This is a genomic window from Vibrio penaeicida (assembly GCF_019977755.1).
GTDB classification, from domain to species: domain Bacteria; phylum Pseudomonadota; class Gammaproteobacteria; order Enterobacterales; family Vibrionaceae; genus Vibrio; species Vibrio penaeicida.
The window spans coordinates 2,248,029-2,305,699 of record NZ_AP025145.1; the positions used below are offsets into that span (position 1 = coordinate 2,248,029).

Sequence of the window (57,671 nt, forward strand, 5' to 3'; positions counted from 1 at the left end):
CACTATGATACAAAAGGGTCTGTATTAGAAAGTGCCCCCTCCTCCAACGACAGGAGATTTAAGAAGAAGAGGGCAACATGTTTTCTATTTGAATCTATTTTCGGTTACTTCGTCACTACTTTTAGTGGCACAGGAATGTACGCTTTCACTTTCCCACCGTTTAACACTTTAACGGCATTTTCTACACCGAGTGCGCCAATCATATCGGGTTGTTGGGCGATCGTTGCCGCAAGCTTGCCACGGTTAACCGCCGCGATACCATCATCTGTGCCGTCGAAACCGACGATCATCACATCTTTACCTGATGCCTGCACAGCACGTAGCGCGCCTAGAGCCATTTCATCATTTTGTGCGAATACCGCTTGTACGTTCGGGTTCGCAGCAAGCAAGTTCTCCATAACATTCAGCCCTTTAGTGCGATCAAAATCCGCAGGCTGACTGGCAAGCAGTTCCAGCTGGCTGCCCTCTACCGCTTTCTTGAAACCTTCACCACGTTCGCGTGCAGCCGACGTACCTGCAATGCCTTCAAGTTGAATGACTTTCGCTTTCTCGCCTACTTTTTCAACAATGTAGCGCCCAGCCATTTCACCGCCCGCCACATTATCCGAAGCGATATGGCTGACGACTTCACCACGGCTTGCGCCTCGGTCGAGGGTTAAAACTGGAATTTTCGAACGGTTAGCAATGCGAATAGCGTTGGATACGGCATCAGAATCCGTTGGATTAATAAGGATGGCTTTCACTCCGCGAATGGTTAAGTCTTCTACGTTCGAAAGCTCTTTACTTGGATCGTTTTGAGAGTCCAATACGATCAGTTTGTAACCAAGCTCTTCCGCTTTGGCTTCCGCGCCATCTTTCATCGTAACGAAGAATGGGTTGTTTAGCGTTGAAAGTACAATTGCCAAGGTATCTTGTGCCTGTGCCGATACCGACACAGTTGAAGAAAGCACTGCAGCAGAAATAAGGGTTGCAAGTTTTTTCATTGTTATCGTCCTTTTTGTAGGGTTGTCACCAAGACCGTGAGGGTTGTAAGTTCTCCCCAGTCACGATCTGTTCTGAGAAGAATTACTTGTTTTTGTTGTCTACCAGTACTGCCAGAAGAATCACCACAGCTTTTGCGATCATTTGGTAGTAAGAAGACACATCTAATAGATTCAGAGCGTTGTTTAAGAAGCCGATAATCAGCGCACCAATTAACGTCCCCATGATGCGACCCTTTCCGCCCATTAGGCTTGTACCACCCAGCACAACAGCGGCAATAGCATCGAGCTCGTACCCCATTCCAGCGGTTGGCTGAGCAGAAGATAAACGTGATGTCACAATGATGCCGGCCAACGCCGCCAGCAGACCACAAATCGCATACACGCCGATTTTTACGCGATCCACATTGATGCCAGAAAGACGCGTCGCGGATTCATTGCCGCCCAAAGCGTAAACATAGCGACCAAAACGTGTGTGGTTGAGCAAATACCAAACCGCAGCAAACACTCCAACCATCAACCAAACGGGAACAGGTATACCTAACGCGTACCCCGTACCAAACCAAGCAAAGGCATCTGCTGTGTCGGTAAACCCTGCAGAGATTGGGCGACCATCGGTGTAAACCATGGTCACGCCGCGTAGTAATGTCATTGTTACCAGCGTCGCGATAAAGGCTTGAACTTTCCCTTTAGCGATAATGATGCCGCTAATGGCTCCCAGTGCAGCACCAGCAAACAAAGCGGTAGGTACAGCAATGAGTACGGGAACTTCAATCGCTATTAGGCTGGCAGCAAATGCACCACACAACGCCAGCACGGAGCCGACACTTAGGTCGATGCCCGCCGTTAAAATAACCAGTGTCATTCCCACAGCGATAATGGCGTTAACCGATGTTTGACGAAGGATGTTAAGAATGTTGTCTACGGTGAAAAAATTCGGATTTAAAAACGACACCACAACAATCAAAAGCAACAACGCAATCAGCGACTTTTGGTCGATTAGCCATTCTTTACTAAACAGTTTCTTGCCACTTTCCGGTGCGGATTTATCTAAGGTTTTGGTACTCATGCTGCTTCCTCATTGATTTTCTTGCCTACTGCACACGCAAGCAGCTTTTCTTGGTCGGCGTCTTTTGCATCAAACTCTCCACTGATGCGCCCTTCATGCATCACTAAAATGCGATCACTCATGCCCAGCACTTCTGGCATTTCTGAAGAAACCAAAATGATGCTCATGCCTTCGCTTTTGAATTTATTGATAAGTTGGTAGATCTCTTTCTTGGCGCCCACATCGACACCACGGGTGGGTTCGTCGAGAATCAGCACCTTGGGTTTGGTCATTAGCCCTTTGGCAATGGCGACTTTTTGCTGGTTACCGCCCGATAAATTCCCGATAATTTGGTCGCGCGTTGGGGTTTTAATGTTGAACAGCTGAATGAAATCTTCCACCGCTATCGCTTCGTCACCATGTTGGATCTGAACGCCTTTTGTCAGTTGGTCCAACGCGCAAAGGGACATGTTTTCTTTTACCGACAACCCAAGCACTAAACCGTCGCCCTTTCTGTCTTCGGAAATGTACGCGATGCCATTTGATAAACCGTCTTGAGGGCTCACTGGGTTAATGGTTTTTCCATTCAAATTGATAACGCCACGCTCAATAGGCAGCGCGCCGTAAATCACTTTCATTAATTCCGTTCGCCCGGCTCCCATTAGCCCAGATACACCCAGAATTTCACCTCGATTAAGCGCAAAATTGATATCGTGCACACCCGATCCCGTTAAGCCGCGAACCTCTAAGCATACGTCTCCGTGGTTAACGTCAACACGTGGGTATTGTTCTTCCAATTTGCGACCGACCATCTTCTCGATAAGCCCGTCTTCATTGGTCTCGTTGACTGCACATTCACCGATGAACTTACCATCACGTAAAACGGTTATGTCGTCGCAGATTTCAAAGATCTCTTTCAATCGATGAGAGATATAAACAATGCCGCAGCCTTGATCTCGCAGTTCATTGATAACACGAAACAAAGACTCCGTTTCAGTGTCGGTGAGCGCATCGGTCGGTTCATCCATGATGATAACTTTGGATTCAAACGACAGTGCCTTAGCGATTTCAACCATCTGTTGCTCGCCAAGACTTAAATCGCCCAATAACGTTTTCGAGCTGTGCTTTACGTTTAAGCGAGCCAGTAAAGCATCAGCCGCTTCGTACATTTTTCGCCATTGAATACGCCCAAATTTATTGGTCTGCTCGCGCCCCAGAAAGATGTTCTCTGCAATGGTCAGTTCAGGAATGAGGTTCAACTCTTGGTGAATGATACTGATACCCGCTTGCTGTGAGTCTCGTGGCCCTTTAAAAGTCGCGGACTTATCTTGATAGCGAATGGCACCAGAATCTTTGGAGTAAATGCCTGTTAAAACTTTCATCAGGGTTGATTTTCCAGCACCGTTTTCTCCCAAAAGCGCCATGACGCGCCCCGGATAAACTTTTAAGCTCGCTTTATCTAATGCTTTAACGCCCGGAAACGCTTTTTCGATATCGCTGAGTTGCAAAATGGCTTGAGTCATAATTTGTCCTCAACATTGAGGGGTTCAAAACATTGGAGAGGCTAAAAAACCACGCCAGCCTGAAAAATTACATTTGCGTAAGGCGTGCATTCGCCAGCCTGAAAAATTACATTTGCGTAAGGCGTGCATTCGCCAGTGCGAATAACGGCTCGGCTTTGATGCGTACGCGTTTTAAATGCTTCGTGGGAAACATAATGAATAGCGATATTTTTGCCGGAGTTCTGTTCTTCTTTCTTCAATTCCGCCACCAACATGCTGTGATGTTCTGGGCTAATTTCCGCAAATTCATCAGCGATAACAACGCCTTCTATTTGGCACTCAGACAACACTGCTTTAACCGTTTCCAAAAACTGGGGTACGCCGTGCGTCAGTGCCAAATCGATTCGCTGAACCGCTTCTGGAATCGGCAAACCTGCATCACAAATCGTGATTTCATCGGTATGACCTAAAGTGGCAACCAGATACGACAATTCCGAGTTGATGAGGGTACTTTTCTTCATTTTCATACCTTTAATGGTTAGGCAAATTGCCCTAATTCGTAGCTAAAAATCATAAAAAACATGCAAACAGCTCTAATCTTCTGATAAACATCACCATCTGAATTTTTATAGCTACAGGCTATTTATGTTGGTTTTCTTTATTGTTAGAAAACTCATCGAAACGTTTCGATGACTGTATCGCTAAAATTTTTTTTTGCATCACAGCGGCAATTAATGTGTGATTTTGATCTTCCAAATAAGGAAATGAAGATGGGAAAAAGTGAGGGCGATCACTGATGATTTAACCGAAACGCCCAAAGCGAATACGTAAAATGCGCGGGTCACATAAATCTATGCCAATGGTTTATACCACTGCTGCAAGTTCTCTTAACCCATGCCAGATATGCTCTCCGGCTTTGTGCAACCTCGCTTGATAGCGGTAAGCGTAGAAAGAGATCGGGCAAATCAGATCATCTGCCCCTACTACGGTAAGCTCGTTGTTTCTCAGTTCCTTTTGAATGGCGTAGTCTGGCAGCCACGCAACACCCGCCCCGTTTAGCACTTGAGTTTTTAGCAAATCCGTCATGGACGAAGTAAACACCACGTCTAAATTAGAATGAGGGCGCACTTTTTCAACCTGTCTGCCCATGTACGAATTTAGGCTATATGCCAAACAAGGGATCGTTTCTTGGCTTTCTAACTGGTAAATTGCTTGCCCATTTTCGTTACAAGCGCACACAGGCAACAGCTCGGCATCCCCCACCTTCAAAGACATATAAGGCGGTAGCCTTAACCTTTCATCATCGAATGCGAGCAAAATGTCGCACTCTCCTTGTTGCAGCGCTTCAATTGCCCGATCCACATCGATCGCTTCTACGCTCAAAACCGGCTTGATGCTTTCACTGTTTCTCATTGCGTGAAGTTTAGGCACCAAACTGCTTGCCAAAGAATGCGCCGCCGCAATTTTGACCACGTTACCATCAAGCCGAGATATTCCCAGTAATTGATCGACGGAGTCGGTAATTTGAATCAACAGATTTCGGGCTGACGTTCGGAATACTCGCCCACTTGGGGTCAACTCAATGGGGACTTTGCTTCTATCGATCAACTGTGAGCCCAATGCCTCTTCAAGCGATTGAATCCTCCGGCTGAATGCCGGCTGCGTCATGTTTCTGAGTTGTGCCGCTTTGGAAAAGCTCCGGTATTCGGCTAGCGCTTCAAAATCTTCTAACCATTTACTTTCTATATTCATACGCTTCCCTACGTTATCTAGACTCGCATTTACATTATGCGTAACTTGCATGAAGCAAAGGAACTCGGCATTTATCAAACGATCTCTCGTGGCGTAGATTAGTTCCATGCTTACTAATATGAATAATATCAGAATGGACAGAGTTATTGGTGTTCTTGGTGGTATGGGACCGCTTGCTACTGCCGAGTTTATGAAGAAGGTCATATTACATACGCCCGCCAGTGTCGATCAGGAACACATTCCTATGCTTATTCGGAATATTCCACAAGTCCCTGACCGTACAAATTTCTTGATGGGTTTTGGGACCGATCCTTTTGCCGCGCTTGAACACGGTTTTGGGGAACTGCTCAAAGCTGGAGCGACGTGCATTGTTATCCCCTGTAATACGGCTCACCACTGGTACGAGCGCCTCATTCATAACAGACACGTTCACACAATTAGTATTATCGAAAGTGTCGTTGAACAAGCAATCTCCCGTGGTTTTCAGCGTGTTGGCATACTGGCCACCGATGCCACTATTCAAACCAACTTATACCAATCTTCATTAGGGCAGTATGGCATTGAAGCACTAGTCCCTAACCACTGGCAGCAAATGGCCGTTATGGAGGGGATTAAAGCGGTGAAATCTGGGCATTTGAACGTGGCCACCAATATTATCGAGCCCATTTTCGATGAATTGGTAAAGCGCGGTGCTGACGCAGTGATCTTAGGGTGTACTGAGATCCCTGTTGCTCTAGAAAAAATCGAACAAGAAGTGCCTGAGAAATGCTTGGACTCTTTAGAAATTTTGGCTCAAAAGTGCGTACTTTGGGCTAAGTCATCGGCATAAACTAAATTGGAATTACTATGGATAGGTCAAATAAAATGGATGTTTCATTCCCCGAAAAAGGGATCGCACTTTGGAAAAAAATTTTTATTGGTATGCTTTGCGGCATCGTTGTTGGCATTGTGGCGGGCCCCGATGCTGTACTACTAAAACCCATTGGCGACATTTTTCTTAATGCGATAAAAATGCTTATTATCCCTCTTGTATTTTGTTCTCTCGTTGTGGGTGTTACCGCAATAAGTGACACTCAGAAAATGGGGAGAATTGCAGCAAAATCAATCGGTATATATCTTGTAACTACGGCTCTTGCCATTAGCCTTGGTCTGATTGCTTCTTCACTGATTTCGCCAGGGGTAGGGTTAGAAATGAGCCTTTCCGCCACACAAGTTGCCTCCAAATCTGAGCCTTCGTTTTTGGACACATTGATAAATCTGGTACCCAAAAACCCCATTAGCGCTCTGGCCTCTGGTAACGTTTTGCAAACCATTGTTTTCGCTATTGGTCTTGGGATAGCGCTGTCGTTAAGTGGTGAAAAAGCTAAGCCCGCGGTTCGAGTCTTTGAAAGCTTGGCTGAAGCCATGTACAAACTCACCTCACTGGTTATGAAGTTTGCACCCTACGGTATTTTTGCGCTTATCGCCGTGGTCGCTGGGCAATATGGATTGGATATTTTACTGCCGCTTATCAAAGTGATTTTTCTGGTGTACTTATGCTGCATCATACAAGTGTTAGTGGTGTATTCGGGCATTTTAAAGGTCGTAGCAAACCTCAGCCCTATTCACTATTTGCGAGCTTTAGCTAACCCTGCTGCTGTCGCTTTTACTACAACCAGCAGCTCGGGAACATTACCCGTAACCATCCGTACAGCCCATGAAGAATTGGGCGTGTCCCGCGAAATTTCGAGTTTTGTATTGCCCCTTGGCGCAACAATTAACATGGATGGTACAGCCATTTACCAAGGTGTGGCGGTCATATTCATTGCTCAAGTCTTTGGCGTTTCATTGGATGTGCAGGATTACCTCATGATCATTATGACCTCCACACTGGCATCGATAGGTACGGCTGGCGTTCCAGGGGCTGGTTTGATCATGCTGTCTTTGGTTTTATCTACGGTAGGGTTACCGCTGGAAGGGCTTGCGATTGTCGCTGGCATCGACCGAATCCTTGATATGGCGAGAACCAGCGTGAATGTGTGTGGCGATCTTATGATTTCGGTGTTAATCAGCAAAAGTGAGAAAGGATTGGATACATCCGTCTACGAGAAGTAAAACATTTTCCTTCCCTTAAGCCTACAAGGCTTTTGCCAGCCGCGACCCGGTTGGCTTTTTTTGAAAGTTCAAGGCGAAGGTTACTCTCTCATCACTTAACGCCCCAGCACTATAAGACATAGAACTGGGGCGATTTTTACAGTGTAAATCTGGTCAGCTAGATTCGAGTATTGGTTAACGTTGCACCAAACCCGATAAACAATGTGCCACTCACATAGTTGAGCCAGCGAGACGTTTTAGGTGCCGATAACCAAGCTTTCAATTTGGTGGCAAAAAAGATCACCACAACAAACCAACTTCCCACAACAAGAGATTGAACCCCTCCAAGTAGCATGCTCTGTTCAAGAATGAACTCTGGCTCGACAAATTGTGGAAATATCGACAGATAAAAAAGCACAATTTTTGGGTTGAGAAGGTTTGTTAGCAGCCCTTTAATAAAGCCGCTGGAAAGGGTTTCGGCTTTAGGCACTTTCTGGGTATCAAGCTCGATTTTAGTCATTCGTAACCCACTGCGAATGTTCGAGAAGCCCAACCAAAGTAGGTAAATGACGCCCACCCATTTAAATAGGGCAAACGCTGTAGCAGACTGAGACATTAAAAGGCTCAACCCCTTTGCAGAGATAAAAGCGTGAATGAAAAAGCCCACCGCAAAACCAAAAATATTGGCCAATGCACAACGCTTTCCGGCCGTGATAGAGGTATGCAGAATAAGTAACGCATTCGGGCCGGGTACGATAGCCAGCAAAAAGGTGATGCCAGCGAAAGCAATTAGAGTATCAATAGTCATTGTTTGCTCCTGTTTCGAAAATACATGTTTGTATTTCCTATATAAAAACGTGACGCACTCATCACGTAAGATGTACACGAGATAAGGGAATCTCTCTCATTTCAGGAGCAGGGTGGGCAGCGGTTACAGCCACAAAGAGCGGCTTTAACTACCGATAAATTCGTGCACATATCAGTAACTCAAACTCATTGATGTTCTATCGATAATCACATTATCATTACTGCTATTCAAGGCATAACGCAACGCAAACGCCTCATTCTCGATAGTGATAAATCGAAGCGTCTGAACGTTATGAAAATAACCTTAACATGCGGGTGATAACATACATGAACGCCATTATCGAACTTCTTAAACGCGATCCTTTACGGCAAAAAGCGTTGGAGACGGTTGCTGAACTTGAACTCCCTCAAGGCTATTTGGCCGCCGGATTTGTTCGGAACTTAGTATGGGATCATCTGCATCAAAAGTCGGAGCCCACGCCACTCAATGACGTGGATGTGATTTACTTTGATACGAGGGAGCACGATTCCCAACAGTGTTTGGAGTACGAAAAAGTGTTCAGAACCCGTATGCCTCAACTCAATTGGCAAGTGCGAAATCAAGCCACAATGCACTCTCGTAATGGCGATTTACCTTACAAAAGTTCGGTGGATGCAATGAGCTACTGGCCCGAGAAAGAAACCGCAGTAGGGGCAAGAATTATCGATGAAGGGCAGTACGAAGTTGTCTCGGCGTTTGGCTTCGACTCACTGTTTGATTTGAAAATCACCCATAACACGAAGCGCTCTTTTACCATATTTGAACAACGCATCTCAAACAAAAACTGGCTTAAACAATGGCCCAAATTAGAAGTTAGAAGTTAGAAGTTAGAAGTTAGAAGTTAGAAGTTAAGAAGTTAAGAAGTTAAGAAGTTAAGCAATAAAAACGAACAAACTAAGAAGAATATCAACACAAAGGCTGCGTAAGAACGCAGCCTTTGTGTTTTTAGGCTAATCAACCGTTAGCGCTGAATCTTGACCGCATCGTGGCTGAGCAAGTTGATCATTGGGTTGTCCGCCAATACTCGCTCTTTCATCCAGTAAGCCACTAGCAAACCGGCGAAGAAGCCTCCCAAGTGCGCAGCGTAATCCACACCTTGGTTCGCCATGATCATTCCAAAGAGGTTAAACCCTAACCATATGATAAAGAAAAGAATCGGCGAGATTTTCTTTTGGAAAACAACAATCATAAACGTCAAGCTTGCGTGGCGGAACCACAACAAGTAAATACCAAAGAAGCCCGCTATCGCGCCACTCGCGCCAACTGATGGGATTAAGCCATCCATATTGGATGCAAAACTCACCAATGAGGCAGCAATCCCACAGAAGAAGTAGAGAGCAAGGTACTTCTTATGCCCTACGGCGTCTTCTATGTTGTCTCCAACCACATACAAAAAGTACATGTTTCCGGCTAAGTGCATAAGGTCGCCATGCAAGAACGTGGCCGTCACGAGTGTCCATAATTCTCTTCCCGCCAAGATGTCCGCTGGCGTCATGGCAAGGTGTTCGATAACCCAATCGGTAGTTTCATAACTGAATGCATACAGAGAAAAAATGATGCAGTTAAGGGCGATGATGATCCAGTTACACCAAGGTAATGTCTTGGGTTTCAAATTGTATTCGACAGGCATTTGAGTCAAGAATTGAAAGAGATACGTTTTCCAGCTGATTTTTTGGTTCAATTCTCCCAAGACTTTACGGAGTTCAGGGCTACGCTCCACCGCTTCCAATTCATCTTTATCAATCCAACTTCCGTCACATGAGCGGCAAATGTCGATTTCATGCTGATAGCTTTGCAATAAATGGTGGCGCTCCATTGGCTTGGCGCAATCTGGGCATAGGTATTCTGATTCACCCAATTCTTCACCAAAATGCTCGCTGTAGCATTCACCTATAGGACCGTCATAGACTTCATCGATCAGTCGGTTCACTTCGTTTTTTTCAAACCAAAGCCCACCACATTCTAAGCAAATATCAATTTCTTCACTTTCGTATTGCGTGGCTTTCAATTGGGAGTTATCACATTTTGGGCACTGCTTAGTCATGGCTATTAACCTCCTTTGATTGAGCCTATCACGACACCATTTTTAGCCAACTCGGTTTTCAGCTGATTGGCACTTTTTGCAATGTACGGCAAGGTTTCGTTTTTCATATCGTCAACCAGCACTTGCAGTTGATCGCCTGCGTATTTCGCCCCTAACCTGCGCGCCATTGCCCTATCTAAAATATCTTCCGATTTGGCATAAAAGCGACGGGCAGCCGTTAGCACTTCATTTGGGGTTTCTAATGTGGTGGGGTTGTATTTCATCGTTTCCCAAATGTATTTACTCATATCTGGGCGATTGTCTTTCATTTCTTGTGCTGGCGGATTTCGAGAAAGGTAATCATTGATATAAGCCTGCAAATCGTTGGTGTTGTCCGTAAGCTCATCATGCAGTGACATGCGAAGATAGTAGTTATCTTCCATTTTACTGTAGGTATCAAAGGTGAGCGCCTGCTGTAAACCACTCTGGGCCGCGAGGTAAACACCGACTATTGTCGACACAATCATAAACATTTGATTGAGCCAAAAGCCTGAGCTTTTTAGCTCTTTATTATCCAACTGCTCTTTAAGTTTCAAAACAACGTCCTTTACTTTTTTATTCGATATTCACTCTTACTTTGCTCAAAACACGACTAAGCGCAACTGAGCATATCAGAGTGAATAAATACTAAATAAAACAAGATATTGTTAAATGACAAAAGTAAGAAATGTTGAAATGAAGCAGGGGAATTTCAAAAGAAATGGAGGAAGCTCGCATAAGTGAAACGTTGGGAGTAGCGTCACGATGACAATCACTTTAAGAAGCTTCCTTGTGGCACGGACATCGTGCCACGTAAAGGGCGTCTACCGTCAACAACTGTAGAGTATGATCCAAGGTATTCGAATTTGTAAAACTTAGCCTTTCTCGGCTTCACGACGCACTGCTTTTAGTAATACCGATGTGTCCATTCTACCTTCACCGGATTCAGACAAAGCCTTATAAGCGTTATTGGTTTTCTCGGTCAATGGCAATTGAAGCCCTTGCTTATTGGCTTCATCTAGACAGAAACCTAAGTCTTTGATCATCCAATCGATGGCGAAACCAAAATCGAATTTGTCTTGCGACATGGTTTCGGCTCGATTCTCCATTTGCCAAGATCCCGCTGCGCCATTCTTCAAGCAATTCACCAAAGTCGGGATATCTAAACCCGACTTTTCAGCCAGAAGTAACCCTTCGGAAAGACCATTAAGCACACCAGCAATACAGATTTGGTTGACCATTTTTGCGCGTTGCCCTTGCCCTACTCTTCCCATCAAAACGGAGGACTTGCCATAAGCATTAAATATTGGCTGTAACGCATCAAACAAAGCTTGGTCGCCGCCACACATGATGGTCAGAACGCCATTTTCAGCCCCCGCCTGCCCGCCCGATACCGGAGCATCCATAAATTGAATACCCGCATTCTTCGAAGCCGTTTCCAGTTCTTCAGCCAATTGAGCAGACGTGGTGGTGTGGTCGACTAAAATCGCGCCTTGCTTCATGTTCACTAGTGCGCCAGATTCACTGGTCGTCATACTACGAACATCATCATCATTACCCACACAAGTTAAAACAACGTCGGCTTCTTTCACGCACTCGGCAACGGTTTCTGCAATGTTGCCTTTGTACTTTTCCTGCCATGCCTGCGCTTTAGCATACGTTCGGTTGAATACGGTAACTTCAAAACCTGCATTCACTAAGTGTCCAGCCATGGGAAAACCCATCACACCTAATCCGATAAAACTCACTTTCATTACAATTCTCCTTGCTTCACTAAATTCTGGCTTTCTGGTCAGTCTATTTATCTCGTCAATTTACTAATAATGTACGGATAACTGAGCTTAACCAATGAATAATCTGAAATACAAAGATAAAAAAACCGAGCACTTAGGCTCGGTTTCTATCAATTAAGGTTGATAATACAGTTCAGCGTTATGGTAAACCTGCTGTACGTCGTCACACTCATCTAGCATGTCCAAGAATTTTTGGAACTTCTCTGCATCTTCGCCTGCGACTGGCGTGTGCGTTTGTGGGACAAACGTAATTTCTTCTACATCCATTGTCAAATCAGGGTATGCGCCTGTTAGAGCTGTCTTCGTTTTAAAGAATTCAGTGTGTGGCGCAAATACCGTAATTACACCGTCTTCCAACTCAACATCAGTAACATCCACATCATCCATCATTAGCGTTTCTAAGATGATTTCGTCATCGTCGCCTTTGAACTGGAATACCGCTTGATGATCAAACATGTGAGAAACAGAGCCTTCAACACCAATTTTCGCACCGGTTTTCACAAAACACTGGCGAATATCTTGGAAAGTACGGTTACCGTTATCCGTTAGACAATCTACGATCACGCTTGTACCGCCAGGTCCAAAACCTTCATAGCGCGCTGGTTGGTAATCTTCACCGCCACCGCCATTCGCTTTATCAAGGGCTTTATCGATAACGTGCGCTGGCACTTGGTCTTTTTTCGCTTTGGTAATCAGATGCTTAAGCGACAGGTTCATGTCTGGGTCTGAACCACCGTTTTTCGCGCATACGTAAATTTCTTTACCGTATTTGGAATAAACTTTAATTTTTGCGCCTGCAGTTTTTGCCATAGAGGCTTTGCGCACTTCAAAACTTCTTCCCATCGGGATGTTCTCTCTGATTCAATTAATGCGAAAGATTGTATACCCAAACCAAGTCAAGATGCTAGATTCAGCGAGATTTGCTTGGCTTTGTTAGGTTTTACAAGGGGCGGCTAAGCCACACCCATAACTCTTTTATACTTTGCTACCGATTGCTCGAATAACTCGACTTCTGATTCCAGCTTCAGTTTCGATTTGTGCTCAACCAACACTTCAGGGCCAGCCTGAGCTTGCTTGATTTTCCACACCAAAAACGAAGCTTGCTTGTCGATTTCTACTTCATTTTTCTCTTCAGAAGGAAGGAGTGAAAGGTTAAACGACATAGTAAGACCTGCATCGATAGTTTGAAAGGGCAAGAATATATCACAGCCTAAGCTGTTAGGTAGAGAGTTACAGGGGAATTCAAAAAGAAAAGTGACAGGAATCAAGAATGGGGGACAAGATGAACCTTGTAATTTAGGGGGGTTCTCCATACCCAGTAATTGCCAGATACCAATATCATGCGAGATGGAATCCAGTGGTATGTATCCGATCAACAGACCAAGAAAGCGATCATTTTGAGTGGTCTAGGCTGGGGAAGATTGCCTGAACATGAAGCAAATCTCGAAAAGATAGACAATAAGTTATTCGAAGTGAAGTCTCAGGAGACAATGCAAATACCTATTTATGTTGCAAAGGTAAAATCAAATTCTTTAGAACCGGTTGGAAATACGATCTGGAACTTTTTCTCTTTAATTAAACAATAAATCTAATGCTTCCCATAAAATTATTTAATAGTAATAATTAAATTATTGAAATGTTATTACATATCAACTTTAACATTATAGATAATAATATTAAATATATAGATTTAAATTCAATACTCATTCAATTTAAATCTACACTTAAAATCTCTCATCTGAATTACGATCACATTTCACCTTGTATTATTTATTGTAAATAACGATCTTTATTCATCTTTCTAAAAGAAAATTCAATTTTATTAATAATCAGCAAGTTAGAGTATTAACTCTAACTTAATATTTACTAGAAATAATCAAAATACACTTAAAATACAGATAGTTACAAAAGAAATCTTATCTCTATTAATATTAATTCATATTCATTCCTTACAGCTCTTATTATCTGTCGACGCTACACTAGTAACTTATTTATCAACAAAACTGAACTCCAATGCTATCAAGTCCTGCCGAATAATATTGCTAAGGAAATTTTCTTTAACACATATTCTCATTCAAATTTCAAGTACCAGAATAGCCTCCGACTAGAGACATTTGTAATAAACCCAGCGTTTTATAAAATGATAATCACTTGGTTAGCAAGCCAATAAAGAATTAGGCTTAAACGCCAAGTAATAAAAGAATAGTCACTTAAAAAATTGAGTTATAAGCCTTACAGGCATCACTCATAAATAATTAAGAGTTTAGCAGTCCTACTTTCTCAAAATTTAGGACCCAAATAGCAATAAGGATAAAAGAATGAATACTAAAATTGGACTTATTCCCTTGCTGGTCGGTATGGCTTTACCGACGACTGCACTTGCACAAGTGGATATTAATAACATCACAGAATCTGGACGCCCTACGTTTGCAGTTGGTGCATTGGGTGCCGCACAACTTAATGCTGATGTGGAAACGCTAAAACAGTACCTAGCAAATACCCCTTCCTACAAATCCACAGGTAACGAAGAATTTGTTGTGGAGCGCCAATGGGTCGACGAGCTTGGCAAAAAGCACACCGTATTTAACCAAACCATTGATGGTATTAAGGTACACAACAGTCAAATTACGTTGCATACCGATGTCACACTTGGAAACGGTTTTGCTCCTGAGAATGAGTCTATCTACGCGGTGTCGGGAACGGTCGCAGTGCCGACAGCATCACCTGCAACATTTGCACCTATACGTATGAGCAATGATGACGGTATACAAGCAAAATCGGTCGTTGAAAGCATTGGTGACGTCGTGACAGAGCCAGAGCTGGCTTACGTGTATCTTCGTGATATTGACGATACGAAATTGGCTTGGCGTATGGAAGTTAAATTCTTCCAGGGGTCTGGGCATTCTTTCGGACACGATCTAGTGTACGTAGATGCACTTACTCATGAAATATTGTCCCGTGAAACCTTAATCCATCAAGCTAAGAACTGGAAAACACACACGTTAGATGGAGGAGACTATCGCAGCCGACCAGGTAGGCTGCTTTGCACTAACCAAGAAGATTGTGGCAACAATCTATCGGCTCAACGAGCACATGATGGTGCGTCGACGGTGTATGACTATTACAAAGAGAGACACAATCGAAATGGTTTAGATGATCGTGATATGACGATGATTTCGAGTGTGGACCTGGGTGTAGCGAATGCGTCGTGGTATTTGGGACAAATGTTCTACGGTAAATCCAGAACAGGCGCCGATTACACAACAGATTTCGATGTCATTGGCCACGAGTTTACTCATGGCGTTATCGATTCAACCGCCGATTTAATTTATCAAAACGCATCGGGCGCGTTAAACGAAGCGTGGGCAGACATTCTAGGGATCTCGGCAGAAGCGTATAAAAATGGCAAAACAACCTCTACTTGGTTGCTAGGTAACGAACTGTATCAAAGGCCAGGGCAAGCGTTGCGCTATATGAACAATCCAACCAAAGATGGGCGTTCTAAAGACTGGTACCCAGAGCGCAGACCTTTTGTAAAAAATCCGGGTCAGAATAATGACAATGGTTGGGTTCACCTAAACTCTGGTATCGCAAACCTTGCCTATGTTCTGTTAGTTGATGGCGGATCCCATCCACGTGGCAAGTCGGACGCGGTTGTTGATGGTATTGGTTTACTTCAAGCGGAAAAAGTATTCTACCGCGCGCTCAACACCTACATGGGTCCAAACACTAATTTCCCTGAAGCTCGTACGGCAACAGCTCAAGCGGCGGCTGACCTATATGGCCAAAGTGCAAAACACTCTGTTGAAACAGCGTGGTGTGCAGTTGGCGTAGGTGAGTGTCCAGCAGCGATACCAACATCGGAAAAGCCAACATCACTTAGTGAAGCAGTAAGCGATATTTCCATTCCTTTGAACGAATGGAAACACTACACGCAAGACTTGGGTGAAGGCTACTCCAAAATGACGATTAAAGCAGAGGGTGGCTTAGGTGATGTAGACCTATACGTAACCTATGGAAAAGAATCGACAGCAACCGCATTCGATTGTGAGTCAAACACCACTTCCAATGCTGAGGAATGTGTTATTACAAACCCGAAAAAGGGCGCTTGGCATATTGATTTATTCGGTTATAAAGCGAGCTCTGGTGTCACGCTAACACTGACTGCAGAATAAGCTTATTCAAGAAAGGCAGCAATTGCTGTCTTTCTTTTCGTACCGCGCACCGTGCGTGCAAACTTTTATGTTTACCTAAATAATCTAAATTGTTATTTAATAACATAACAATTTAGATACTTATATTAATAGCAAACGTTTAAATGGGAATATGGCTATTTATCTCTTATAAACACTAAAGAGAAAATATAATAATCGCATGTGCTTATTTGAATTGTGATCACATTGGAATATGTAAGTTTTCGATAAACCAAGATCCCTGCCATGTTTCTATTTATTTTCAGTTAGTTGGTGAAATTAAAGTTTTTACTCTAAAAACAATTTAGTCATCAGCATATCAACAAGAAGGAAAAGACCTTTAATTTCATAACATTAAAAGAAAAGTACGAATCAAATACGTTTGGTAGACAACGAGAAACACTCCATAACTCATCCAGTATTCGCTAGGCTTAACGCATTATAATTTACATGATTATCAATAAATTCTGAAACCTATAGTCATCAATACTTATAGAGTAGGTAAGATAAAAAAACACAATAGCGATACATAAATACAGTAAAGTTTCAACCCACTAAATGTATTAACTGATTGAACTATTGTTAGCGTAAAATAACTCTAATAGAATCCTCTTCTCCCAATCAGGAGAGGTTCCTTGTTTTATTTTAATCCTGACAAAATAAAACAAGGAATTAACAAAGAGTTTTAATTTAAAGATTTATCATCCAAGAATTATACGTACGTATAGCCTTTTGCACACAACGTAAAGGGGCGGAGTCTGACTAGATAGTAGGCTCCAAACAAACCGAATTCTTAATATTTTTGCCATAAACATAATTATTGGTAGGGAGATTTTTTGTGAAAATAAAACCCATATTAATCGCGATAGGGTTAGCTGTGCCTTTATCTTTCTTTATTTTTAGCGATATATCTAACGATCCAAATACATCGCTAGATACCAATTCTTCTAAAAATTTAAAAGCGAGCAGAAGCTCTGAAGAAAGCAGCATTCTTGACAAACAAGCGGGTCGAAAAAAGCAAGAGAGTGGCAATCATCACGCAGCGAAAATAGATGAACCCATTCATTTAGAAACGCAAAGCAAGAAAAGCGCTCATGAGGAAGAAAAATCGCTTGAGGAAACAAGAGTACATGAAGACAAATCTCATGAGCCAATAAGCTTGGAACAAGCTTGGATAGATGTAAATCCAAGCGAAACACTTGTAAGCATAAGACCTAAAGGTGAAGCCATAGAAAGTATTAAAGCGATTGAGTTTTCGAATGTATCAGAATTCCAATCTCTAAATACAAATGACAACGTGACTCTCAACTTACCGGATAACACTGACATTGATATCGAAGTGGAATCAAACGAATTTCAAAATGAAGGTGTAAGAACTTGGTCGGGGAATTTCAAAATTGATAATCAGAACTACCCAGCCACCTTCACTTTTGGAAGTTCTTCAATTTTTGGTTTTATTGGTCACCCTAATGGTCCAATTAAAATTGAAGGCTCTGGAAACACTGCATGGATTTATGAAGTCCCAGATACTCATGGATACGACTAATTAATAAATGCAGTTCAAATAAAAACAAACTAATTAATTAAAGATACTATTTTAGGATTTAAAATGAAAAAAACGTTATTAGCGGCGATTGTTGCGTCGAGCTTTGTTGCACCACTTGCACACGCAACAACGAATATTGATGTACTGGGTGTTTACACAACAGAAACCGCGCAAAAAATTGACCACATCACTGCTATTCAACATCGTTTCAATGTTGGTAATAAGATTCTTAAGGACAGTAAGCTAGACATAAGAGTCAATCTCGCTGGGCTGAAAGAATACAACTTCGACTCCGAGCCCGGTAGAAAAAAAGAGCAAGATGTTGCTTTGAAAGCGATGACACCTGGATATAACCAGTCCGCGTTGTTCCGCGATATCGAGCAAGTAAGAAAAGATGAAGGCGCGGATATGGTAGCTATGTTCCGCTATCTAGACCTCGACAACTCTCCGGATTACGAACGCACCGCCAATGGTTATAGCATCAGCTGTGGTGTGGCTTGGGTAATACCAGCATTTCATTGGGATGGTGACCAATCTTGGGCGAAAAGCAGAATGTACAGCCATACCTACATTAACGAATGTGGTGGTGATACGTTTATTCACGAATTAGGTCACAACTTTGGTATTTACCACGCACGTGAGCAATACAACAGTTTGCCTCATCTCGAAAGTGGAGCAGAAAAAGATGCTTATGGTTATGGCGTAAACGGGCAATTTGCAACGACAATGGCTTATGGGTACCTTTTCGGTATAAAAGGGCGTTCTTACAATTTCTCTAACCCAGAAGTAGAGTGTAAAGGTCAACCATGTGGTCGCAAAGGGGTAGCAAATGCCGCTCGTGCTATTGGTCTAACCGCACCTAAAATTGCCAATATCTATCAAAGTAAAACCGATGGTACGGATACAGGTAAACCGACTCAGCCAATCGATCCTAAAGAACCCAACAACATCTTTAAAATCGACTCCCCTGTAGCAATTCCAGACCAAGCTCAGGTAGACATTCCTCTTAAGGTGTCCTTCGAAGGCGAGATCACCAAACCAACAATCGCGCTAAACGTGGAACATGAGTTCATTGGTGATTTGTCTATTCGACTTATTGCGCCAGATAATAGCTACTGGATTTTGAAGAAAGCGAACAGTAGAGATCGTGGTGAAAAATACAATGTTACTTTCACCTTGCAAGATATTGAAGGTATCGACTTCAACGGTCAGTGGACACTGCGTGTTACGGATAAGTTCGAACGAGATACTGGCGTAGTTAAAAGCGCCGTTCTAACCCTTAAGTAATCCGTATACCCAAGAACTCTAGAGGTTCTTGGGTATTTTTATTAGAAAGAGTCAGACAAATAACACGCATAAGGAGAAGAAAATGAATTAAGATTTGAATATTAATTTACGTTACTGTATAACATAACAATATTAATTCTGTTGTTTACAGGAAGGCAAACGTTAAACAATGAAATATGTATTTTCATTCTCATTATTGGAATGACATAACTCTGACATTAATTATAGTAATTCCTGAATAGTTATCACATGAAATTAATGAAACGAATGAAAAATACAATTTTAAAATTGGCTCAACTCGTTACTTTGGGATAAAAATAAAGTATAAGTCTTTCAATTACTTATGCTTTAGATATGTAAAAGCGCACAGCAATCCGTTTAATTCATATATCATTAATTCAATTATAAGTTTATATATATCAATAAGTTGAAAATTAAACTCTTATTCAACGCAACATTGATCTCATTTATTCTTAATTTTTTACCCTTATTCATCTTCTGTTCACGTGATTTCTACTAGGGATGATTGCTAGGGGAATGGAAAATATTTTTTACACTCTTTGCTGTATCGCCTATATACCAAGCATATTTCGTTATACACGTACCGTAAAAAAACACCAATAAACATATTAGATAACACCTGTCAACATAATAAGGTTTTCTAAATTCTTCTGAAATTTGTTTTTTCTCACACCATTGATAACAATCTCTGTACTCAGTCACTGATACGGCTGTGTATTTGATTAATTCGAACTTTCTAAAGTGGGATAGGGTTTGGCTCTATTTCTGTTTTCTTTTGATGCTTGAGGAAAATCATATTTTCAACAAACATTAATAAGCTAATTAATAGCTATAGTCACATGACTTATAAAATATAATATTGAGTTATATAAGTGTTCACTTATTTTAGTGGGTATAGGCTTTTTTTAACTTTAATAATTTCGGGAATAAGAAATGAAAGTTAAGTATTTGTTACTCGTCACAGCAATTAGCGCTACAAATTCAATCGCTAGCCAAAACACTATAAATCCAAACGAACCAACAAAAGCTTGGATAACAATTGGTAGCGACGCAATTCAACACTTTACAACAGCGCAAGAACACAAAGGGTTGGCTTTTTCATCTCAAACAGTACAAGGCGTTAATGGCATTACCGTATCGGAGATTAATACCGCCGATATAAACAATTTGAGTGAGCTCATGCACCATGAATTCAAACGCTGTGGTGGATTCTTTTATCACGATTCGTTTGAAGAAGCGCAGGCATACGCGAAACAAGCCGCGAATGCGAATCAGAGCTTTGCCAATTTTGCAGCCGTTAACTACACCATCGATAACGAGTCTGTCACCAATGCGATGATGTCAGAAACGTCACAGCAAAACCTAACCAATACCGTCAATACATTATCCAATTACTACGATCGTTATTATACGTCTCAGTCGGGTTACGACGCTGCAAAATGGATAAAGGATCATTGGGTTCAACTTTCGCAGGCACGCAGTGATATCAGTGTGGAATTTTTTAATCACAGCTGGAAACAACCTTCTGTTATCGCAACGATAAATGGTACAACTCTTGCCGACGAAATCGTCGTTATCGGCGGGCACCTAGACTCCATCAATACACGAAGCCCAGGTAACGAATCCGCCCCAGGTGCGGACGATAATGCTTCTGGTATTTCTGTTCTCACTGAAACGCTAAACGCGATCGTTAAAAGCGGATTTAAGCCTAAGCGTACCGTTAAAATCATCGGTTATGCCGCAGAAGAAGTCGGGCTACGAGGTTCTAAAGCCATCGCCCAGTCTTACAAAAGCTCTGGTAAGAATGTGGTGGGTGTCGCTCAGTTTGATATGACGGGCTATAAGGGGACATTTAATCGCGACATCGTACTCATCACTGACTACACCAATTCAGGACAAAACCAGTTTATTCGAAACCTGATCAACAAATACTTGCCGAATATGACGCACGGTAATTCGCAGTGTGGTTACGCGTGTTCCGACCACGCCTCTTGGTACAATGAGGGCTTCCCTGCTTCTATGCCAGCTGAAGCAAATTTCCACGATTCGAACCCACTCATCCATACAGCAAATGATACCCAATTTGACTCAAGCCATGCGATTAAGTTTGCCAAACTGTCCGTTGCCTTCATTTCTGAACTCGCTAAAGGTACGATTGCAGGAACCCCTCCACCACCGCCACCTACTGGCGAAAACGAACTGCAAAATGGTGTGGCAAAAACCAACATATCTGGGGTAGCTAAAGCGCAAAACTTTTATACGTTTAACGTTCCAGCAGGGGCTTCCAACCTGAAATTCACAACATCAGGCGGAACTGGCGATGCAGATTTATACGTAAAATTTGGCTCCAAGCCAACACTTAACAGTTATGACTGTAAAAGCACCAACAGTTCAAACAATGAACAATGCCAAATTCCAAACGCACAAGCGGGAACCTACCATGTGATGGTCGAGGCTTGGTCTTCGATATCTGGCGTATCTCTTACAGCAAGCTATACCGACAGCGGTAACCCACCGCCTACAGGCATTGAACCCATTAACGAAACGGCTACTAATATTTCTGTTTCTCGTGGTCAGTGGCAACGCTACACCCAAACACTAGGCGAAGGTTATTCAAACCTAACCGTCACGATATCGGGTGGATCAGGCGATGCAGATCTGTACGTTCGCCATGGCGCTCAATCTACGTTTGGGCAACACGACTGCCGACCTTACCTCAATGGGAATAATGAAAACTGCCCAATCACGTCACCGCAATCTGGCGTTTGGCATATCGACATCTACGGATATTCAACAACGACAGGGCTAACGCTCAATATCAAAGCCACACCATAAAATAGTGGCGCTTCACTGCCCTTTTCGAATCGGAAAAGGGCAGATTAAACACATCCAAATTTGATGAGTTTGTCATTGCATGAACTATTTCCTATGCCGTTTTAGTTAATAGAACAGCATGAATAAGCACATCAAATTAATACTGAAATAGATAATAAAATCTTTGGTATTAATGGAATAACGTCTCTTTTTAAATAAAAGAATACGTATAAGGAAACCATGAATATTCATGGTGGATGGAATGTTGGAGATATCCAGCGATCCTTTAAATACAGGAAAATAAATCATGAAGTTTAAAATAGGAATTATCCCCTTAGTGGTCGGTATTACATTATCGACCTCTGCTTTCGCACAGATGGAAATAAAAACAGCGACAGATACTGGGCGACCTTCATTTGTCACTGGGAACTTAGGTAATGCAACTGCAGGTGCTGAAGTTCAGGCGTTAAAGCAAATTCTGGCCAGCAACCCATCGTATAAGTCGACGGGAAGCGAAGAATTTGAAGTTTCTCGCCAATGGGTTGATGAACTGGGGAAAAAGCACACGTTTTTTGATCAGAAAATTAATGGCATTAAAGTCTATGGCAACAGTATTGCTTTGCACACAGAAGTCAGCAATAACGCTAACGGCTTGCTGAACAATGCCCCTGTTTATGCGGTAACAGGCGCACTCGCGGTTTCTTCTGCTCCGGCTTCGGCTGCGTTTGCCACCAAGCAAAGTAATGACAATGGTAAACAGGCTCGCTCAGTTGGAGAAAGTATTGGCTCAGTTCAAACACAACCTGAACTGGCTTACATCTACTTGCCGGATCAAGACGAAGCAAAACTCGCTTGGCGTATGGAAGTCGTCTACTTTGCAGGTGCTGGACCATTTGGTCGTGACATAGTTTACATTGATGCCGCAACCAATGAAGTGCTCGCACGACATGCACAGGTACACTCGGCAAAGAGTTGGAAAACGTACACCCTTAACGGCGGTAATCAAAACTCTGCACCAGGGCAACTGCTTTGTACGAACAACCAAAATTGTGGCGGCAACGCTGCGGCGCAACGCGCTCATGATGGTGCAGCAACAGTTTACGATTATTACCAACAGCGACATGGTCGTGACAGCCTCAACAACAACGGGATGACGTTGGTATCCAGTGTCGACCTTGGTGAGCAAAATGCGTATTGGACTGGTTCGCAAATGCTTTATGGTCAAGCTGGTGGCGGGGTTGATTACGATTTCACCTCAGATTTCGACATCATTGGTCACGAGTTTACGCACGGTGTCACCAACTTCTCTGCCCGTCTTGTTTACCAAAATGCACCTGGTGCATTGAATGAAGCATGGTCAGATATTCTTGGTCTATCCGCAGAAGCGTTCAAAAATGGTACAACGACATCCAGCTGGTTACTAGGCGACGGTTTGTACAACCAACCCGGTAAAGCTTTCCGCTACATGAACGATCCCACCAAAGATAATTACTCAAAAGACTGGTACCCAGAACGCATACCGTTCAGCAATAATCCTAACAGAGACAACGATTATGGCGGCGTACACGGCAACTCCGGTATTGCGAACTTAGCGTACGTATTGCTTGTAGACGGTGGAACACACCCTCGCGGAAAATCCAATGCACAAGTGCCAGGCATCGGTATGCTCAAAGCTGAGAAAATCTTCTATCGCGCGCTGGTCACCTACATGAACCAAAACACCAACTTCTCGGGTGCTAGAACAGCAACCGCTCAAGCAGCGCAAGACCTGTATGGCGCAACAGAGAAAAACGCTGTTGAAACCGCTTGGTGTGCCGTTGGTGTGGGCGATTGCCCTACAACAACACCGCCTCCACCGCCCCCTACTGGCGATAACGAACTGCAAAATGGCGTTCCTGTAACGGGGATTTCAGGCGCAGCGAAAGATCAGAAATTCTACACATTCCAAGTTCCTGCGGGCGCGACAAACTTGCGTTTCGTTACAATGGGCGGCTCGGGTGATGCGGACCTTTACGTAAAATTCGGCTCCAAGCCATCGCTAAGCACTTACGATTGTAAGAGCACCACCAGCTCAAGCAACGAAACCTGTGCGATCAGCAATATCCAAACGGGCACTTACCATGTCATGGTTGAAGCTTGGAATCAGATAAGTGGCGTAACTTTAACTGCCAGCTATGATGGTGGTACAACACCTCCGCCGCCACCTAGCGGACCAACACCAATCTACGACACACTGGGCAACATCTCTGTTGGCGGTGGTCAGTGGCAACGCTTCACTCAAGAATTAGGTACGGGCTATTCAACCATGACGATTACCACGTCTGGCGGGTATGGTGATGTCGATTTGTATGTTAGAAAAGGTTCCGACCCTACACTCTACCAATACGACTGCCGTCCTTGGAAAAATGGCAACAATGAATCTTGTACGTTTACCAACCCTGGTGCAGGCACTTGGCACATCGGTATTTACGGTTACTACAATAGCTCTGGCGTCACATTAACGCTGACAGCAGAATAGACAGTAAACAACTCGTAAGATAAAAAATCCAAAATGTAATTTGAGAGGGGCAGTAAAGCCCCTCTTTTCTGTTATCAAACCCAACCCATCGAATTTATCTATCAAAGCTATAAATATAATCGAATATACCTTTCAAAGTGTAAAGGGTAGCCTTAACTTGTTCTTAATTAACCCTGATTTAAATAGGGATTATGTAGTCGATGTACTAGATTATTAATGGCTATGTTTCTTTGTTTTCGGATTGTCCTATGGTCAACGAATTCATCTAAAAAAATACACTGTAAGGAATATATTATGAGTAAGAAGCTAACGACCGCAGCAGGTTGCCCTGTTGCACATAACCAGAATGTTATGACCGCTGGCCCGCGAGGACCGCAACTTCTTCAAGATGTTTGGTTTTTGGAGAAACTGGCTCATTTTGACCGTGAAGTAATCCCTGAAAGGCGTATGCACGCCAAAGGATCTGGCGCTTACGGCACCTTCACAGTGACACATGATATTACTCAATACACTCGGGCAAAAATCTTCTCAGAAGTAGGGAAAAAGACCGACTTGTTCGCACGTTTTACTACCGTCGCCGGAGAACGAGGCGCAGCAGACGCAGAACGGGATATTCGTGGTTTCGCGCTTAAGTTTTACACCGAGGAAGGCAACTGGGATTTGGTTGGAAATAACACCCCTGTGTTCTTTTTACGAGACCCTCTAAAGTTCCCCGATTTGAACCACGCGGTAAAACGCGACCCAAGAACCAATATGCGAAGCGCAGTAAATAACTGGGACTTTTGGACATCTTTGCCTGAAGCTTTCCACCAAGTCACCATAGTTATGAGTGACCGAGGCATTCCTGCCAGCTACCGTCACATGCATGGTTTCGGGAGCCATACGTTCAGTTTTATTAATGCAGACAGTGAACGTTACTGGGTGAAATTCCACTTTAAAACACATCAGGGCATCAAAAACTTAACCGACGAAGAAGCCACCATTTTGTGTGGACGAGATAGAGAAAGCCATCACCGCGATCTTTATGACAACATCGAAAACGGAAACACGCCTAAATGGACCATGTACGTTCAAATCATGCCGGAGCTGGAAGCCGATGAGGTCAATTTCAACCCATTCGATTTGACCCGCGTGTGGTCTCAGAAAGATTATCCGTTGATCGAAGTGGGCGAGCTGGAACTTAATCGCAACCCAGAAAACTTCCACGCAGAAGTTGAACAGTCGGCATTTAACCCAGCTTCCATTGTTCCGGGTATTGGTTTTTCCCCAGATAAAATGCTTCAAGGTCGTTTGTTCTCTTACGGTGATGCGCAGCGTTATCGTTTAGGGGTAAACCACCATCAGATCCCTGTGAATGCGCCAAGATGCCCAGTGCACAGCTACCACCGTGATGGTGCGATGAGAGTCGATGGCAACTACGGTTCCACCATTGGTTATCAGCCAAATTCACAACAAGAGTGGGAAGAGCAACCCGATTACTCCGAGCCACCGTTGCGTATTTCTGGTCATGCGGATCATTACGACCACCGTGTAGACGAAGATTACTTTACTCAGGCCGGCGATCTTTTCCGCCTGATGGATGAGCAAGAGCGACAACGTTTGTTTGATAACACCGCCCGTTCCATCAAAGGGGTACCCGACTTCATACAGCAACGTCATATTGACCACGCGTATCAAGCAGACAAGGCATACGGTGAAGGGTTAGAGAAAGCCATTAAAAAAGCAAACGCATCATAATAAACGCCGTGTTCCTAAATCAGAAAAGAGAAACCAGAAAGGAGAACGCCATGAGCGAACAAGATTTTATGACACTATTTAACACCACGGATCTGTTTATCTTTTACTAATCCGACAAGTTAATTAACGAACCATTAGAAACGCAAACAGCCTGACAAATTCAGGCTGTTTTTTTGGGTGAGGCATTAGGTGAGGTTGGACAGAATCAAAATTTCATACCAAATGTGGCACTCAGCTGAGTCACATTGACACCGTCCATTTTGCTTCTATCAGCGCCGAAATCGACATAAAAGCCATAGTTGGTCGAGAACCGTATACCCGCTCCGCCGTATGCGGCAGATTCGTTCACTTTTTGGGTCGTCGTGGTACCTTCAATTCGATGGTTGGCATAACCCACTTCAATGTAAGGTTTGATAAATGAACCATCGGATAACACGTAAGAGTACCCTAGTTCTCCCCCTGCTTTTAAGGTGTGCCCTTTCAGCTCATCTTTAGTGTTGTTCTCGTAAGACGCCTTTAACGCGGCAAACCCATTGAAGTTGTATGTGGTTTCCAATCTCAACCCAGAGCCTGCATCTTCTGTAATTGAGAACCCTCCAAGGCTCGCTGAATAATCGGTATCAGAATACCCCGCACCAAGGCTCCAACCTTCCAATCGATTAAAATCTTGAGCACTCGCAAAGCCAGACATCAAACCGACGATGAGAACCAAGCCACTACGTAATTTCTTCATAATTCCACTACCCATTTTTCTTTTAGAATCCGGTTTTATATTCACGCAACTTTACTAAATTCCTGACTCCACCTCACAGTTTTTCATTGATGAGTCATGGTATTGCGACCCACCTCTACCGCCATAAATGCAAGTACATCTCAAAAGAACGAGTAAAGCGGTAACGATCAGACATTTATGTAAAATCAAACAATTGCAAAATCTAAACACCCGCAACGCAGAAAAAATCAGACCTCAGCAATCCTGATCGCCTGCTTCAATTTTATTGATTGGATTTGAATCAAAGAGTGTTGCTAGCATGCTCACAGCTATCAGTATTCTTACAAAATTAAAAAGGAGTGAGATCCGCATGTCAGACCCAATCTCCACAACGATAAAAGCGCCGCCTTCACCCGACGCTTCGCCATCAGAAAAAAAAGCAAAGAATCTTAGGGTAGCCGCAGGTATTACTCTATTCAGTGTATTAACTGGCATCGTAGTCGCGCAATTTCAGTCGACTCAGCTCGCATCTGTTGCGGCACTAACGGTGTTTTGCATAGGCTTGTGGGCGACGGTCGTCGTGCCGGAATATTGGACGGCATTGAGCTTTTTTCTTATCGCCATCGTTTTCAATATTGCACCCGCTTCCGTTGCGCTTTCTGGATTTCAATCCTCTACGTTCTGGTTATTGTTTGCTGGGTTGGTTCTTGGAGCCGCGTTCAAACATACAGGGCTGGGAAAGCGCATCGCCCATTTGCTCGCTTCTGCGCTAGGTACGCGCTATAACACCATAATTTGGCGGATTGTCATTTTCGGTATTGCACTCGCCTTTATCATGCCATCTTCCATGGGCAGAATAGCGCTCTTACTCCCTATAATTATGGCGTTATCGGAGCAAATGGGATACCAAAGTGATTCTAAAGGACGCATTGGTATGATTACCGCCACGGCTTTTGGAACTTGGTTACCTGCTTTCACCATTTTACCCGCCAACGCGCCCAATATGATCCTTGTGGGTATGGCTGAAAACCTTCACGGTTTGCAACTTTCCTACTGGGATTACTTGCTGATCCACTTCCCTGTGTTAGGTGCGCTGAAAGGTGTGGTATTGGTTTTGTTGATTTTAAAAATGTTTCCTTCCGACGATCCAAAGCACACAACAAAAGAAACGGTCTCTTTGCCCTCTGTAACAAAGGATGAGAAAACGCTGGCTTACATTATTTTGGGTTGTTTGGTCATGTGGCTAACAGACGGCATTCACCATATTTCTCCGGGATGGATTGGGCTTGCTGGTGCGGTGATTTGTTTATGCCCATTTTTGAATTTAACCACCAAAGCCAGTTTTCAAGCCGATTTGAACTACAACTCTCTTTTCTTCGTGGCGGGTATTATTGGCTTGGGTGCGGTCATTGCGCAGTCTGGCTTAGGGGAAACGCTAATCGCAGCTCTGGGTGATAGCGTGCAGTTTTCACCGCGGGAACAACTGCAAAGTATAGTTTCGCTGACGTTCATCTCAACGATTGTTGCTATTACCACCAGCTTGCCTGGGGTTCCAGCGGTAATGACCCCCATTGCAGGCGACCTTGCACTATCCACTGGTTTGCCTATCGCCACCGTTTTGATGACACAGGTTTTTGCCTTCTCCAACATTTTATTGCCGTACCAAGCTCCTCCGCTAGTCACAGCAATACAAATGGGTAAGTTACCCATCGCAGCCATCAGTAAGTTATGTTTGGTCCTATTTTTCATCACAGTCGTGGTTCTTTTACCGCTCGATCTATTATGGTGGCGTCTTATCGGTCTATTCTGAAGTAGGTCATGTTGGCAAAAAGAGGAGGGAGAAGGGGTAATGGACAACCACCAACTACGAACGTTTGTCGTCGTCGCTCAAGAAGGCAGTATTACACGCGCGGCAGAGCGGCTTTTTTTGAGTCAACCAGCCATAAGTGCGCACATTAAAGCGCTAGAGTCGTCTTTAGATCTCACGTTGTTTGAACGCACGCCTCAAGGTATGCGACTCACCTTAGATGGCCAGCGAATTTTGCTTAAAGCAGAAGAAACGCTACAAGCGCATCAAGACTTGGTCGAAGAAGCACGCAAGATCAAAGGGCAAATAGCGGGAGTGATCCAAGTTGGCGCAACCAGTCATACTGATCCCAAAACACTTGGGAAAATCATGATATATGTTGCTGAGCATTTCCCAGAAGTTGACGTAAAGCTGCAACATCTTTCAACGCAAGACATTGTCGCTGGTATTCGAAGCGGCGACTTGGATGCTGGTATTTATAATGAATTCGGTGAAGCGCCAGAAGATTTTTTCTCTGCAGAGCTGTCTAAAATAAGGTTACTACTCGCTTCGTCCCCACATTTCCCTCAGCTCTACTCTCCTGTTGACTGGCAAGCGTTGCAGCACATCCCTTGGATTTACCCCGGTGAAGATACGTGCTGCGGAAAAGCCGCTGAACATTTATTCAAACAACGTGGCTTTCGCCCTAAAAAACTGATTCATGCCGATAGGGAAAAAGTCACTCGCACCTTAATTGCCGGTGGTCTTGGTATAGGGTTGGTTCACGACAAACCTCATTCTCAACCTCAATCAAGCGAACAAACAGACGACATCGTTATTCTGGATGACATATCCCTAAGAATCAGAACATTACTCGTTTGCAAGAAATCTCGCCAAACCGATCCGGTACTCCACTCGTTGATAGACTCTATGGTTGGTAATCACAGCTCTAGGTAACAGTATGTCTTTGATCCCTTTATTTTCTCAACAATGGGAAGTACTTACGTAGATGGTCTAACCTATAATTCAGGTGATTTTAAAAAGGAGTCATATTTATGATGGACAATATTTCGTTAGAACAAATCTACGAAAAAGCGTTAGAACTCGTTCTGACATTCGGACCTAAGCTCATTCTTGCATTTTTGGTCTTGGTCATTGGTTGGTGGTTAATTGGGAAAGTAACCAAAGGTGTTGACGTTGCATTAGAGCGTGTTCGCTTAGAACAAGGGCTAAGAAGTTTCCTCTGCTCACTTGCCTCGGTCATTCTTAAAATTCTGCTCATTATCTCTGTCGCTTCGATGATAGGGGTCGAGACCACGTCCTTCATCGCTATGCTGGGTGCCGCAGGTTTAGCCGTAGGTATGGCGCTGCAAGGGAGCTTGTCTAACTTTGCTGGTGGCGTACTCATTCTGTTCTTCAAGCCTTTCAAAATAGGCGATGTAATTGAAGCGCAAGGTCACATGGGTAAAGTGGTTGATATACAAATTTTTGTTACTGTATTAATCACTTACGATAATCAAAGAATCATTATTCCTAATGGTATGCTTTCTAATGGAACGGTTAAAAACCTCTTCTGTGAAGAGAATCGCCGCGTCGATATTGAATTTGGTATCAGCTACGGTGACGACGTACGTAAAGCGCGCGAAGTTCTCATGAAAGTATTGGCCGATTACGACCTTGTATTGGACGATCCTGAGCCACTTGTTCACGTTAGCCAACACGGCGACAGCCATGTCGGTATGCTGGTTTGGGCTTGGGTGAAATCTGACGATTACTGGCCTGTGTATTTCAGCTTGTACGAGCGCGTGAAAATCGCCTTCGACGAACAAGGCATCACTATCCCGTTCCCTCAGCGCGATGTGCATGTTCATCAGTTCCCAGGCAAGCAAGCGTCTTAAATTGCTGAGGTCTGTTGACCTTTCGAGATACGTTCTAATAACACGCCAGCATTTTGCTGGCGTGTTGGTTTTTGTAACCGAACTCTAGATGCTTGGGTATAATACACCACCACTTTCAAGTAGATGAGCCCCCATGAGCCTCGCGTTAAAATACGAAAAAGACTGCATTGAATTCATAACGAAAGAAATGGTCACCGACTCTGCCCACGACCTGCAGCATATTTTTCGAGTCGTCAAAACAGCGAAGTCGCTAGCAGACAAAGAGCAAGCCGACATCAATATTGTTTTACCTGCCGCTTATCTACACGACTGCTTCACCTACCCTAAAGATCATCCAGAACGTCATCTAAGTGCTCAGATAGCCGCAGACAAAGCGTGCGAGTTTTTGCGCTCCATCGAATACCCATCGCATTACTTAGACGACATTCACCACGCCATTATGGCGCACAGTTTCAGTGCGGAACTCACACCCAAAACCAAAGAAGCCAAAGTGGTTCAGGATGCCGACAGGTTAGATGCGTTGGGTGCCATTGGAGTAACACGGTGCATTCAAGTCAGCAGCGCGTTCGGTTCAGATTTATATCATCCTGATGACATGTTTGCCCAACATCGGCCACTTGATGATAAACGCTATACCATCGATCATTTTGAAGTGAAGCTGTTCAAAATTGCAGAAACAATGAATACCCTATCAGCGAAAAAAGAAGCTCAAAAACGCGTGGCGTTTATGAAAAGTTACCTCTTGCAACTGCAAAACGAAGCGGAATAAACATGTCTGAAACAGATAAAGTCATCACAGAGCTCAAGCGCCAACTTAAAATCAGTGGGGTTAAATACACAGATGTAGCCCAAGCCCTGTCCCTCACTGAAGGCTCCGTCAAGCGCTTACTTGCCTCTGGTAATCAAATCAGTTTGGAGCGCTTGAACGCCATTTGTGAGTTGATTGATATGGATATGGCCGAACTGTTTAAACTTGCATCGCCAACGCAGGCACTTACTGCATTAACTTATGAACAAGAAAAACAACTCGTCGATGACAAAGCGTTATTACTGGTGGCGGTTTGTGTTGTGAACGGCTATCAGTTTGAAGAAATTCTTAATCAATATGAATTCACTCAACCTGAGCTTATTAAATACCTCGTCCAATTGGATAAATTGGATATCATCGAGCTGCTTCCAAACAATAGGCTAAAACTTAAGCTCTCTCCCACGTTCTCATGGATTGCTGGCGGACCTATTCAGCGCTTTTTCCAACAACAAGTTCAAGACGAATTCTTCCGCAGTCACTTTTCTGGTGAAGATGAAAAACTGATGATGGCTACGGGTTTAATGTCTATCCCTAGTAACAAGAAAATTCAGAAGCGCATCGATAAACTCGTTTCCGATTTTTACACCGCCTGCCGTGATGATGGTGAACTGAACTTGGACGATCGCCATGGAACATCGATGATCGTTGGGATTCGTCATTGGAGCCTCCCACAATTTAAACGCCACGAAAGACCTAAAAAGTAACCATAACCGAATCAAAAGTTACGTATTATGTAACTCCATTTGTTTTTATTTTAAATCTGGTATTAATACAGCACATTAACCTCATGCACTAAGGCACTGCTCACTTCTTAAGGCAGTGTCTATTTCTAAAAATACTGTCTATTTCTAAAGGCAGTCTATGAGGTTTACATGCACACTTATCTAAGACTCATCAGCTCTCTATTCAGCCGCTTGCTTTATCGTATCCGCGTAAATGGCAAAAAACACATTCCGCAAAATGGAGCTGCACTGATCGTGGCTAACCACGTCAGCTACATAGACGCACTGATTCTTATGGGCTTGGCGAATCGACCAATTCGCTTCGTAATGGACAAGAGTTTAAGTGAGCTCCCCGTTCTTAAATACTTTTTCCGTCATGCCGGTGTCATCCCTATCTGCTCTCCGAAGCAGTGCTTAAAAACCTACAACCAAGCTTTTGATCAAATTGATGAGGCATTAAATCAAGGCCAATTAGTGTGCATCTTTCCAGAAGGACGCATCACTAAAAATGGTCAAGTAAACGAATTCAGACCGGGCGTGGAACGTATTTTGGCAAGTAATCCCGTACCTGTTGTCCCTGTTGCATTGAAAGGGCTTTGGGGGTCGTTTTTCTCGCATAAAGATGGGCACGCGTTCACCCATCTACCAAAACGATTTTGGTCAAAACTGGAAATCAACATCGGTAAGAGCGTGAATGGAGCATCAGCAAGCCGTTCTCTACTCCAGCACCGCGTTGAAACATTGATAGCTCGGTAATCTGGAAGGGAAACTGTTCACTTTAAACGGTTGACTTACCTACAACATCACAGATTTTATACCCAATTTGAAGCATAATAATATACCCAAATACCTTCATGATGACGGGTTCAGCAAGAGTTACTTGGTTTTCAGGCAAGGCATCGATATGACGATCTAGTTATTCTAAATCTAATATAGATAACGAAGCATGGAAACCAAGTAAACTTGCCCTTTGGGAGCCAATTTTCTTATTAATTTCATCGTCAAAAAACTTGGAAAGGACGAGTCATTACACTGCGTTATTTTCCTTGAACTAAATAAGAAAATTAGGCTCTGAATCCAGCATCTTGAGGGCATTTGGGTATAACGTCACATGTATTAACTCAAGGTCGCTGGTATACAGGTATCGTTGAGCAAGCAGGAGTACAGGAGACCGCAATGAAAATCATCATTTTACATGGCTTATATATGCACGGTTTGGTCATGCAGCCGCTGAGCCAACGCCTTAGAAAACTCGGGTATGAAACCCAAGTTATCAGCTATAACTCCGTTTCTATCGATGAAGATAAATTATTCCACTCAATTGATTCAGCACTAGATCGAACACAAAAAAATGTGCTGGTCGGGCACAGCCTTGGTGGTGTGGTGATTAAAAACTACTTAGCCTCTCGCTCTCCTTCGCCTTCGCTTGTTTCCCATGTCGTTGCCGTTGGCTCGCCACTTAAAGGGGCATCTATTATTTGCAAAATTCAAGAGTTAGGTCTGGGCGCTATGTTGGGTAACGCCCCCGAATTTGGATTGAAAAAGCACGACGATGTATGGGGCTACCCACAAAAATTGGGCAGTATTGCCGGAACAATCCCCCTTGGCATGCGACCTTTATTGTTAATGGATAACGATACGTTATCTGATGGCACCGTGACGGTAGAAGAAACACAAATTGAAGGCATGACCGATCATTTACAAACCAAATCTAGCCACACCAGCATGATTTACAACCACTACCTTCCAAATCAGATCGATCACTTTATCCAGCAAGACCAATTCCGTCATACTCATTAGGGGGGAATCCCCCTTTGATGCGAGAGAACTTTTGTAACGAGTCCCCCAAGAGCATACTTATTAACAAAGTCACTCCTCTGCATTTCGTTTTCACCTTATATGCAAACACAACGTGATAAACAATAGTCGTCGATAAGCTGTACCAAAGACCATGTCGGAATTTAACTGCGTATCACCCAATCTGTAATTCGATTTTATGGTGAGCCTAACCATGTAGAAGAAAAGAGACACGAAAAAATTAAAGCATAACATACTAATTAAATGGAAATTTACCGTCCGTCGTTTAGCTCGCAAATTTATAAAGCGCATCTAATAATAAGAAATAAGATGCATTAACATTGGGAGCTCAACACAAAAGGACTTCAAAAATGAAAAAACTCGCTCTCCTCATCTCTTCATCTCTCTTACTAACAGCTTGTGGTGGAGGCGGCAGTGGTGATGGTGTATCAACAACGTCCAGTAATGGCAAAACAAAAATCACCGCAGAAAGCATAAACAATATGTCTACTGGCATTAGCAATATTGATTTTGATACTGCTCTTAACGTGGCCAATAGTTTTCGTAGCAACGGAAGCCAGGGAATTTCTCCCGCAGCGAATCAATTGGATAAAACTACAGCGTGTTTCAATGGTTCGGGAGATGTTGTTTTAACAACTAGCGGTAATGAAGATACCAACAATGGTAGCCTATCAATCAATAGCTGTAGCTTATCGTATGATCTAAATATCAAGGTTAACGGCAAGCTTAACTATTCTAAGGTAGGGAGCGCGTACACCCTCAGTGGATTCTTTAGTATTACAGATGAAAATAAAGCCGAGGAATTACTGTCTTTCAAAAATATTGACTTCAAGTATACCGATCCAATCTTAGCGTTTAGTTCTACTATATCAGCAGGTGGTGAGACTCATGGAGTTACCATTAAGAATTCCAATAATAGCGATACTGCAATTTCTACAACGAGCATAAAGGTTGAAGGGGCAGCAGGAACATGGTTCCAAATCGATCAAACTACAAATACTCAATCAGACACGTTAACCAGTTGCAAACTTACTCAAAGTTCAAATCTTAGCTTTGCAGAAAGCGACGTGTGTAACTAATTCTAACGGCTGATTTGTTTGGAAATATAACGCCAGACCTAATCAACAAATAACTTTGCTCGCTAAGTTTACCTCGAGTACAAAGGAAAATGAGTAAAGGGGATTTACATTGTAAATCCCCTTTTTCTAATCACATTACTAATCATTCTACTTTGAAGTACTTCGTACTCTTTTGCTTCATCGCGATCAACGGTGCGACCAAGCACACCGCACCGCACCCCAGAAGAACTGCCGTATTTCCAAACCACCCTGTAAGGGGAGCAATGGCTAACAGCCCTAATGGCGCGAAACCATAAGAACACAGGAAATCAATGGAAGAGATACGGGCTAGCTTGTCTTTGGGGATTTCTTTTTGCAAAGAAGAGAACCAAATAACATTAAAGATTTCTATACCGACACCTGCAACAAAATAAGCCACAACGGGCAAAAGCACAGAGTGATCAAATAAAAGGCTCAACGGCACAACACCGTAAACAGCGAGACCAATCAAAGCCCACCAGCCTTGAGGGTGAAACGTAAAACGCCCAAGAAGAACAGCACCCGTCAGCCCGCCCAATGCGTAAGCGGTCATGGAATAAGTGAGAAGGCTAGAATCGCCAAAATTCGCTTTTGAAATCGTTGGAAGGAGAACGCTGGTGGCGGAATACCCAGCCGCAATCACAATGGTTAGCGCTACCAAACTTACTATAAACCAAGGATGACGCTTCGCCTCTTCTAGCGCTTCTCGCATATCAAACCACATTGAAGAAACATGCAGCGAATCGGATTCTCTATGCCTTTTTTGTTCTGCAACCCAAGGGGGAACAAAGGCACTGACTAGCCAGCCAAAGATAAGAAGGGCAAATCCACTGTGAAGTCCTTGCCAGATAGCCAGCGCGGTTACAGCAGCCGGTCCGGCTAATGTCACCACACGAATGGATAAACTCATTGCTGCATTGGCGGGTTGCAATTGTTCGGGTTCAATAACTTTGGGAACCAGTGCTTGAAAAGCGGGGCGGCATGCACCTTGCCCAAAGCCCGAAAGCATCGCGCCTGCAATCAAAAGGCTGATACTTGAACCGTGCTTTGTATCGATAGGTAAAGAAAGCAGAGTAAGCACGATACCAACGGCAGCAATGAGGCTGGCGATGAGCACAACACCTCGGCACGAATACCTGTCAGCAAAAATGCCTCCAAGCAATACTCCCACCAAAAAACCACCTGTTCGAAATGCCAACGCAATTCCCAGCTGCGCAGTCGTCAGCATATCTTGGGTCATGGCGTAGCCAAGCAAAAATGGGAGCCCCCATGTCGCAAATCCTGATGTTGTGCTGCCGAGCCAAAGCCTGACAAATGCCCCGTTTCTCACTATCGTTAACACGTGTTCTCCAAATCTTTTCTTTTACCTAAGTAAAATCGATACGCCTTGATAGAAGCGTTAACTGGGTTATTTAGCAATCATTGTTACACTATTACATGATGGTGATATGGAATGCCCCGATATCGAGTAGGTACGCAGCGTCAGGCATTAAATTAGGTAAGGCAGCTTTGTTCGGTATTTTTCGAAGTAAACAAACAAAAAGCCGCACTTAGGCGGCTCACTTGATGTTGATATTCAACGTTTAAGAATCACTTAATCGCCAAGCCTTTTCCGTTCAAATAACCTTTAATGTGAGGTCGAGATTCTCCTGAAAGTTTACCCGTAATTTGCTCCGACCACGTCACGCTTTTATTATTACCGCTTCGGCTTGAGTAGTAATCCAACATGGTTTGGTCGTACTCACCCACTTTGTTTTTATCTAATGGCTGATACGTGTTTTCATGAAAAATCACATCTGGGCTTAACCGAGGTTTCACTTCAGGATTTTGGTCGGGGTGTCCTAAACACATTCCAAATAAAACCGCAGTATGAGGTGGTAACTCCAGCAGTTCATCCACTTCTTGAGCACAGTTTCTTAATCCGCCAATGTATACACCACCCAGACCCATAGATTCCGCAGCTAACATGCAATTTTGAGCCATAATTCCGGCATCTACAGCGCCTATTAGAGTCAGTTCGGTAAACTCTGGTTTAACGTTCTCGTTCAATTCAACATGGCGTTGGAAATCAATACAAAACACCAGGAATTCCGGCGCCGAACCGACATATTTTTGGCCACCAGAAAACGTCACCAAAGCCTCACGCTTTACAGGATCAGTTACGCGAATAATGGAGTTTACCTGCAGTAAACTGGAAGAAGACGCCGCAATACCTGCACGAATGATGGTATCAAGCTGTTCTTTGGTCACGGCTTCTTGAGTAAATGCACGAATTGAACGGTGAGAAAGAATGGTGTCGATAGTCGAGTTCATAAGCGTTCCATATTGAGGGATCTAAACGTGATTAACATTCGCAAAAATCTTTTATAGATAAATCCCCAAACGTTGTCGAATACCGCGATCGCAAACCCAGTAATTTCAACCGAGATTACTGGTCAACCGCACCACTTTCCAGCTCTCTCTCGTCCGACTCTTGAATAATACGCTCTATCTCCAAGGTTTCCTCTTCATCTGCACCATCCAACAACGCCTCATAAATCAAAGCATTGATTCTGGCTTTTCGCAGTAAGAAAAAATCGTGTAATGAGTGGGCTATTTCGAGCCTTCGCTGCGGATATTGATTGATTAACTCGCTTAAAAGCTCTCCTGATTGCTTGGGATAGGCCATCGTAATATTGATAGCGACATCGTTGGCATTAAGCGACGACCCTTCCAACGCCGTACGGAACAACACCCCCGGGTCTGTCGGGTTTTGACCCAGTGCCGCGATCAGCAATTTAAGCTCTGGGTCGGCAATGTCGGTGTATTTGAAATCCAACATAGGATCTAACTCTGCGGTTCCCGTAGGAATCGGCTGAACATTCACTTGATACTGGCTGACAGCTTCGAGCGTATCGGTACGCACAAAAACTTTGCGGTACATTAAGAAACCAAAGACAAATAAGTGAACCACGATGAGGTAGTAATAAAGCCAAACAATGGAAAACTCATTCATCAGATAGCCTGCAACGATGGGGCCCGTTACCCCGCCAATCCCAACCAGTATTTGCATGGTGCTTGTTGCAGGCATCGCCTCTTTAGGCTGAATGTGATCAAATACCTGAGTTACCGCGAGTGGGAACAACGCTACTCCAGAGCCGCCCGAAATCCAAAACAGAACAGCGAGCATTTCAATCGGCATTGGGATGTAGTTCTCTAGAATGATCAAAGAATTACTGATGACTCCCATGAACATAAGCCCTGAAGCGACGACTCGTTTGTCGTATCGGTCGGCGAGCCAGCCAGTTGGAAACTGAGTCAACAACCCACCCATTTGGTAAGAGCCCAAAATCAACGATAACCAGATCCCAGAAATACCCTTTCCATACGCATATAAAGAAATCAAAGACACACTCGCGGCATTAATCAAACCAGCACAAAAACAAGAAAGCGTGCCCGAAGGTGAATAGTTCCACATTTTTTTAATGGTAAGCGGCGCGCTTTTTTCCGGTAATTCAGGCATGGGTAATCGGCTCATCGACATAATGATGAGGGCAATGCACAGAAACACCGAAATAATCCCAAAGACTCGTGGATCCTGAGCGCCTGAAAATGCGATCAAAAAAGGAGCCGTACCGAAACCAATCGCAAAGCAGATTTGATAAGTGCCATATACCTTGCCACGGTTACTTCTATCACTCAGTACATTCAGCCAGCTCTCTAAGGTAATAAAACTGGTAACATAGCAAACACCTGACACCATTCTTAGCGCCGAAGTAACATAAATATCATTGGAATAACTATGCACGACTGAAACAATCGCCAGCATGGCTGCCATAGAGGCAAAGGCTCGGATATGCCCAACTCGCAGAACGACCTTTGAGCCAAATAAGCCCGCGCAAATTGCTCCTGCAGCGAACATACTCATCGCTAAACCGATTTCAGAAGAATCAAATCCACCGTCTTTTAGGCGAATCGGCAACATGACATAAAAAAGGTTATGGCTGATCGCAAACGCAAAAATAGCGAACAGAATCGGTCTTATACGAATGAATATACTGTTTCTCATAGGCACTTTGGACTTTTTAGGCAATCAATCGACGGCAAGGGTTGCTGATTAAAATATCAACTACAACATAGCACAGGTTAAAATTTATCCAGATATTTAGGAAGAAAAAGTATCGAACAATCAGAAGAAGTTGTGGGTGTTCTCAAGTTCGAGAGCTGAATTTGCAAGGTAAAAATTGAAGATCGCATTCGACCGTAAATAACGTTAAGGTGAGCCAAACTTAAAACCAATATGGAATATCAAGATGCTTAGCTACGTTGAAGTTGAACCAACAACAAAAGCCACTGCCAGTGTGATTTGGCTGCACGGTCTTGGCTCAAATGGACACGACTTTGAAGCCATCCTCCCTGAATTAAAACTGCCAGCCGATGCCCCGGTTAGGTTTATTTTTCCACACTCGCCTTCCATTCCTGTTACCGTCAATGGTGGAATGGTGATGCCAGCGTGGTACGACATCATTGAAATGGGTGCGGGAAGGAAGTTGAATTCTCAACAGCTCATCGATTCTGCCCATCAAGTCGTTGAATTAATTAAGCAAGAACAAGAACGTGGCATCGCTTCAAACCGCATTATACTTGCCGGCTTTTCTCAAGGTGGCGCGGTGGCATACCATGCAGCACTAAGCTTTGACCAACCACTAGCGGGCCTGTTAGCACTATCCACTTATTTCCCGACATCCGACTCCATTGAATACTCAGAAGCCAGCAAATCTTTACCTGTAGAGATCATGCATGGCACCTTCGACCCTGTTGTATTTCCAGCGATGGGCGAAGAGGCGAAAACCGATTTAGAAGACGCAGGGTACAAGCCAAATTGGCGTACTTACCCAATGGAACATCAAGTTTGTATGCCCCAAATTAAAGACATCTCAGAGTGGTTGCACCGCATACTCGAACTTTAAAATCGGCTCTTTAGCCTCTTTATTCTACGTGTGGGGAATCCGCTCTCCGCACGACTTACCTAACGGAATGTCGCCGCTCCGCTACACCGTTACCACCAAAGAATGCCAACCCCACCATAGAATTAATAAATTACTTAGCCTTTAATAATTTCTTCATTGAACCTCAATATTTCGCTCCTTAAGTTAGATCAAGTTATCCATCGATAACATATTGATAAATAAGTAACTAAAAGGAATTGGCTATGTATAGAAAAATTGCTTTTTTGGCTTGTATAGTATGCTCTGGCTACACGTTTGCTCAAACTGATTCAGCGACGCATTACGCAGTGCAATATGAAGGAAGAAGTGTAAAGGACTACGCAACGGGTACAGTTCAAATTAACTTCCCGGGCAGTGCGCTGAAAACGAAATTCACGGGCACTCAGCTCGCAATCAATTTAAAAGGCAAAGGCGATCATTTTGATGTACTGGTCGATGGTGTCTTATCGCACAAACTTGTTACGAATATTGGCAACGAAACCCAAAAATTTGAGCTGTTCAAAAGTGTAGAGAAAAGCACGGTTGTCATCGAAGTGGTTAAACGAACAGAAAACTACGATGCCATGATTGAAATCGTATCGCTCGATCACGATGGCTTCCTAGAAGGAGTGTGGGAAAACCAACCGCATGTCCTGTTTATCGGGGATTCAATCAGTGCTGGGTTTGCCAGCGAATCAAACAAACGTGACTGTACATGGGACGAAGTGTATAACACATCCAACGCCCGTCTAGCCTTCCCACATCAAACAGGCGATCAACTGGATGCCAGTATCACTCAAGTTTCGCTTTCTGGTTTAGGGTTAATTCGAAACTGGGACGGTAACCAATCTTTTCATGATGTAACCTATTACGCTGATAAATCCGGCGCTGTGTTTGGTAACGTGCAGCAATTTGAAGATAAACACCCAGACTTAATTGTTATCGAAGTTGGCACCAATGATTTCAGCACCGATCCAAAGCCTCATGAACCATGGGCGAACATTGATGAAGTGAAAACAGCTTGGGTCGAGCGCATGGTGGAATTCACTGAGGAACTAAAATATCGCTACGACGATACCAATATTGTTTACATGCCTCGTCCAGCCTACCCATACGACTACATCATTCCAGCAACAAACGAAGCGATTAGCGTATTAAACAGCAAAGGGGTAACTGGTCTGTATAGCCATACCTTTGTGTCGCCATTAGAAGGCTGCATTTGGCACCCAACAGAAGCCGAACACAAAGACATCGCGACGAAGCTCACCACCTTCATCAAGCAAAATGGTCTGCTTTAATGAACTTTCGAAACTAGAATGTTGATAGAAAAATAGCTAAACATCAAATGGGGCAACTAGCCCCATTTTTATGCCCACCTTTTAGGCGTATTATCCTAGTCGTCTTTACGGACAATAGAAACGTTGGGGTGTTCAGACAGTATCAGTTCTTTATCTTTTAAATAGTGAGAGAAGAAGCCACTCATGCTTGTTTGAACGATGTCGTGTATATCGTTCGCCCCTATCCCTGAAGGTAACCCGACGCTCCATCGGCTTTGATCGGTAAAGTCACGATGACTCGTGCCTGCGACGGACACCAAATAGGTATCGGATTGGTTTGCTTCATAGCCTTCGCTTAAATTGTGATCGGCTGCTTGCAGGAGCATCAAGGGTTTATTCATTGGAGATTCGGCGACGCCTCCCAGAATAATGCCGTCCATATTGGCCGCTGCGACACATGCGGTAATCGCTTTGCAGCTGTTCATCGCTGCACTGCCACCTAAGCTGTAGCCCAAAGCCCCTATTTTTGAGGTATCCAGTTGATATTGAAAACGCCATTGGTTCCATAAAAGCCATTGGTACGTGGTGAAAACATCCTGAGTAATTTGCGGCGCGACAACACCATTAAAATACGCTTTACCTTTATCTGTATTCACGTCGTGCGATCCTTCAGGTATATACCCTTTCACCGTGCTGCCATCATTAAAAACCGATATGCCAGAGGCAAACGTATGGTTGATTGCTACAACGGCAAACCCTTGACTCGCGAGATCTTCAAGTAACTCGACATTGTCCTTCTCAAGTAGCATTGATCCATGAGAGTAAAAAAGTATTGGCCAACCTTGGTCTATTTCAGCAAGATCGGCATTTTTGACCGACCACGACAGCATCTTATTTAAATCATGTTGTTGTGGATGAACGGGTGCATTGGGAGGGCGAAAACTAGATAAGTACTCGACTTGGTATCCACCATCATCAAAGTATTTTTCATACTGCTCGGATTCTGTATCACTTGGGTAATACACTTTAATATGGAGCTTACGCATCTCACCTGAAATCGGGTTTAGTGTATCTTCACGGTAATCGATTAAATCGAATTCTTGAGTCCCCACTCGATAAATACCGCTCGGTGAAGGGTAAACATGGTCGACTACCCGTTTGATATCTTCGACAGGTGATACCGTCTCATCATCACATCCTGTAAGCAGCGGCAGTGCAATAAAGAAAGGTAAGAAAATTGCAGTGTTAACGTTCATAAAGGCTCTCCTTGATTGAGAGCCTAATAGTGAGGGAGGCACAATATTCCGTCGTCCGATTGCCTTATTTGGACGTCCGGATTAGTTAATTAAGACGTTCAAGTGCTGATTTATACTGGGTTGGTGTGCATTCTTTGTATTTCTTAAATGCTGAGTTGAATGTTGACTTAGAACTGAACCCAGATTCAAATGCCAAATCTAAAACTGATTTATGGGGCTTTTGCTTAATCAATTCACACACATGAATCACCCTTTTTTGATTCACTAGGTCATAAAACTTGATACCTAATTGCTGGTTCAGAACTTGAGTCAACAAATAGGGTTTTACGCCAAGTTCTTTTGCTAACGACTGCAAATTCAAATCTGATTTTAAGTAAAGTTGTTTACTATCCATCAATAGGGAAACCTGTCTACCTAGCTCAACATCCAATTCACTCTCGTTGCATTCTTCCGTTGGAGCTTGCACTAGTGGCTCGAAATTCAACAGCTCTGGTTTAACCAAAAACAGGTACGTCACCAAAAAGACGAATAGGCTAACAAACAACTGAGGAAGAGGCAGCGCTGTGTTAAATGCAACTTGTAATGGAATGGTTGAAATCGCGACAATCAACCCTGCACATACGCCCCACATCAACCAAAGGTTTTCCCGGCTGAGATTCGCTTGAACGGTCTTTTGCTCTACTTGATAACGCCAAACCATTCGTATAGCAGCGACATTGTAAATAAGATAAACAAGCAATATTAAATACGTGGCAATCCAATGCCTTGTAGTAATCACAACAGAATCTGGGGATAAAGAAAAATCGTAGATAAGTGCACTGATCGCTAACCAAGGAATAAAGTGCACTGCAGCACGTCGTGTAATCTTTTCTTGGGTTAAACAAGCTCGAATGAATAAGAAGAACAGCACCGGATACAATAAAGCCCAACTAGCGTTAAGTCTGCTGTTCAACCATTGTTCATGTTCCGCAATTAACAAGATAAGATCCGCTGAAAATACGGCATGAACCAATGTTAATGACCAGAAAAGCGGCTGGGTTCGAGACCTCGAAAACAAAAACACCAGTAAGATTAAGCTCTGAATAAACCCTGCGAGCAACACGGCTGTGACCATATACAACTCCATTTGTAAAAGGCAGCGAAGAACTGATTTTAGTCTAAGCTATTAACTCGAGTGACCAAGCCAGTTTTCCCCTTTGTGTTCTTCGCCGTACTGGTCTTGAGGATTACGAAGAGCGCAATTTTCTAAAGACAAACAACCGCAGCCAATGCACCCACCCAAGTCATTCTGAAGCGCCTGCAAGCGGCGGATTCTGTCTTCTAACATCGTGTGCCAACGGCTGGCTAGTGTATCCCATTCTTTTTTGTTTGGTGCTTGGTGTTTGGGCAAGTGTGACAAAGCTTGGGCGATTTCTTCTAGCGACAGCCCCACTTGCTGGGCTGCTTTGATAACAGCAATTCTGCGTAGCACACTGCGATGAAAGCGCCTCTGATTTCCAGCGTTCCTCCAACTGGATATCAACCCTTTTTGCTCATAGAAGTGAATAGCCGAGACTTTCACCCCAGCCCGTTTCGCTACTTCGCCAATGCCTATGTCCATATGCCACCTACCAAAAAGATCAAAAAAGACCTTTACCTCAACTTAACTTGAGGTTTTAGAGTAGCACGCAGACCTAAAGAATTCACGGAGGAAAAAGAATGAAAAACAAAACCTTTCCCTACTTAGTTGGCCGCTTTTTTGATGGTATTTCATCTGGGCTTTTTATGATGGCATTACCATGGGTCATTTTATCTCAGCCCAATATGGGTACGTTCGTTGCCATGGTCGCACTCTTATGTACTGCCGTCTCTTTTGTCGCGACACCTTTCTTTTCTACTTTGATTGATCGCCATTCTCGAAAAAAATTATTGGTGATCAATCAAGTTATACAAGCCCTTACCGCCGCAATTGTGGTTGTCGCGTATTCACTCGATGCAGGATCGCATTGGTTGCTCGCCGGGGCTCAGTTGGTTATATGGGTTTCTAGCAACTTAGCGTGGTCAACCAACAATGCCTTCACTCAAGAAAACTACGATTCGCATGAATATGCGTCTATTTCTGGCTACCAAGAAGTGGTCATGCAGGGCACAACTTTGGGTGCAGGTGCGCTGGGTGTGGTTCTGTTAGAAATGTGGAGTATGTGGGAATTCGCTTTGTTTGCTGCAATCTCGTCTGGGATTGCCTCTATCGCTTACCTGCTTACCCCGTATCGCAGAAAGCTAAGAAAAACCCAAGCAGTACCTTTCTTTGCCCAGTTAAAAGAGAGCAAAAGCATATTTGCCAAAGCACCGCGTTTCTATGCCTTCATTCTGTTGTCTTGCTTGTCTTACCCAATACTGACGTTTTTGGGAAAACTTGTCCCTATTTGGTTTTCTGAGGCGGGTATTTCTGGAGAGTGGCTTGCTGGTTACAACATCAGCTTTGGTTTAGGCTCGTTAATTACAGGTTTGTTGGTCAGTAAAATTTTGGCGAAACCGTCCCACCAAAATATTATGAAGTATTCCATGTTTGTGGTTGCCTTTATGTTAGTCGGAATGTCTATCTATCAACACCCAGCCTATTTGATGGCATTTACATTAGGCTTTGGGTTCTTTAATGCGCTTAACCGAATTGCGAGAACCAACTGGATGCACCATAGCGTAAAGGTGTCTGAACGTGGTCGGGTAGACGGTGGGTTAGCGCTGTTTTCAACACTGGCTCAATCACTGAGTTACGTATTAATCGCGTACCTTAGTCACCATGAGATAACTCGTTATGGATTTGTCATTGCTGCAGTCATTGTTATCGCTGCCGCCATACTCATGACATTGTTAAACAAAAGCAGCAACATTAACTTAGAACCGGCAAGTCAGGTGAATTGATATTACAGTATACCCATCACTCAAGCTCCATTAGATCAGAATCCGGCTTTGCGTAGCTCAATCGCGCAAGTCGGGTTCCAATGTGATAGCTGTCTAGCCCCGAAACTGCAACCAGCTCTAGCGAATCTACATCAATTGAACCGTCTGTGTTTAACGCGTCATCTTGAACTCTTATCTCTTGGATCTCACCAATGATCAATTCAGTGTTGTTCACGCTCAACGTCGTGTGTTCTCTTAACGATAAGCCAATTTGGATAGGGCTTTCTTTTACATAGGGGGCGCGTATTTCACTTCCTAGAATAGGAGTAAGCCCAACCTTCTCGAACTCGGATTCTTCTTTTTTGTAACGAGCAGACGTTTGGTGGGCTGATTTGAAAATCGATTGGCATACGGAATTGATAGTGTATTGCTGGCTAACCAGAATATTCTCTAGCGTATGCCTTTCGACACTATGAGGGCGGATAATAAAACCCATTAAAGGTGGATTGGCTCCAAGGTGAAAAACGGAGCTCACGATAGACAGATTGTGTTGACCTTTGTCGTCTGTCGTACCTATCAAGTTAGCGCTCTTATACCCCGATAAAGAGTTAACAAACCGAGCTCGATATCTGTCTTCCATCTCTCTGATGTTCTTTTGCGTGTAACAGCTTTTGTTCATTTCATGTCCTGTAAAAAGCAGTGCCTGCGGGCCTAGTATCTTGGGTTACTTTTGCTCGGCAAGCACTGCATAACACTTGTTTTTTAATTTTTGGGTATTGGTTATTTATGGACTTAATTACTTAGGCAAAATCACAGAATCAATCACATGAATAACGCCGTTACTCGCTTTGACGTCTGCCAGTACAACGTTCGCGTTATCAATCATGACTTTGTCTCCCATTGTCTTGATCGATACATCTTGTCCTTGCACGGTTGACGCGCCTGATAGCTTAACCACATCTGACGCCATCACTTTTCCTGGAACAACGTGGTAGGTGAGAACAGCAACTAGCTTGTCTTTATTTTCTGGTTTTAGAAGCATGTCGACGGTGCCTTCAGGCAATTTTGCAAACGCCGCATCGGTCGGAGCAAATACAGTGAACGGACCATTCCCCTTCAATGTATCCACCAATCCACCCGCTTTTACAGCGGCTACAAGCGTGTTGAATGACCCGTTACTTACAGCAACATCAACGATATCTTTCTTCTCGCCATGATGACCCGCGTTGGTCATGAATGAAAAAGAAGTAAGAGCTACAGCGGCAACAAGCAGAATTTTTTTGAACATAGTTTTGTCCTCAGTTTTTGATCAACGGTTCCAGCAAATAGCTGGTTGCAGTAACTACGGCTGGATTTTCAAATGGGATCACAAGAAATTTTGCGAATATTTGAGAGTGAACCGAAGATAAATTTGTTGCGTACTTAAGCTGTATTGGAGAGTTCTATGGAAGGTGAGTTTCTATGAAAATGACGTTAAACAAAGCCAAAAAATATTTTCATATCGATAAATTGGTGATCCACTCTTTGGACATGTCACTCTATCAAGTCTCTGTTGTGATTGACGGCGAAGAGTGGTTTCTCACCGAGCAAGATGGGCAGTTAGTAAGAGCTTGGTCGTTCATAGAGATTCAAAAGCGTTGCCGAAATATTAACGCCATTGAACGAGTAATGCGCCAAGAAAGCGCTTACGACGAAATGGTTGGAGGACCAGATAAACCCATCAGTAATGCATTGGAAGTGCCGTTAGGCGACAACAAGCTTTACTAAGCCAGTGAGCCATAAGGGAGCGTGTGGCACCCTGTTTTACCTTGGCAAAAAGTCACGATATAACAACCTAGAAAATTGAACTGACAATTTCTAACTCTGTTTTGACAAATCCCCCCATCAGCACGGCAAACTTCTTCGCACTTCTGTTCATCGTACTTTAAAACCAATAAATCAATCAGGAATGGCTATGGAGTTTACTCAACAAGACCGCGAAGCACTTTATCAAATCTGGATGTCGCAAAAAGCCAAAATGCGTATGACTCAAATGGAAATCACGAAACGACTTGGGATAAGCCAAATCGATTTTTCCGAGCTTTTAAGAGGAAGTGCACGGTTAGAGCCGGCTTTTGTTGAACAGTTTTGCAGTCAATTACACGTCGATCCTAAATCGGTTATCCCTTCACTAAAAAACAACAATAACCCCAGCCAGATTATCTATCTGAAAAGTCGCATCACCGTCGATGGAGAGATCAAAAAAACCTACATTGAAGGTAACCAAGTCATTGTTGAGTATGCACATTCTATTGAATAATTAACATCATAACCCCAGTGGTATCACTTAGAAAAAGCGCCAGCGCTTATGTTAAAGATTAGAATTGAAAATGCGTCTTTTAGCCCAAATTTCGCCAGCATTTGTATTCAACTTTTTAACGTATAGAGATTCGTTCCAATTCACCATCACAATTTAGAGTAAAAACACTAACTCAATTTAATAAGGGAGTTAATGCTTATGCTCAGTTATCTATTACCCGTTATAACCAGTTTTAGTGCAATGCAACCATTCACATCACTGCTGGACTTAGACGTAACTGCAATACCCAATTCCGTACTTTCTTCTGCGCCTGTTTCTTTCATTTTTGAGCGAGAAAGACCAACTTATGTACGCTGTTGGTATCGAACCAGTCATGCGGAAGAAGACGTTGGCACCGCTTGGGAGTGGGCAAAAAATGAAAATGGCAGCTATCTTGAACTGGATGGCTATTGGTGGTCTGCGTTTGGTAAACGAAATATGTTCTATACCGACATGCCACAAGAAACCATTCATCAGCATTGTGAACGCACACTCGGAGTGAGTTATAGCAATGCCGATATCATGTTTTATGCCTCCGATAACGACCTTTCCTACAACCACACTATCTGGACCAATGATCATGTGATGCAGCCGAATACCATTAATAAAGTGGTGGTTCTTGGTGATAGCCTATCGGACACTGGTAATATTTTTAACGAATCTGAATGGACATTTCCGAGCCGAGATTCTTGGTATTTGGGGCATTTTTCAAACGGCTTTATTTGGGCTGAATATCTTGCCAAATCTCAGAAATTACCAATGTACAACTGGTCGGTTGGTGGGGCTGCGGGATCGGATCAGTACCTACTGATAAAAGGAGTGAAGGCGCAAGTCGACTCATTCCTTACCTACATGGAAGAAGCCAAAAACTACAAAATCCAGAACACGTTATTCACTCTGGAATTCGGCTTGAACGACTTTATGAATTACGGGCGTGAAGTCTCGGAAGTAAAATCAGATTTTGATTCAGCGATGAATAAGCTCGCCGCTTCAGGGGCAAAGAACATTTTACTGCTGACTCTACCTGATGCGACAAAAGCGCCACAATTTCAATACAGCACTCAAGAAAACATCAATACGATCCGCAAGAAAATTCTTGAATTCAACGGTTTCATTGAAGAGCGGGCGGCTTATTATCAAACCCAAGGGGTTAACATTACGTTGTTTGATGGCTACCAATTGTTTGAAGATGTACTCGCCAACCCACAGCAACATGGGTTCGTGAACACAAACGAACCTTGCTTGAACTTAACGCGTAGCTCTGCTGCCGATTACTTGTATGGGCATGATATTACGAACGACTGCGCCGCCATTGGATCGGATAAATACGTTTTTTGGGATGTCACTCACCCAACAACCGCCATTCACAAATATTTAGCGAAAAGAATACTTGAAGAAACAAGTATGAATTTTTGATGCTATTGGAGCGAGGCTACCCTCGCTCCTTAAATTGCTTTTGCAACCAATCCACACAATACCTCACCACGTGCTTGTCTTTGCTGAACGGGGAAACCCTGAGGTAATAGCTGTACCCTTCAAAAGAAGGTAAATCGGTTCTTTGTTTTAGCCATTGCTGCTTTCTTGCGACTTCGCTCAATACATCACTCACTAATGCTACGCCCTGACCTGCAAGTGCCGCCTGTAATACGTATTGCTCCTGATTAAATTTGTGAGTCACTAAGTCTGATTTCACAAAATATTTCTGCCACGGCACATTAGGTATGTAGGATTCGTCCTCCCACTCCGTCACAAACAGGGTTTTGGGCATATTTTTAGCTCGATCATCAAAGTTTGCTGGCACATAACACCCTAATCGCTCAGCCCCAAGAAGTACTTCTCCTTCTTCCATCGTTTCTGGCAAACCATAACGCACCGCAATATCAATGCGGCGCTCATTGCTAAAATCCACCAGCCTGTCACTGGCGCATATTTCCACTTCCAAATCTGAACGCTTGGCATACAGTTCTGGCAGTTTTGGGGCTAACCATAATGCGGCAAATGATGTACAGCACGAAATAGTGACTCGATTTATTGGTGCCTGAATATCTGAGATGGTGTCTTCTAATTGGGTAAACACATTCTTCGTTGTTTGTGCCAATTTCTTCCCTTCTTCCGTCAACGTTACCGCCCGAACCTTGCGTTCGAAAAGCGTCACGTTCAGTTGAGCTTCTAGGCTTCTAATCTGATGAGAAATAGCCGTTGGCGTTACGTTCAGTACGGTCGCGGCATGTTTAAAGCTTCCATACTGGGCAGCTAAGGAAAACGCTCTTAAATGATTCAAAGATGGGATATTCGCCATATCACTCCAACTCTATAAGTAATAATTTCTCATCTATAAGTAGTCTTTTCTCGTTTGTCAAAAACTCTCTGACATTTAAGAATAAGCTTACTTCCTAATTAAGCAGGACATCATCATGGCAACACTTCTTCACATTGATTCAAGCCCGAGACCTTATTCTCCAGACAAGCAAGCACACCAGTCGCTTTCTCGCCAAATAGCGCATCACTTTGTTTCTGAGTTCAATGACCGAAGCCATAATAATCTGATATACCGAGATTTATCAACGAATCCGCCACCATTTATAGATGTAGAATGGATCGCTCAAAGCTTTGCAAAACAAGCGGGGAAAGAGGAACACCCAGCGTTGGAAACATCCAATGAATTGATAGAAGAAGTTGAGCAAGCCGACGTAATTGTTATATCGTCTCCCATGTACAACTACGGTATGCCCGCGGTTCTAAAAGCATGGTTTGATCAAGTCATAAGGGTGAATAAAACTTTCTCATTTGATTTAGAACGAGGTGAGAACCCTATCGAGCCCATATTGTCTGGAAAGACCGTTGTGCTTTGTACCTCCAGCGGTGAATCGGGCTTTGCCGAAGGAGGGCAAAAGCACCATATGAATCATCTAGGGAAGCACATCAAATTATTAAGCCCTTATCTGGGAGCCAGTCAATTCCACGAGATCACCAGCGAGTATCAAGAATTTGGAGATGAACGCCACAGCCTTTCGTTTGAAGGAGCCAAGAAAGAAGCGAAACAGCTTGCGGCTAGAGTTGCCGCTCAAAAATAAAGCGTAAAAAACGGCTAGAAATAAAAAACCCTTCCAATAATGAAAGGGTTTTTGTCTATCCAAGCTACCTAATGGTAAAGGTGCTCAGGTAGGTGACTTAGCGGATCAAGACGGCTTTTTCGCCAACACTTCATCGATATCGGCAGCTGAGTGACGTTCTGGTACTTGCTCCCATTCTTCTCCCCAAGCGCGGTTAACCATTCGACCGCGTTGCACGGCAGGACGTTGAGAAATGTCTTTTGCCCAGCGTACAAGGTTAGGGTAGCTCTCTACATCTAAAAACTCAGCGGCATCATAGAGAACACCAAGCACAAGATTGCCATACCAAGGCCACGTCGCAATATCCGCGATACTGTATTCATCGCCACCTAAGTATTTGTGATTCGCAAGGCGCTTATCCAAGACATCAAGCTGGCGTTTAGCTTCCATAGAAAAACGATTGATTGGGTACTCAAATTTCTCTGGCGCGTAGGCATAGAAATGCCCAAAGCCACCGCCTAAGTATGGTGCCGACCCTTGAAGCCAGAAAAGCCAATTCAACGTTTCTGTGCGAGATTTTGCATCTTTAGGTAATAGCTGCCCAAACTTCTCTGCCAAGTAAAGCAAAATACCGCCCGATTCAAATACATTCACAGGCTCACTGCCAGAGCGATCCACCAGCGCTGGGATTTTCGAGTTAGGGTTAACATCAACGAACCCTGAACCAAACTGGTCTCCATCGCCTATTTTGATTAAATACGCATCGTATTCCGCTTCGGTTACACCAAGTGCCAAAAGTTCTTCCAACATTATGGTGACTTTCTGCCCATTTGGGGTGCCCATGGAGTAAAGCTGTAGCGGGTGCTTACCGACTGGCAGTTCTTGTTCATGTCGCGCACCTGAATCTGGTCTGTTAATGCTTGCCCACTGACCGCCATTTTCATCTTCCATCGTCCAAACTTTTGGTGGTGTATATTCGTTTGCCATCTCAATTCCTTATCTGTGTGAGGAGGGGGATTTATCTGAGCCTGAGATCAGCAGACCCTACAACATACATTAGGTCTTTTTTCTCAGTTAAAACCCCTATCGGATATTTTTATTAGAACGATCGGTTATTTATAACTCATTGTTTAGAATAAAGCTAACTCATTAACTCAACCTTTAAAGTATGCACTTAACCCCGAAAAGCACTTAGCTATTTTGAGCACTGACGAGCAAATAATCTCGATGAAACAAGCACATCCGTAGGTTTGAAGAATTTCCGCATCGAGCCGCTTAATTACGCTGAAAAACGTCAATTACTCCTCAAGACTAGACGCTCCCCTGCAAACACGCTTGGTAAACTTTTATTATTGAAGACGATGCTAGAGATATTAGAACGGATAAGGAGTTTCGCACGACAGTACATGGGCAATAGTTTTGGTAGTGGATGCGAAATCTGAGTAAGTATTCATTTATTTAACTTTTCTTGCATCGTACTCAGTTAAAAGAAACTCCCCCTATTTATTAGTTAACAGGTTTCATGAGGATTTTATGGTTGTCAAAATCAATTTGTACATCAAATTGATGAAAAAAATCGGCACCAAGTAAACCATCCAGCTGGAATCGCGAGTCAATAGGAAACAGTAGCGCCTTGCTGGTAAAAGGATATCCATACGTGGTCAGTGGCTCCTTGAGAAATTGGCAAGGAATGTTTCCTAAGTTGTAGCGGCACGCTTCTAACGATTCCTTCGGATTCACTTTGTTGCGAACAAACACGGTGTTTGATGCCCCAGTATCCAGTACCAATGTGTAGAGCTGATTTTTAGTCTCAACAGCGGCACCAATCCCTTCTTTGTACACACCAAGAGCTGGCCATTGTTTGGATACCAATTGGTCTGAATTTACAATAGACAGCTCTTTGTCTTGAAAGCTGATTTGTACTGTTTTCCCAGAAAACAATCCTAGCCCCATCACAGGTAACTCATCCGTTTCTGTTTTTCCTTCTCCCACAGATACTCCCCACGATTGGAGTGCGACCACTTCGAGGTCTTCAAATTCAATGCATCCTAATTTCAGCGTTTTTAAGCGATAAACAGAATTGCTGAGCTCTTTACCTGCAACATTCATGCTTTTGCGTTTTTCGGGCAACTCCGTTGTTCCCTTTAGGTTAATCATCATTGACTTGGGTAAATGTAACCCCGCGCTTGATCCCGTATCCAAAAGGAAATCTATCTCTTGTTCACCGATCTCCAGCGTCACCACTGGCATACCTTTAGGAGTGAAAGAAATCGGTGTATTGAAAGAATGGCACTCCTCAGAATAAGAAGGTGCGCTGAAAAGAAATAAACACATGAAGATTGGGAAACAGGCAGAAAGACGGTAGATGAAATACATCGGTGAGAGACCTTAAACAAAGCAAACCGGATTCATTGTTGGCGATAAATCCATAAAGTGCGCCATACTAAGCTTTAAGATCCTCTACTCAAACTTACCAACCTAAAGTCTTTGTAAAATGAGACAAGCTTCATACGCAGTCTAAATTATGAAGACCAACAGCCGAAGCTGCTGATCTATTTGAACAAAGCCGCAAAATACTTATGCTTTGGTTAATCAGTTCTGGTGTGCAGGTAAATCTTGTTTTTCATAAGCATCAGCGAATGAATGGTTGCGATCGCGGTGTTTGGCTTCGTCATTACGAATCTGCAAAATCACGTCTCGAAGCATCGCATCGCTAGGTAATTGGTAGTAATCAATAGCGATTTTCGGTGCTGGCACATTCTCGACTTCACCATCATCAATTTTACCCAGATACTCGGTATAACTTTTACACGCTTCTTCCTCAAAATACCCGACCACTCGATGCGCAATCTTAGATGAAAGCAGGTAAATCAAGCTGTAAACGACAATGAATGTGCCCTGACCAAGCAACACTAACGCTCGTTCAACCCGGCTGGGTTTCGCAATATCCAAAAAAATCATCAGGTGCATACGCTCATTTTCAGCTTCATCCAGCAATTCTCGGATCCAGCCTTCGTCGTCTTTCATTCGCCTTAGGGCTTTCATGTGGTTAAACATACCCGCAACCATACCGGGTACCGCGGCGATGGTCTCTAAAATCACGGCTCGCTTCGCGTATTTCTTTCCGTAGAAAAAATTGAGGGTAAATTTTAGGAATTGCGTAATGCGATACGCGACACGTTCAGAAAGTTTGCTCGCAGAGCGATGCGTTAATTTGAAGTCTGACATGAGCTTTACCTCTTTATTTTAAAGATGCATTTAAAATACACCTTTAAAATAAAAGCTTCAATATACTTTAGATCTTTAAACTATTTTTATAATCCCATTTAGGAATAAAGGGACACAAAGAAAGGTCATAGGAATAAAAAAGCCATGGCGAACCATGGCTTTGAATGACATTTAAGCTTAGAAAAACTTAATACACGTCGCGCACGTAGCGTTTCTGCTTTTTAAGCTGGTTAACGTAAGCTTCTGCTTCTTCTTTAGACTTGTTACCGTGAACTTCTATGACTTCGTGCAGCGCTTTATCTACATCTTTTGCCATGTAATAAGCGTCGCCACACACGAAGAAATAACCACCGCGTTCTAGCCACTCATACAAGTCAGCACCACTTTCACGCATTTTATCTTGCACATAGATTTTTTCTGCTTGGTCACGCGAGAATGCCAAATCTAGCTTAGTGAGCACTCCCTTACTTTGAAGAGCTTCTAGCTCTTCTTGATAGATAAAGTCTGTTGAACCGTTTCTATCACCAAAGATCAGCCAGTTGTCGCCTGGAGAAGCTTGAACCTCACGCTCTTCAAGGAAAGCTCGGAAAGGCGCAATACCCGTTCCCGGACCCACCATGATCATTGGCGCTTTGTCGTCTTCAGGCACAGCGAAGTTCTTGTTAGGAGCGAAGTAGCAAGGTACTACATCACCTTCTTCCACTAAGTCTGCTAACCATGTGGAACATGTGCCGTTGTAGTCACGCTCGCCATTTTGGTATCGCACACTACCAATGGTTAGGTGCACTTCGTCTGCGTGCTTGTTCAAGCTCGATGAAATAGAGTAAGCGCGCGGTGCAATAGGCTTAAGCAGCGATAAAATTTCTGCCAGCGATAACGTCACGCTTGGATATTGGCGCAACAAATCAAGAATGTCTTTCCCCCAAAGGAAGTCGTTCAAGCCTTTGCTGTCTTCGTTTCCAATTAAAGCGATCAATTTATGGTCGCTGGCACTTTCAGCCAAGGCTTTAACAAACTCTTTCGACGGAGTTCGAATATCCAAATGCGAGGTAAAGATCTCACGTAAACTGAAGTTGTCGCCATTCCACGACGGCTTTTCATCTCCACTAAACTGGAAATGCTCTAGGAACGCTTGAACCAGTTCAGGCTGGTTTTGAGAGATTACATTTAGGGCGTCACCAGCCTTATAGAACTCACCGCTCCCTTCCAACGAGATTTCGTAATGTACGATTTCTTTGCTGGAACCTTCTTTGTTCAGCACACGCTTGTGTTTCAGCGTTGCTTGCAGTGGTTGTTTACGGCTGTACTTCGACTTAGCCTTTGGGGCGCTGCCCCCTTGAGCAACGGTAGCTTCACCGTCATCACCTTTGTCTGCGATACCCGGCAGAGTGGCAATCATCCACTCTTCAGCAGGTTGTTCAAAATCGATGTCACAATCAACACGAGTCGTAACACGCGTTGCGCCAAGTTCTTCAAGGCGCTCATCCCAAAGTTTACCTGCGAGGCAGAACTCATCGTAACTGGTGTCGCCCAGCGCCAATATTGAGAAGAAGGTGCCATCCAATTTAGGCGCATGTTCATCAGACATGGTTTGCCAGAGTGACTCGGCATTATCGGGCATTTCACCCTCACCATAAGTACTGGTCACAATCAGGATACGAGAAGATTTAACGAAGATTTGTGCATCGACGTCATCCATGTCGTATACCGTGGCCGTCATGCCATATTCTTTGGCTTTTTCTGCCGTATCGTAAGCAACGGCTTCTGCGTTACCAGTTTGAGAACCATATAGAATCGTCAGAGCTTTAACCTGAGGCTTGGATTCCGCGTGTACTACGGACTCTTCTTTAACCAACAGGCGTGAGTGTAATCCAGAAAAGAAGCCCGCCAACCAGGTCTTCTGATCGTCGTTAAACGGAATGTCTTGAGGCAAATAAGGTACTTTCATTTTTCTTCCTACTTTGAAATCGGTGCCTTCCCTAGGCAGTTTGGGCTTCTAAAACTTGCTGAGCTTTTTGTTCTTCAATATCGTCTCGAATTACATCGGCAAAAACGTGGCAGTAAAGCGTCGCTGTACGTAATGACACCGCTTCGATCTCTACCATTTGTTTGCTTATGTCTTTCTCTCGCGCCAATATCCAGACTGAAGTACCACGCGAATGGGTATCCCAGACGTCACGACGTGCCAAAGACGTTTTGTAGTCTCGCACTCGTTTAGCCGCCAGTAATACAGCCAATTCGTCATCGCGATAGTTCGATATGGCTTCCTTGATATCTTTGAGCAACGCATCCAGCAGTTTTTTGTCACGCAGCTCGAATAAGCGTTTCACTGCACGAGACTGCTCTACTTCACCTTCAAACTGACCTTTTACCAATTGATGCGCTCGGTGAAGCACACCGCTTTGCGTCAATAAATCACAAATCAATGGCGTATCCATATCGCCATACTGTGGGCTGAAACCACGTGACAAGGCTTCATTTCCTTCATAAGCAAAATGCACTTGCTCAATTAAGCGATTCGCCTCTCCTTGGATCAATTCTTCCAGCATTTTCTTACGTGAATTGGTCTCAAGAATGCTCTCAGGATGCTGACTCTGCGTTAATGCAAGTGGAAGCACCAACGTGAACAACGTTCGGCTTGTCGCCCAGTCGTCCAAAATGGCTTGCGCTTTTTCAGATTGAGTAAATCGAACGTGCTGCTCTAAGTGCCATTTCAATGCTTCTTCGTAGCCTTCATCGTGCTCGATGAGTGGTAGGGCTAAGACGGAATCTTTGCTGCAACGCTGCGCAAACGCACCATCAACATCGTATTGATAAGCAAGGCCACCAGACATACCGTTACCAAAACCTTTACCGTATTCGCCAAGGTTAATAACGGAACCATTTGTCATGTATTCACAACAAAAGTCACCAACGCCTTCTACAACAGCAATCGCTCCGGAGTTACGCACGGCAAATCGGTCGCCCGCTTCGCCTTGAATAAAGGCTTGACCACCTGTTGCACCAAACAAGGCAAAGTTACCGATAAGCACATTATTGCCAGCCGACATGTCGTTTCCGCCCGGAGAGCGAACCACAATATGACCGCCACTGGAACCCTTACCAACACCATCATTACATGTGCCGACATGTTCCATCACCAAACCGGAGTTGTTGAACGCACCGTAGCTCTGACCCGCGCTGCCGTGTGTGCGAACTACAATGGATTCAGCATCAAGGTAACGACGACCATTGCCAGCTGTGAAGACGGCTGGGTGCTTTTCTCCAACATTTTCATAGTTCAACGCACGCTCAATATCGATTGAAAGCTGACCACCCGTCGATTTGTTTCGGTTGTTGAGTTTTGTTCCAGCTAATTCAATGTTCAGAAGCTCTGAATTGAAGTACTCACTGAGCAGTTTTTCGATGTATGCGTCATCTGGCGTGAAGTCTGCTTCCAAGTAAACAGGGCGAGGCACTCTAACGTGTTCCACTTCGCGAAGAAGCCCTGTCACATCCAATCGACCAACAATGCTGTGGTGATTCGCAAGATGCAGAAGTTCTGTCTTACCGCGGATATCACGCAGGCTGCTATAGCCCAAGCTTGCCAGAATCTCGCGAACTTCATGCGCAACGTTTAGGAAATACTGCGCTAGTGCTCGTGGATCGCCCTGATAGA

General features: G+C 43.7%; 49 protein-coding genes and 1 pseudogene (1 of these 50 only partly in view). 24 read left to right on the forward strand and 26 right to left on the reverse strand.

Annotated elements, in window-relative coordinates:
* Positions 1 to 104 precede the first annotated feature (104 nt).
* The 5 genes from rbsB to LDO37_RS28330 all read right to left on the reverse strand — a co-directional run bounded on the left by rbsB (position 105) and on the right by LDO37_RS28330 (position 5,282).
* Positions 105 to 983: a ribose ABC transporter substrate-binding protein RbsB gene (gene rbsB / locus LDO37_RS28310; protein WP_224055719.1), complete on the reverse strand. Its 879-nt coding sequence runs from the start codon at positions 981 to 983 to the stop codon at positions 105 to 107.
* An 82-nt stretch (positions 984 to 1,065) separates the two neighbouring features.
* Positions 1,066 to 2,049, reverse strand: coding sequence for a ribose ABC transporter permease (rbsC, locus tag LDO37_RS28315; protein ID WP_224055720.1), 984 nt, complete (start codon positions 2,047 to 2,049; stop codon positions 1,066 to 1,068).
* On the reverse strand, positions 2,046 to 3,551 hold the full coding sequence (gene rbsA / locus LDO37_RS28320; RefSeq protein WP_224055721.1) for a ribose ABC transporter ATP-binding protein RbsA: 1,506 nt from the start codon (positions 3,549 to 3,551) through the stop codon (positions 2,046 to 2,048). Before rbsA ends, rbsC begins: the two co-directional genes overlap by 4 nt.
* Positions 3,552 to 3,592: 41 nt before the next feature.
* On the reverse strand, positions 3,593 to 4,051 hold the full coding sequence (gene rbsD, locus LDO37_RS28325; RefSeq protein WP_224055722.1) for a D-ribose pyranase: 459 nt from the start codon (positions 4,049 to 4,051) through the stop codon (positions 3,593 to 3,595).
* Positions 4,052 to 4,394: 343 nt separating this feature from the next.
* The gene (locus LDO37_RS28330) at positions 4,395 to 5,282 is read right to left on the reverse strand and encodes a LysR family transcriptional regulator (RefSeq protein WP_224055723.1); all 888 of its coding nucleotides are present in this window, start codon (positions 5,280 to 5,282) and stop codon (positions 4,395 to 4,397) included.
* A gap of 118 nt (positions 5,283 to 5,400) precedes the next feature.
* Between LDO37_RS28330 and LDO37_RS28335 the strand changes: the two genes are divergently transcribed.
* Positions 5,401 to 6,111 carry a cysteate racemase gene (locus LDO37_RS28335; RefSeq protein WP_317982784.1) on the forward strand — a complete coding sequence of 237 codons (711 nt, stop codon included), beginning with the start codon at positions 5,401 to 5,403 and terminating at the stop codon, positions 6,109 to 6,111.
* Between the two features lie 17 nt (positions 6,112 to 6,128).
* A complete protein-coding gene (locus LDO37_RS28340; RefSeq protein WP_224055724.1) occupies positions 6,129 to 7,376 on the forward strand; it encodes a dicarboxylate/amino acid:cation symporter in 1,248 nt (415 codons plus the stop codon).
* A gap of 157 nt (positions 7,377 to 7,533) precedes the next feature.
* Here the strand turns inward: LDO37_RS28340 and LDO37_RS28345 are convergent, their stop codons facing one another.
* Entirely contained in the window at positions 7,534 to 8,163 is a 630-nt protein-coding gene (locus LDO37_RS28345; protein ID WP_224055725.1) for a LysE family translocator, read from the reverse strand.
* A 326-nt stretch (positions 8,164 to 8,489) separates the two neighbouring features.
* Between LDO37_RS28345 and LDO37_RS28350 the strand changes: the two genes are divergently transcribed.
* Positions 8,490 to 9,026 carry a nucleotidyltransferase family protein gene (locus LDO37_RS28350; RefSeq protein WP_224055726.1) on the forward strand — a complete coding sequence of 179 codons (537 nt, stop codon included), beginning with the start codon at positions 8,490 to 8,492 and terminating at the stop codon, positions 9,024 to 9,026.
* Positions 9,027 to 9,163: 137 nt separating this feature from the next.
* On the opposite strand, the gene LDO37_RS28355 is transcribed toward LDO37_RS28350, so the two are convergent.
* The 5 genes from LDO37_RS28355 to LDO37_RS28375 form a co-directional block, all read right to left on the reverse strand.
* Positions 9,164 to 10,246: a rhomboid family intramembrane serine protease gene (locus tag LDO37_RS28355; protein WP_224055727.1), complete on the reverse strand. Its 1,083-nt coding sequence runs from the start codon at positions 10,244 to 10,246 to the stop codon at positions 9,164 to 9,166.
* A gap of 5 nt (positions 10,247 to 10,251) precedes the next feature.
* Complete coding sequence (locus LDO37_RS28360; protein WP_224055728.1) at positions 10,252 to 10,821, reverse strand: hypothetical protein; 570 nt, start codon at positions 10,819 to 10,821, stop codon at positions 10,252 to 10,254.
* A gap of 318 nt (positions 10,822 to 11,139) precedes the next feature.
* Positions 11,140 to 12,018, reverse strand: coding sequence for an NAD(P)-dependent oxidoreductase (locus tag LDO37_RS28365; RefSeq protein WP_224055729.1), 879 nt, complete (start codon positions 12,016 to 12,018; stop codon positions 11,140 to 11,142).
* 153 nt (positions 12,019 to 12,171) lie between these two features.
* On the reverse strand, positions 12,172 to 12,900 hold the full coding sequence (locus LDO37_RS28370; RefSeq protein WP_224055730.1) for a YebC/PmpR family DNA-binding transcriptional regulator: 729 nt from the start codon (positions 12,898 to 12,900) through the stop codon (positions 12,172 to 12,174).
* Between the two features lie 110 nt (positions 12,901 to 13,010).
* A complete protein-coding gene (locus LDO37_RS28375; RefSeq protein ID WP_101111805.1) occupies positions 13,011 to 13,220 on the reverse strand; it encodes a DUF3283 family protein in 210 nt (69 codons plus the stop codon).
* A 1,155-nt stretch (positions 13,221 to 14,375) separates the two neighbouring features.
* On the opposite strand from LDO37_RS28375, the gene LDO37_RS28380 reads away from it, so the two are divergent.
* From LDO37_RS28380 to LDO37_RS28405, 6 genes are all read left to right on the forward strand, one after another.
* Positions 14,376 to 16,232: a M4 family metallopeptidase gene (locus LDO37_RS28380; RefSeq protein WP_224055731.1), complete on the forward strand. Its 1,857-nt coding sequence runs from the start codon at positions 14,376 to 14,378 to the stop codon at positions 16,230 to 16,232.
* 856 nt (positions 16,233 to 17,088) lie between these two features.
* Complete coding sequence (locus LDO37_RS28385) at positions 17,089 to 17,796, forward strand: hypothetical protein (protein WP_224055732.1); 708 nt, start codon at positions 17,089 to 17,091, stop codon at positions 17,794 to 17,796.
* A 63-nt stretch (positions 17,797 to 17,859) separates the two neighbouring features.
* Positions 17,860 to 19,083, forward strand: a complete 1,224-nt coding sequence (locus LDO37_RS28390) for a zinc-dependent metalloprotease family protein (RefSeq protein WP_224055733.1) — start codon at positions 17,860 to 17,862, stop codon at positions 19,081 to 19,083.
* A 954-nt stretch (positions 19,084 to 20,037) separates the two neighbouring features.
* Complete coding sequence (locus tag LDO37_RS28395) at positions 20,038 to 21,939, forward strand: M20/M25/M40 family metallo-hydrolase (RefSeq protein WP_224055734.1); 1,902 nt, start codon at positions 20,038 to 20,040, stop codon at positions 21,937 to 21,939.
* 286 nt (positions 21,940 to 22,225) lie between these two features.
* Positions 22,226 to 24,436 (forward strand): M4 family metallopeptidase, encoded by a 2,211-nt coding sequence (locus LDO37_RS28400; RefSeq protein WP_224055735.1) that lies wholly within the window; start codon positions 22,226 to 22,228, stop codon positions 24,434 to 24,436.
* A gap of 294 nt (positions 24,437 to 24,730) precedes the next feature.
* Positions 24,731 to 26,173: a catalase gene (locus LDO37_RS28405; protein WP_224055736.1), complete on the forward strand. Its 1,443-nt coding sequence runs from the start codon at positions 24,731 to 24,733 to the stop codon at positions 26,171 to 26,173.
* A gap of 205 nt (positions 26,174 to 26,378) precedes the next feature.
* Here LDO37_RS28405 and LDO37_RS28410 read toward each other — a convergent pair whose 3' ends face one another.
* Positions 26,379 to 26,906 (reverse strand): outer membrane beta-barrel protein, encoded by a 528-nt coding sequence (locus LDO37_RS28410; protein ID WP_224055737.1) that lies wholly within the window; start codon positions 26,904 to 26,906, stop codon positions 26,379 to 26,381.
* Between the two features lie 349 nt (positions 26,907 to 27,255).
* Here LDO37_RS28410 and LDO37_RS28415 point away from each other — a divergent pair, with 349 nt between their 5' ends.
* The 8 genes and pseudogenes from LDO37_RS28415 to LDO37_RS28450 all read left to right on the forward strand — a co-directional run bounded on the left by LDO37_RS28415 (position 27,256) and on the right by LDO37_RS28450 (position 34,996).
* The gene (locus tag LDO37_RS28415; protein ID WP_224055738.1) at positions 27,256 to 28,695 is read left to right on the forward strand and encodes an SLC13 family permease; all 1,440 of its coding nucleotides are present in this window, start codon (positions 27,256 to 27,258) and stop codon (positions 28,693 to 28,695) included.
* 39 nt (positions 28,696 to 28,734) lie between these two features.
* A complete protein-coding gene (locus LDO37_RS28420; protein WP_224055739.1) occupies positions 28,735 to 29,628 on the forward strand; it encodes a LysR family transcriptional regulator in 894 nt (297 codons plus the stop codon).
* A gap of 98 nt (positions 29,629 to 29,726) precedes the next feature.
* Positions 29,727 to 30,569: a mechanosensitive ion channel family protein gene (locus LDO37_RS28425; RefSeq protein WP_101111820.1), complete on the forward strand. Its 843-nt coding sequence runs from the start codon at positions 29,727 to 29,729 to the stop codon at positions 30,567 to 30,569.
* A 133-nt stretch (positions 30,570 to 30,702) separates the two neighbouring features.
* Positions 30,703 to 31,338 (forward strand): HD domain-containing protein, encoded by a 636-nt coding sequence (locus LDO37_RS28430; protein WP_224055740.1) that lies wholly within the window; start codon positions 30,703 to 30,705, stop codon positions 31,336 to 31,338.
* A 2-nt stretch (positions 31,339 to 31,340) separates the two neighbouring features.
* A complete protein-coding gene (locus tag LDO37_RS28435) occupies positions 31,341 to 32,081 on the forward strand; it encodes a helix-turn-helix domain-containing protein (RefSeq protein ID WP_224055741.1) in 741 nt (246 codons plus the stop codon).
* Between the two features lie 183 nt (positions 32,082 to 32,264).
* Positions 32,265 to 32,855, forward strand: a pseudogene (locus tag LDO37_RS28440) (1-acyl-sn-glycerol-3-phosphate acyltransferase); the annotation flags it as partial.
* A gap of 420 nt (positions 32,856 to 33,275) precedes the next feature.
* On the forward strand, positions 33,276 to 33,899 hold the full coding sequence (locus LDO37_RS28445) for an esterase/lipase family protein (RefSeq protein WP_126607671.1): 624 nt from the start codon (positions 33,276 to 33,278) through the stop codon (positions 33,897 to 33,899).
* A 368-nt stretch (positions 33,900 to 34,267) separates the two neighbouring features.
* Complete coding sequence (locus tag LDO37_RS28450) at positions 34,268 to 34,996, forward strand: hypothetical protein (protein WP_126607670.1); 729 nt, start codon at positions 34,268 to 34,270, stop codon at positions 34,994 to 34,996.
* 142 nt (positions 34,997 to 35,138) lie between these two features.
* Here the strand turns inward: LDO37_RS28450 and LDO37_RS28455 are convergent, their stop codons facing one another.
* From LDO37_RS28455 to LDO37_RS28465, 3 genes are all read right to left on the reverse strand, one after another.
* Positions 35,139 to 36,356: an MFS transporter gene (locus LDO37_RS28455; protein WP_126607669.1), complete on the reverse strand. Its 1,218-nt coding sequence runs from the start codon at positions 36,354 to 36,356 to the stop codon at positions 35,139 to 35,141.
* A 248-nt stretch (positions 36,357 to 36,604) separates the two neighbouring features.
* On the reverse strand, positions 36,605 to 37,327 hold the full coding sequence (nfsA, locus tag LDO37_RS28460) for an oxygen-insensitive NADPH nitroreductase (protein ID WP_126607668.1): 723 nt from the start codon (positions 37,325 to 37,327) through the stop codon (positions 36,605 to 36,607).
* Positions 37,328 to 37,442: 115 nt separating this feature from the next.
* Positions 37,443 to 39,062 (reverse strand): MFS transporter, encoded by a 1,620-nt coding sequence (locus tag LDO37_RS28465; RefSeq protein ID WP_126607667.1) that lies wholly within the window; start codon positions 39,060 to 39,062, stop codon positions 37,443 to 37,445.
* Between the two features lie 244 nt (positions 39,063 to 39,306).
* On the opposite strand from LDO37_RS28465, the gene LDO37_RS28470 reads away from it, so the two are divergent.
* Both LDO37_RS28470 and LDO37_RS28475 read left to right on the forward strand, forming a co-directional pair.
* Positions 39,307 to 39,963 (forward strand): alpha/beta hydrolase, encoded by a 657-nt coding sequence (locus LDO37_RS28470; RefSeq protein WP_126607666.1) that lies wholly within the window; start codon positions 39,307 to 39,309, stop codon positions 39,961 to 39,963.
* Between the two features lie 242 nt (positions 39,964 to 40,205).
* Entirely contained in the window at positions 40,206 to 41,279 is a 1,074-nt protein-coding gene (locus tag LDO37_RS28475; RefSeq protein WP_126607665.1) for an SGNH/GDSL hydrolase family protein, read from the forward strand.
* A gap of 95 nt (positions 41,280 to 41,374) precedes the next feature.
* On the opposite strand, the gene LDO37_RS28480 is transcribed toward LDO37_RS28475, so the two are convergent.
* The 3 genes from LDO37_RS28480 to soxR all read right to left on the reverse strand — a co-directional run bounded on the left by LDO37_RS28480 (position 41,375) and on the right by soxR (position 44,114).
* Positions 41,375 to 42,514 carry an alpha/beta hydrolase gene (locus LDO37_RS28480; RefSeq protein WP_126607664.1) on the reverse strand — a complete coding sequence of 380 codons (1,140 nt, stop codon included), beginning with the start codon at positions 42,512 to 42,514 and terminating at the stop codon, positions 41,375 to 41,377.
* A gap of 85 nt (positions 42,515 to 42,599) precedes the next feature.
* Positions 42,600 to 43,628, reverse strand: a complete 1,029-nt coding sequence (locus LDO37_RS28485; protein WP_126607663.1) for an AraC family transcriptional regulator — start codon at positions 43,626 to 43,628, stop codon at positions 42,600 to 42,602.
* Between the two features lie 51 nt (positions 43,629 to 43,679).
* Positions 43,680 to 44,114, reverse strand: coding sequence for a redox-sensitive transcriptional activator SoxR (soxR, locus tag LDO37_RS28490; RefSeq protein ID WP_126607662.1), 435 nt, complete (start codon positions 44,112 to 44,114; stop codon positions 43,680 to 43,682).
* Positions 44,115 to 44,212: 98 nt separating this feature from the next.
* On the opposite strand from soxR, the gene LDO37_RS28495 reads away from it, so the two are divergent.
* Positions 44,213 to 45,415, forward strand: a complete 1,203-nt coding sequence (locus LDO37_RS28495) for an MFS transporter (protein ID WP_126607661.1) — start codon at positions 44,213 to 44,215, stop codon at positions 45,413 to 45,415.
* A 16-nt stretch (positions 45,416 to 45,431) separates the two neighbouring features.
* On the opposite strand, the gene LDO37_RS28500 is transcribed toward LDO37_RS28495, so the two are convergent.
* Together LDO37_RS28500 and LDO37_RS28505 are read right to left on the reverse strand one after the other, a co-directional pair.
* Positions 45,432 to 46,073: a flavin reductase family protein gene (locus tag LDO37_RS28500; protein WP_126607660.1), complete on the reverse strand. Its 642-nt coding sequence runs from the start codon at positions 46,071 to 46,073 to the stop codon at positions 45,432 to 45,434.
* A gap of 117 nt (positions 46,074 to 46,190) precedes the next feature.
* The gene (locus LDO37_RS28505; RefSeq protein WP_126607659.1) at positions 46,191 to 46,682 is read right to left on the reverse strand and encodes a fasciclin domain-containing protein; all 492 of its coding nucleotides are present in this window, start codon (positions 46,680 to 46,682) and stop codon (positions 46,191 to 46,193) included.
* A 173-nt stretch (positions 46,683 to 46,855) separates the two neighbouring features.
* Here LDO37_RS28505 and LDO37_RS28510 point away from each other — a divergent pair, with 173 nt between their 5' ends.
* From LDO37_RS28510 to LDO37_RS28520, 3 genes are all read left to right on the forward strand, one after another.
* Positions 46,856 to 47,161 carry a DUF6482 family protein gene (locus LDO37_RS28510; RefSeq protein WP_126607658.1) on the forward strand — a complete coding sequence of 102 codons (306 nt, stop codon included), beginning with the start codon at positions 46,856 to 46,858 and terminating at the stop codon, positions 47,159 to 47,161.
* A gap of 187 nt (positions 47,162 to 47,348) precedes the next feature.
* The gene (locus LDO37_RS28515) at positions 47,349 to 47,693 is read left to right on the forward strand and encodes a sigma-70 family RNA polymerase sigma factor (RefSeq protein ID WP_126607657.1); all 345 of its coding nucleotides are present in this window, start codon (positions 47,349 to 47,351) and stop codon (positions 47,691 to 47,693) included.
* Between the two features lie 198 nt (positions 47,694 to 47,891).
* On the forward strand, positions 47,892 to 49,148 hold the full coding sequence (locus LDO37_RS28520; protein WP_126607656.1) for an SGNH/GDSL hydrolase family protein: 1,257 nt from the start codon (positions 47,892 to 47,894) through the stop codon (positions 49,146 to 49,148).
* 16 nt (positions 49,149 to 49,164) lie between these two features.
* On the opposite strand, the gene LDO37_RS28525 is transcribed toward LDO37_RS28520, so the two are convergent.
* Complete coding sequence (locus tag LDO37_RS28525; protein ID WP_126607655.1) at positions 49,165 to 50,031, reverse strand: LysR family transcriptional regulator; 867 nt, start codon at positions 50,029 to 50,031, stop codon at positions 49,165 to 49,167.
* A gap of 115 nt (positions 50,032 to 50,146) precedes the next feature.
* On the opposite strand from LDO37_RS28525, the gene LDO37_RS28530 reads away from it, so the two are divergent.
* Positions 50,147 to 50,806: an FMN-dependent NADH-azoreductase gene (locus tag LDO37_RS28530; RefSeq protein ID WP_126607654.1), complete on the forward strand. Its 660-nt coding sequence runs from the start codon at positions 50,147 to 50,149 to the stop codon at positions 50,804 to 50,806.
* 105 nt (positions 50,807 to 50,911) lie between these two features.
* Here the strand turns inward: LDO37_RS28530 and yghU are convergent, their stop codons facing one another.
* The 5 genes from yghU to LDO37_RS28555 form a co-directional block, all read right to left on the reverse strand.
* Positions 50,912 to 51,772 (reverse strand): glutathione-dependent disulfide-bond oxidoreductase, encoded by an 861-nt coding sequence (yghU, locus tag LDO37_RS28535; protein WP_126607653.1) that lies wholly within the window; start codon positions 51,770 to 51,772, stop codon positions 50,912 to 50,914.
* Between the two features lie 519 nt (positions 51,773 to 52,291).
* Positions 52,292 to 53,161: a retropepsin-like aspartic protease gene (locus LDO37_RS28540; protein WP_126607652.1), complete on the reverse strand. Its 870-nt coding sequence runs from the start codon at positions 53,159 to 53,161 to the stop codon at positions 52,292 to 52,294.
* 216 nt (positions 53,162 to 53,377) lie between these two features.
* Complete coding sequence (locus LDO37_RS28545) at positions 53,378 to 54,013, reverse strand: alternative oxidase (protein ID WP_126607651.1); 636 nt, start codon at positions 54,011 to 54,013, stop codon at positions 53,378 to 53,380.
* Between the two features lie 187 nt (positions 54,014 to 54,200).
* Positions 54,201 to 55,961, reverse strand: a complete 1,761-nt coding sequence (locus LDO37_RS28550; RefSeq protein WP_126607650.1) for a diflavin oxidoreductase — start codon at positions 55,959 to 55,961, stop codon at positions 54,201 to 54,203.
* A 31-nt stretch (positions 55,962 to 55,992) separates the two neighbouring features.
* A protein-coding gene (locus LDO37_RS28555; protein ID WP_126607649.1) for a glutamate synthase-related protein crosses the window boundary here: on the reverse strand, positions 55,993 to 57,671 show its 3' end. It continues 3,778 nt past the right edge of the window; 1,679 of the gene's 5,457 nt are visible here — the last part of the coding sequence; its start codon lies off the right edge, out of view — the gene reads right to left on this strand; it ends in the stop codon at positions 55,993 to 55,995.

What these genes read in the sequence shown, in the direction of transcription:
- LDO37_RS28395 (WP_224055734.1), top strand. Translation starts at nt 20,038, where the DNA reads ATGAAAGTTAAGTATTTGTTACTCGTCACAGCAATTAGCGCTACAAAT.
- LDO37_RS28430 (WP_224055740.1), top strand. Translation starts at nt 30,703, where the DNA reads ATGAGCCTCGCGTTAAAATACGAAAAAGACTGCATTGAATTCATAACG.
- LDO37_RS28540 (WP_126607652.1), bottom strand. Translation starts at nt 53,161, where the DNA reads ATGTATTTCATCTACCGTCTTTCTGCCTGTTTCCCAATCTTCATGTGT.
- LDO37_RS28330 (WP_224055723.1), bottom strand. Translation starts at nt 5,282, where the DNA reads ATGAATATAGAAAGTAAATGGTTAGAAGATTTTGAAGCGCTAGCCGAA.
- LDO37_RS28405 (WP_224055736.1), top strand. Translation starts at nt 24,731, where the DNA reads ATGAGTAAGAAGCTAACGACCGCAGCAGGTTGCCCTGTTGCACATAAC.
- LDO37_RS28350 (WP_224055726.1), top strand. Translation starts at nt 8,490, where the DNA reads ATGAACGCCATTATCGAACTTCTTAAACGCGATCCTTTACGGCAAAAA.
- nfsA (WP_126607668.1), bottom strand. Translation starts at nt 37,327, where the DNA reads ATGAACTCGACTATCGACACCATTCTTTCTCACCGTTCAATTCGTGCA.
- LDO37_RS28340 (WP_224055724.1), top strand. Translation starts at nt 6,129, where the DNA reads ATGGATAGGTCAAATAAAATGGATGTTTCATTCCCCGAAAAAGGGATC.
- LDO37_RS28530 (WP_126607654.1), top strand. Translation starts at nt 50,147, where the DNA reads ATGGCAACACTTCTTCACATTGATTCAAGCCCGAGACCTTATTCTCCA.
- LDO37_RS28380 (WP_224055731.1), top strand. Translation starts at nt 14,376, where the DNA reads ATGAATACTAAAATTGGACTTATTCCCTTGCTGGTCGGTATGGCTTTA.
- LDO37_RS28450 (WP_126607670.1), top strand. Translation starts at nt 34,268, where the DNA reads ATGAAAAAACTCGCTCTCCTCATCTCTTCATCTCTCTTACTAACAGCT.
- soxR (WP_126607662.1), bottom strand. Translation starts at nt 44,114, where the DNA reads ATGGACATAGGCATTGGCGAAGTAGCGAAACGGGCTGGGGTGAAAGTC.
- LDO37_RS28425 (WP_101111820.1), top strand. Translation starts at nt 29,727, where the DNA reads ATGATGGACAATATTTCGTTAGAACAAATCTACGAAAAAGCGTTAGAA.
- LDO37_RS28375 (WP_101111805.1), bottom strand. Translation starts at nt 13,220, where the DNA reads ATGTCGTTTAACCTTTCACTCCTTCCTTCTGAAGAGAAAAATGAAGTA.
- LDO37_RS28410 (WP_224055737.1), bottom strand. Translation starts at nt 26,906, where the DNA reads ATGAAGAAATTACGTAGTGGCTTGGTTCTCATCGTCGGTTTGATGTCT.
- LDO37_RS28475 (WP_126607665.1), top strand. Translation starts at nt 40,206, where the DNA reads ATGTATAGAAAAATTGCTTTTTTGGCTTGTATAGTATGCTCTGGCTAC.
- LDO37_RS28510 (WP_126607658.1), top strand. Translation starts at nt 46,856, where the DNA reads ATGAAAATGACGTTAAACAAAGCCAAAAAATATTTTCATATCGATAAA.
- rbsD (WP_224055722.1), bottom strand. Translation starts at nt 4,051, where the DNA reads ATGAAGAAAAGTACCCTCATCAACTCGGAATTGTCGTATCTGGTTGCC.
- rbsC (WP_224055720.1), bottom strand. Translation starts at nt 2,049, where the DNA reads ATGAGTACCAAAACCTTAGATAAATCCGCACCGGAAAGTGGCAAGAAA.
- LDO37_RS28390 (WP_224055733.1), top strand. Translation starts at nt 17,860, where the DNA reads ATGAAAAAAACGTTATTAGCGGCGATTGTTGCGTCGAGCTTTGTTGCA.
- LDO37_RS28525 (WP_126607655.1), bottom strand. Translation starts at nt 50,031, where the DNA reads ATGGCGAATATCCCATCTTTGAATCATTTAAGAGCGTTTTCCTTAGCT.
- LDO37_RS28445 (WP_126607671.1), top strand. Translation starts at nt 33,276, where the DNA reads ATGAAAATCATCATTTTACATGGCTTATATATGCACGGTTTGGTCATG.
- LDO37_RS28500 (WP_126607660.1), bottom strand. Translation starts at nt 46,073, where the DNA reads ATGAACAAAAGCTGTTACACGCAAAAGAACATCAGAGAGATGGAAGAC.
- LDO37_RS28465 (WP_126607667.1), bottom strand. Translation starts at nt 39,062, where the DNA reads ATGAGAAACAGTATATTCATTCGTATAAGACCGATTCTGTTCGCTATT.
- rbsB (WP_224055719.1), bottom strand. Translation starts at nt 983, where the DNA reads ATGAAAAAACTTGCAACCCTTATTTCTGCTGCAGTGCTTTCTTCAACT.
- LDO37_RS28345 (WP_224055725.1), bottom strand. Translation starts at nt 8,163, where the DNA reads ATGACTATTGATACTCTAATTGCTTTCGCTGGCATCACCTTTTTGCTG.
- LDO37_RS28420 (WP_224055739.1), top strand. Translation starts at nt 28,735, where the DNA reads ATGGACAACCACCAACTACGAACGTTTGTCGTCGTCGCTCAAGAAGGC.
- LDO37_RS28335 (WP_317982784.1), top strand. Translation starts at nt 5,401, where the DNA reads ATGAATAATATCAGAATGGACAGAGTTATTGGTGTTCTTGGTGGTATG.
- LDO37_RS28545 (WP_126607651.1), bottom strand. Translation starts at nt 54,013, where the DNA reads ATGTCAGACTTCAAATTAACGCATCGCTCTGCGAGCAAACTTTCTGAA.
- LDO37_RS28400 (WP_224055735.1), top strand. Translation starts at nt 22,226, where the DNA reads ATGAAGTTTAAAATAGGAATTATCCCCTTAGTGGTCGGTATTACATTA.
- LDO37_RS28495 (WP_126607661.1), top strand. Translation starts at nt 44,213, where the DNA reads ATGAAAAACAAAACCTTTCCCTACTTAGTTGGCCGCTTTTTTGATGGT.
- LDO37_RS28520 (WP_126607656.1), top strand. Translation starts at nt 47,892, where the DNA reads ATGCTCAGTTATCTATTACCCGTTATAACCAGTTTTAGTGCAATGCAA.
- LDO37_RS28365 (WP_224055729.1), bottom strand. Translation starts at nt 12,018, where the DNA reads ATGAAAGTGAGTTTTATCGGATTAGGTGTGATGGGTTTTCCCATGGCT.
- yghU (WP_126607653.1), bottom strand. Translation starts at nt 51,772, where the DNA reads ATGGCAAACGAATATACACCACCAAAAGTTTGGACGATGGAAGATGAA.
- LDO37_RS28505 (WP_126607659.1), bottom strand. Translation starts at nt 46,682, where the DNA reads ATGTTCAAAAAAATTCTGCTTGTTGCCGCTGTAGCTCTTACTTCTTTT.
- LDO37_RS28435 (WP_224055741.1), top strand. Translation starts at nt 31,341, where the DNA reads ATGTCTGAAACAGATAAAGTCATCACAGAGCTCAAGCGCCAACTTAAA.
- LDO37_RS28550 (WP_126607650.1), bottom strand. Translation starts at nt 55,961, where the DNA reads ATGAAAGTACCTTATTTGCCTCAAGACATTCCGTTTAACGACGATCAG.
- LDO37_RS28515 (WP_126607657.1), top strand. Translation starts at nt 47,349, where the DNA reads ATGGAGTTTACTCAACAAGACCGCGAAGCACTTTATCAAATCTGGATG.
- LDO37_RS28485 (WP_126607663.1), bottom strand. Translation starts at nt 43,628, where the DNA reads ATGGTCACAGCCGTGTTGCTCGCAGGGTTTATTCAGAGCTTAATCTTA.
- LDO37_RS28480 (WP_126607664.1), bottom strand. Translation starts at nt 42,514, where the DNA reads ATGAACGTTAACACTGCAATTTTCTTACCTTTCTTTATTGCACTGCCG.
- LDO37_RS28370 (WP_224055730.1), bottom strand. Translation starts at nt 12,900, where the DNA reads ATGGGAAGAAGTTTTGAAGTGCGCAAAGCCTCTATGGCAAAAACTGCA.
- LDO37_RS28355 (WP_224055727.1), bottom strand. Translation starts at nt 10,246, where the DNA reads ATGACTAAGCAGTGCCCAAAATGTGATAACTCCCAATTGAAAGCCACG.
- LDO37_RS28415 (WP_224055738.1), top strand. Translation starts at nt 27,256, where the DNA reads ATGTCAGACCCAATCTCCACAACGATAAAAGCGCCGCCTTCACCCGAC.
- LDO37_RS28470 (WP_126607666.1), top strand. Translation starts at nt 39,307, where the DNA reads ATGCTTAGCTACGTTGAAGTTGAACCAACAACAAAAGCCACTGCCAGT.
- rbsA (WP_224055721.1), bottom strand. Translation starts at nt 3,551, where the DNA reads ATGACTCAAGCCATTTTGCAACTCAGCGATATCGAAAAAGCGTTTCCG.